The organism is Nocardia amamiensis, from assembly GCF_015477605.1.
Taxonomy (GTDB): domain Bacteria; phylum Actinomycetota; class Actinomycetes; order Mycobacteriales; family Mycobacteriaceae; genus Nocardia; species Nocardia amamiensis_A.
In genome coordinates this window covers 338,078-394,994 of sequence record NZ_JADLQX010000003.1, presented here as the reverse complement: position 1 = coordinate 394,994, position 56,917 = coordinate 338,078, and the positions used below count along the sequence as shown (strand labels likewise).

Genomic DNA, 56,917 nt, shown 5'->3' with positions numbered 1-56,917 from the left:
AAGCCGGTCAACGTGATCGTGCCGATGGGCGGGCGCGCCAGTTACTACACCGATTGGCTGCACGATGATCCGGTGCTCGGCCGCAACAAGTGGACCACCTTCCTGACCAGGGAGCTGCCACCGCTGCTCGCGGACCGGTTCGGGATGAACGGCCGCAACGCCGTCGCGGGAACCTCCATGTCGGCGACTTCGGCGTTGAATTTGGCGATCGCCGCACCAGGGCTGTATCGGGCGGTCGGCTCCTACAGCGGATGCCCGCGCACCAGCGATCCGATGGGTCAGGCGATCGTCAACTCGCAACTGGCGGTGTTCGGCGCGAGCGCGGCGAACATGTGGGGGCCGCCGGCCGATCCGGCCTGGGCCGCGAACGATCCGACCGTGCAGGCGGAACGGCTGCGCGGCGTAGCCCTCTACGTTTCGGCGGGCACCGGCGCGCCGGGTTCCCGCGACACGCTCAGCGATCCCGGCATCGACGGCAATCCCCTTCGGCTGGTGGATCGGCTGCTGGTCGGCGGGACCATGGAGACGGTGATCGGTGGCTGCACCCGTCAGTTCGTGGACCGGTTGCATGCGCTCGGCATTCCGGTCACCACCAACCTCCGTCCCGCGGGCACCCATGCCTGGACGTACTGGCAGGACGACGTGCACGAGTCCTGGCCGATGTTCGCCGCCGCGCTGGGCGTCTGATCGGCCATAGCACCCGCCAGGTGGGCGGTCGACCCGAGCCGAGCAGGTTACGAGTCCGGCACGGGAATGGGCCTGCGCGGCCGTAGCGCTCCGGATCTGATCACGGATTCCAGGGGTCGAGTCCCCCTTCGGGATCCAGGTGATCGAGATTGGCGACGCGTCTGGCCGATCGCATCAGGGCTTCGCGGTTGATATCGGTCGGATTCGCGTAGTAGGCCTGGGCCGCGTCCCGGTGCATGGTCGCCACCTGGTGTCCGATGTGCCAGCGGGTATCCCGGCCCGCGCTGTTCCACTCGTCCGGGGTGATAGCCGCACGGAGTGCCCGGTCCGAATGCCAGTTGTTCTCGACCCTTTGCACGAACGCGTGATCGATCGTGGCGCCAGGGGCCGGTGCGTTGCTGTGCCGGACGAAGCTGTCTGCCGCGATGACCGCCTGGGCGGCGTAGGCTTCGTGTGCCTCGTGGCCGACGTGGTTCTCCACCGCCCATGCTGTCGCGATCGCCTTCTGCAACGGTGCGAAGCCGTACGGATTCTGCGACACCGTCGATTCCTGGGTCGACAGTGCGGCCAGCGAATGGTTGACCATTTCGTGGCTGGCACCCGAGGCGAGCAGCACGTTATGCACGCGCGATTCGGGAACTTTGTTGTCGCGCAACGCCTTCAGGGCGCGGGAAACGCCCAGTTGGGTGTTCATGCCCCCATGTTGCCTGGCCGCGGCAACCGCGACGCCACGCCAGTTCGTGCGGGACAGCTGATGCTCGATGTAGCCCTCCTCGCGGCTGGCGAGGATTCTCCTGGTGGAGCGTTCGATCCGTCGCCGTGTGGGGGCCAGAGGATTCAACGGATTGACGATTCCACCCGCGAGCCAAGCCGTCACGGGCGAGGAGTTGATGGTGTTGAGTGCGCCGAGTGTGCTCACGAATCCCATGCCGGACGAGGGCTTCCCCCCACCACCCCCACCACCCATGCCGAGGGCCACGCCGCCGCTGCTCGACGACTTGGTCTGACTGCCCTGGACCGCCAGGGAGAATCGGTTGGCGATCCAGTCGTTGCCGCGGGACAGGCTGCTGCTGAGTCGCTTCAGCTGGAGGATGGCGACGATCTCGACGGTGCCCGCGATGATGATCACCGCCATCACCTGGCCGCGAGCTTGCGCGAACAGGTTGCCCATGAACAGCACGTAGACACCGAGGAAGATGGTGTACGCGGTCATCCGTGCCGCAGCGACGAAGCTGTCCACGAGATTGCGGACCAGGAACGTCTGTGTCGGGCCGTAGACGAATCCGCCCGCGGCGAAGCCGAATATCGACATGATCCCGTGATAGATCGTGTCCAGCGCGGCCTTGATGACCTTGATTCCGAGATACATCGCGAATGCCAGAAGGATGCCGCCGCAGACCAGCAGCATGAGCCCGGTGGCGACCTGTCCCATGGTGGGATTCTCGGCCTTCGCGTGCGCGGCGGCGTCTCCGCACGACTTCATGCCGCTGAGCACCCGGGCGTCCTCGCCTGCCGCCACTCCTGCCGACCACGCGGACCGGCAGGCCGGGCGCGCGTCGACGGTATGCCCGAAATTCCACACTTGCAGGGGCTGACGGGCGAAATTGTCGGCCAGATCGCTCTGCATGGTCGACACGAGCTGGGTCGGATTCGGGTTGGCGTTTCCGTTCAAGCCGGCCGCCACGGAGATACCCAGATCGCGGCCCTGCGCGAGCAATCCATTCGAGGACAGCACGTCCGCCAGGGGCTCGGCCAGGAACAGCGGTCCCAGCACCGCCACCGCCAGCATCGTGACCACCTGCATGGTGGCCTTCGCGTGATAGCCGCGCACGATGAACCAGGCGACGCAGAACGCGCCGATGGTGGCCGCGGTGACCAGCATGATCGGGGTCGCGATCTGCCCCGCCATGGCATCGGCCACGCCACGCAACGCCGCACTGAACATGTCCAGCCACCGGAAGCTCAACGCGTAGCCGATCACCCAGATCGCGGTCGTCACAATGGCTATGTAGCCGATGAATTCCAGGCCCAGCACGGTCCACAGAACAGTGGAGCGTGGCTTGAACAGGCTTTCGTCGCCGGTCGCGAACCGATAGTCGGACAGGCGGATTCCCGAGGAGTCGCGGATGTTCATCCAGCTGAGCCCGTCGATCCCGGATGTTGTTCCTGCCGTCGTGCTCGCGGCGTCCTGGGCGACGGCCACCGCGCCGATGAAGCCGGGAAATACGAACAGCGCGAAGGTGATCAGGGCGAGCCAGGCCACCCGTCGCCGCCCAGTTCCCGCGCCCGAGCGCAGCCACCGGGCCGGCGCACCGCGATGTGCATGCCGGGCTCGGTGGAACATGCCGGGAACCCGAACCGAATACCGCCTGGATGAACTGCGGCTGACAGTGCGTGATCGCACCACCGGGGAGCAGATGTGCACGGAGGAGTCCTTCGTCCCGTTTCTGGGGGCGCGGTCGACTGCGAATGTTCAAACGGATTGCACGCGAGCGGTAATGACAACCCGGGCCCCCGTCTCACGCCGTGTATTACAGACAGGTAGGGAAACATCCGCCTTAACGTCCAGTGACATCCACGCGGCTCGGGAGTGTACGTAAGTACCTCGGGAGGGCTAGCCAGGCACAAGGCCAAATATGCTGTCGTGCAGGATATTTCAAATACCGATCGGCCGCTTGGTTCGTAGGTCTGCGGGCAAGGCCGTGCAGCTTGCCGGCTGGACAGGCGAGTCTCGCCCCGCGTGCGGTGGTCGACTGCGCCTGGATTTCGGCGCAGAACATCGAGCCCGGCCGCGTCACGATCGAACAGGCCGGGTCATCTTGTGCTCCGCAAGCCTGTCGTACCGAGGGCGCACAATGCCGCTATGGCATATGACGAGGAGTTGGCCGAGCGGATCCGCGAACTGATCGTGCCCGGACCGGAGCTCACCGAGCGGAAGATGTTCGGTGGCCTGGCGTTCTTGATCGACGGCAATATGGCGGTCGCGGCCAGCCGTCAGGGTGGCCTGCTGGTCCGCGTCGGCCCGGACGAGGGGGAGCGGCTGATCGGTGAGTCGGTCGAACCCATGGTGATGGGCGGCCGCGAGATGGTCGGCTGGCTGTATGTCGCCGCGGCGGCAGTCGCCGACGAGGAGATCCTGCGGGAATGGGTCGAGCGCGGGGTCGCCTACGCCCGGACCTTCCCGCCGAAGAAGTAGCCTGCCTCAGGCCCGGACCTGGCGACGGTAGAGCACCCGGTCGAATTCGCGGCCGTACTCGTCGACCGCGACCACGTCCATCTCGCTGGCGAAGACGCCCGGCCGGACGTCGACGCGCAGGAACGAGTAGTTGCGGAAGCGGACCCGCGACCACGGCGCGGCCTCGTCCTGTTTGCCGCCGCCGGGCGTCCACACGTAGCTGTTCGGCACCGTGGCATCCGGTAGTTCATTGCCGCGGAAGGATTCTTGCGAACCCGGCTGGAATTCGTAGCGTGGGCGTCCGCCGCCGCCCACGGTGTAGTACACGGTTCCGTCGGTCTCCGGGTAGACGATCGAGTTGTCGCCGGCGACCTTCGTCGCGTTTCCCGCACGGATCGGGTCGGTGCGCTCGTAGACGTGGTTGTGCCCCTGCAGCACCAGGTCCACCTGATAGCGGTCGAACAACCCGACCCAGGCGTCGCGCACGCCGCCGTCGCTGGCGTGCGCCTCGGTGGTCGAATACGCGCAGTGGTGGAAGAAGCAGACGATGAAGTCGATGCCGGGGTCGGCGCGGTAGGCAGCCAGCGCGCGTTCCACCCAACTCGTCTGCGCCCCACCGGAATACCCGGTGTTGGCGCGGATCTCATAGGACACGTCGTTGGCGTCCAGCGAGAGCACCGCGACATTCCCGTAGGTGAACGAGTACGCCGAAGGACAGCCCGCGGGGCCGTTACCGGGAAAGTCGAGCCGCGCCGAGTGTCCGCCGTAGCCGTGGTCGCCGTAGGTGGCTTCCATATCGTGGTTGCCGGTGGTGAACATCCATGGGGTTTGCGCGGCGCTGGGCTCGATGGCGTTGAAGTAGACGTCCCACACGTAGGGGTTGTACTTGTCGAAGCCGCTGGACGGGTGCGCGCCGTGCGCGACGAACTGCCCTGGCTTGCCTTTGCCGGAGGGGTCGGCGTAGGCGATGTCGCCTGCGAGGATGTGGAAATCCGGCCGGGCCGCGGCGATCTGACGCAGCACGTTGCTCGCGTGCGGTGCGACCGGATCGTTGTCGGCCCGGTAGTACTTGTCGTCGTAGTCGCCGGGCGCGACGCCGTCCGGCAGCGCGGGCGTCTCGTCGGTGCCCTGGTCGCCCATCATGGTGAAGCGGAACGGCAGCACCGCGGTCCTGCTGGTAGGCATCGCGGGCGCGGCGGCGCGGATGTCGCCCGCGAAACCGTCGGAGGTGCGCCAGCGATAGAAGTGCGGCACCCGGCCGGGGAGGCCGTCCACCGGCGCGTGGACGTAGAACTGTTCGGCCGCGAGCACGCCGCCATCGGCCGTGGGCACCTGGGTGAGCAGATTGCGCACCTCGGCCTCGACCGTCGCGCCCAGCGCAGGCGTGGGTCCATGATCGAGATACACCGTCGCGCCCGCCGGTCGCCGCGACAGCTGGGCCGCGAAACGCAGTTGACTCGCCGCGTCCGGGCCGAACGCCACCCGTCGTCCGCCGACCGCGAGCTGAGCCTCCTCGGCATACGCGCGAGCACCGAATGGTGCGACGCCGACCGCCGATACTGCCGCGGCCGCCGCGGCGCCACGCAGGATGTTGCGCCGCGACACCGGATGGCGGCGCAGATAGGCGCGGTGCCATTCGTATTGCTCGGTCATCGTCATGTCGGTGGCGAGACGGTCCGGAATTCCGGTGTCGGGGATGTCGCCTGCTGGATTCAGCGGAGTGGACGGCATACGCCGATGCTGTACGGGCATGGCGCATCCCGGCAACTCGACACCCGCACCATGTGCGGGAACACGGGACGGGCGGTGCCCGCGCGGCCCCGTATCGATGCAGAATGTGTTGTGGGCCCGCTCAACTGGCATCAGCGGCTCGCCTTTGGTAGACAGTCGAGCTGAACGGCATTGTGATCGGGGGGATCCGGCAGTACACCCGAATGGTCTGGAGTTCCTTTTGAGCACGCCCGAGTTCCCGGCGCATGCCCCATCCTGTCCGGTCGTCCACGGCTCGCCGATCGGTTCCGACGACTCGCGGGTGTCGATGCATTCACCGGAGTTCGCCGTCGATCCGCACCATGTCTACCGTGAAATGAGAAGGCAGTACGGATCTTTGGTCCCGGTGGAGCTGGCGCCGGGCGTGCCGGCCACCTTGGTGATCGGCTATCAGACCGCGCTGCGGATCCTCAACGATCCTGAGCGCTTTCCGGCCGATCCCCGTACTTGGCAGCAGAACATCCCCGCCGACTGCCCGGTCCTTCCGATCATGGAGTGGCGCCCCACCGGGAGTAGAAACGCCGGGGTTGACTTGCTGCGCTACCGGCAGGCCATCACCGCGAGCGTCGATCAGGTAAATCTGTACGGTATCCAAGCCACCGTGCAGAAGATCGCCATCCCGCTGATCAACGGCTTCTGTCAGGCTGGGACGGCCGATCTGATCAGTCAGTACATATTCCCGCTGACGTTCGAGGTCGTAAATGCCTATGTCGGCTGCCCGCCGGAGATAGGTCGTCGGGTCGCCGCCGGTATGGCCGCGATCTTCGAGGGCGTCGAGGCCGAGAAGGGCAACACCATGCTCAGCGAGGCGATCCTGGAATTGGTGACCTTGAAACGGGGCGAACCTGGCAACGACGTCACCTCGCTGCTGCTGCGGCACCCAGCCGAACTCGATGAGCTGGAGATGGTCCACCAGGTGGTGGGCTTCTACGGTGCGGGGATCGAGGTGCAACTGAACCTGATCGCCAACACCCTGCTGCTGATCCTCACCGACGAGCGGTTCGGCGCAACTGTCCTTGGCGGGAGCCTGTCCACCCGCGACGCCCTCGACGAGCTCTTGTTCAACGACCCGCCGCTGGCCAACATGTTGATCACCTACCCCAGGCAGCCGGTCCTCATCGACGACGTCTGGCTGCCCGCGCACCAGCCGGTCGTCGTCAGCATGTCCGCCTGCAACAACGACCCCGCGATCCGGACCAAGGATCAGACGGGCAATCGCTCGCATCTGGCATGGGGCCTCGGACCACACGCCTGCCCCGCGCAATCCATGTCCTACCTGATCGCTCAGGAGGCCATCGATCAACTTCTCGATGCGCTGCCCGAGATGCGGCTGGCCGTACCGGCCGAGGGACTGACCTGGCGACCTGGCCCCTTCCACCGGGCCTTGGCGGCTCTGCCGGTCACTTTCCCCCCTTCTCCGCAGCCTGCGTGATATGCATTGATTGCATGGCAAGCATTACCATCCGGGATCTGGACAACGATGTGAAAGAGCGACTGCGGCGCAGAGCCGCGTCGCACGGTCGCAATATGTAGCACGGCAATCCTCGCCGACGAGGTACGGCCCAACGGGCTGCTGCTGACCCTGTTCGAACGCGCCCGCGACCACGCGACCGAACTCGAACTGCCACAGCAGCCGGAGGCCACCGGAGTGCAGCTGTGATCATCGCTGACATCACCATCGTTCCCGAGCTGTTCGAACCGTGGGAGATATAGCGACAGCGCGTGCGGAGCGTAGGCTGCGAGGATGTCGCCTATCCTCCGCGTCGCCGTAGCGCCGGTCGTGCTCGCCGGTGCGCTGGCCGGCGCGGCGAACGCCAACGCGACGCCGGGCACCGATGTCACCGCCGTCACTCTCGGTCAAGCGCAGATTCCCGCCGGACTGCTCCCGTTCGTCGCGGGCACCGACTTGGTGGCCCGCGAAATCACCATCGGCCCAGGCGGTTCCACCGGCTGGCACTATCACGACGGCCCGGTCTTCGGCTTCGTCCGAGCGGGCACCCTCACCCATCCCGGCCCCGACTGCGACGCCCCGGTCTACCGCACCGGCGATTTCATCTACGAGCCCGCGGGCGAATGGAACGTCCATATCGGCCAAAACCTCGGCACGGAACCCCTCATCCTCGACGTCGTCTACGCCCCTCCAACCGGCAAACCTCTCTTCGTGGACGCCCCCGCGCCGCCCTGCGCTTCATGATCAACGGCACATGGTGGAGGGTCTTCTCGCGAAATCCCGCAGCCATGTGCCGTAGATCTCAACGTTCGTCGGGGTATTGGGGGAGGAGGGTGCCCAATGGGCCCAGGTCGATGTTGAGGTCCTCGGGGGTGAGGCCGAAATGGTCGCGTAGTTCGTCCATGCGTTGCTCGAGCAGCATCAAGGTGGTGCCGATCCGCTCCACCTGGGCGTCGCTCAGGTCGCCCTCGTCCACCCGGCGCAGCGCCTGCCGTTCCATCAGTTGCCGCAGCAGCTCTACCAGGGTGAGCACGAGCGTGACGAGACCACGCTCGACGGATTCGGGGTCGGTGTCGATACGCGGTGGGATGCCGCCGAATTCAGTCATCTGGCTCCAGCGCGCCGTGTGCCGGGGATTCCAGCGCGGGGGTCGACACGGGGCTGATGGAAGAGATGAGGGCTCGCAGCGATATCTGGACCATGTCGACGTCCGCGATGGACAGCCTGATGTCGCCGGTGATGACCACCCCACCGGCCAGGACCCGATCCAGCAGGTCGATGAGCGCGACGCGGCGCTCACGGTCGACGTTCTGCGCGACGTGGCTCATGTCGGCATCCTTTCCACTCCCGCGAACGAATACGGTGGCCACGGACCGGTGAGCTCGAGCCGGATTCCGGCGAATTCTTTGCCGAGCTCGTCGACCATCGCCGCGAAATCGTCCGCGCGCTCGTCGTCCACCAGGTAGGTGCCGTTGAGCACCATCCACTCCCGGCGGCCGGAAAGAGCCGGGTCCGTCACCGCCTGACGGCGGCCCGCGGCGGCGTGGCGGACCAGACGCGCATGGATCTCGTCGGCGCGCAGCGCGGCGTCACGTTCGACGGTTTCCTGCGCGGCCAGCTGTGCGCGTCGGCGCGCCAGATACGCTGCGCCCGATCCCTTTCCACCGCCCGCGTCGCGACTGGCGGCGTCCGCGACGGCGGAGACGAGTGCGGCGCGGTCGCCATAGGCCTTCACACCCCACTCCGTCCGGCCGCTTACCAGGGTCAGCGCCGCATCGAAGTCCGCTCGCCGGTCGTCGAGCATCTCGCGTACCCGATCCTCGTCGAGGAAGACGGTGGCCAGGCGCAGCGGGACGGCCGGGCCCCGGCGTACCACGGCCGAGACGACGGCGTCGTGCGCCCGGGCCGTCGCCTCCAGCCAGTCCAGATCCTCCAGATTCCGGCGCAGCGGCTGCTCTCCGAAGACCTCGAGCGGCACGGTGCCGATCACTGCCGCCAAGCCGTCGGAGAGCACTGCCCGCACCGGCTCACCCGCCACCCCGGTTATCCCGCCCAGCTCCTCCGCGAGGTTTCCGGCCGTCGTCACCGCGTACAGCCAGACGCCGACGCCATCAGTCACGATCCCTCGCTTCCCTCGGTGCGCGGCGGCGTTCGAGGGATCTGCGGCGGTCGTCCGCTTCTCTCGGTTCGCGGCGCGGCTCGAGGGATTTGCGGCGCTCGTCCGCGGCTTCCAGTTCGGCGATCCGGTCGCGGAGCTTCCGGTTCTCGAGTTCGAGGTCGCCCCCCTGCCGCTCGAGGGCGCGGGCCTTGCTGTTGAGCCAGGGATCGGTCTCCCACCAGTCGATGCCCACCGCCTTGGCCGTCTCCAGAGACGCGACGACCAAGCGCAGCTTGATGGTGAGAAGTTCGATGTCGAGCAGATTCACCTGGATGTCGCCCGCGATCACCAAGCCCTTGTCGAGGACCCGCTCGAGAATGTCGCCCAGGTTCGTCGACTGACGTGCGCCGCCATAGGGCATCGGCGCCTGCGCCCCGCCTTCTGGGACTACCGTCATGGCTGATCCCTCCCACCGATGTCGGTGCTGCCGCGGGCGTAACGCCGCGTTCTGCGGTAGGCCAGCAGATTCCCGTCCACATCGATCTCGACCTGGTAGAGCGCCAGCATGTCCGACGACGAAGGGATGCGGCGGTCCTCGAGCACCTCGATCTCCACCACCCAACCGTCCTCGGTCGGCTCCATGGAGGTCACTCCCTCCGCCTGTTTCGAGGTCAGCTCCAGCAGATGCTCGACCGCTGCCGCGGCGGCCTGTTGCGCGGCGAGGGGCTCACCCGATTCGGGTTGGACGTCCTCGGACTCTTCACGGGAGGTGTTCCGGCTCACGCGGTCACTCCTTCTCCTCGGTGGGCTTCGTGCCGCCAGGTCGTTCGATCAGGGCATCCAGGACCTCTTGCTGCGCTTTCTTCCGCTCCTCTTCGGACAGCTCACCGGCTGCCGCTGCCTCGTCGATCGCCTCGATCCGGCGACGAACGGCGGCGGGATCCCGCAGCTTCTGTTCGACCTGATCCTGGATCACCTCACCCAGCCAGATCACGCCCCGGACCGGCGCGATCGGCAGCGTGAAAATCGACGAGAGCAAGCCCATGGGTCAGCCCTCGGGGGCTCGCTTCGTCACGAAGTCGTACGCCGCCATCGGGCCGAGCAGGCTCAGATCCACGCGCCCGTCCCATTCCCCCTCGGCCAGTTGACGCAACGCGTCCTCCAATTCACTCTGCCGGGACAGTTCGAGCAAGATCGCGACGTGGACCGTGTCCTCCTCATGGGTGGGTTCGCGTTGGTTGACCAAGGACGTGAGCGGCTCGAGCAGGGTGAGCATCCGGCGGGTGTCCTCGGTGCGTTTGGCCGTGACCGCCTGGTTGATGATCTCGCCCAAGGCGATCCGTTCATTGCGGGTGGCGTCTTCGGGCTTGTCGCGGATCTCGTCCCGCAGCCGCGCCGCCTCGGCGTTCTCGTCGAGCACCTCCCGCAGGATAGTGCCCTCGACGTAGCGGCCTTTCACCACGAACTGCGCTCGGCCCTCCAGTTCCTCGAGCGCGGTGCGGAACTCGTCCTCGTGCGCCTCGAGCAGTTCCTTTTCCACCGCCTCCGCATCGGACATGACCGCTCCGAACCGCAGCGGCAGCACCGGAGCGACGGCTGCGGCACCGTCGAGCAGCCGCGCGTGCGCGGTCAGGTCATCGGGTGTGCCGAACCGCCGATCGACCGCGACGTCACTGACCAGCGCCGCGATCTCGCCGTGCCGCACCAATTCGATGGTGCTCGGGGGGTCGCCGACACCGGCGGCGTGCTCCTCGGGCTCCACGTCCGCGGGCACGATGCCGTAGACGTATACGCCGCTGCGCTCCGCGGTCTCGGTTTCCCGTGCTTCGGTTGCGTGCTGCGTGGCCATCATCCCTCCTTACGCTTCGGCCGGCTCGCGGGCTGGCGCTTCTCCTCGACCTCGTTGAGGAAGCCCATGACCTTCTCGCCCGCGGCCTCGAGTGCGCCCTTCGTCTTGTGCTTCGCCGCGCCGCTCGTGACGTCACCGACCAGATCCGTAAGGCCCTTCGGTTCAGTGCCGATTTCGAGCCGGTTGACGGCCTCGGCGAAGCGTAGATACGTGTCGACGCTGGCCACGACGACCCTGGCGTCGACGGTCACAAGTTCGATACCGACCAGCGACACACGCACGAACGCGTCGATGACCAGCCCTTTATCGAGAATCGTGTCGATGACGTCGGCCAAGCTGCCCGAGTTGGGGCGCGCCATCGTGCCTGTGGCGCCGCCGCCACCGCCGCCTACGGGTTCGATAGTCATGTCCGGTCTCCTTACTGTCACTCTCGGCGTGCGTCGCTGCGGTGCCGGCCCGCGGGTCGACGGCGCGGCTGGGGTTCCTCGTCCGCAGCCCCTTCCTCGCCCCGCACGTCGTCTCTGGGTTCTTCTTCGGTTTCGGTGTCTTCGTCTTCGGTTTCGGCGCGCTCCTCGCGGCGGGCGGTCTCGTCGTCCTTGACGACCTTGCTGTCGTGGATCTCGCCGTGCCAGCCCTCGACGTCGTCCGGGTGCAGTGCACTCTGGGTCATGACGTGCCGCTCGAAATGCTTGAGCTCCAAGCGGGCGCGGCGGCCGACCGCATGCCACAAATTGGCCGTCTTCTCGAACACGCCGCCGGGGTGATACTCGAGCACCATGATGATGCGGGTCAGGTCCGGCGTGAGCTCATGGAAGGTCACCGCGCCGTCGATATAGCCCTTGTGCCCCTTGGAGCGCCACACGATCCGCTCGTACGGCACCTGCTCCACGATCGTGGACTCCCAGGTCCGCCTCGACAGGAACACCTTGCCGGTCCACGCGAGCTTCTCGTCGGATACCTGCTCGACCTGCTCGACCTTCTTCATGAACTTCGGGAAGTCCGCGAACTGGGTCCACTGGTCGTAGGCCAGCTCGATCGGAACGCCGACGTCGATCTGTTCGACGATGTTCGTCAGCTTCAGCTTCTTGCCTCCGGCGCCCTTCCCCTTCCCGCCGGTCAGGCTCTCCTTGGCATCCTGGAACTTGTCTTGGAGCGTGTGCGTGACCTGCGCCAACCCACCGCTCATGGCCGCCTTGAGCGGCGAGGCGCCGCCCGCGAGCTTCTCGGCCCCGGTTATCGCCGCCAGCAGGCTCCCGCCTCCTTCGGCGTAATCGTTCAGGCGTTCCGCCGTGTTCGACAGCTTTCCGGAGACTCCCATGAGAGCGCGGTCGACCACGGTTCCGGCCAGGGTCTGCAGTGATTGCTGCAGCATGCCGGTCGGGGTGGCTTCCTGAACCGTCTTCTGGGCCGTCGCGCCGGCGCGGGTTGCCGCTCCGCCTGCCCGGCCTGCAGCTCGGCCGGCGGTCGTGCCTGCCTTTCCTGCGGCGCGGCCAGCGGTTCTGCCTGCCCTTTCCGTAGCGCGGACGGCGGTCTTGCCTGCCTTACCCGTAGCGCGGGCGGCGGTCTTGCCCGCCTGTTCCGTAGTGCGGGCGGCGGTCTTGCCTGCCTTGCCCGTAGCGCGGGCGGCGGTCTTGCCCGCCTTGTCCGCTGCGTCCGACAGTGCTCTCGACGCCATCGGACTCACCTCCTCGTGCGCCGTATGGGCGCTTCCTGGGCCTCGGCGCGAATCCGGCGCCGACCAGGCGATGCCGCTGTGCGATCACCGGATTTCCGGAAGCGGGACTCACCGGCACGACGCCGGGTGGTGGATGCCGTCCGGCGTGCCGGGGCAGGCTCCGGGGACTCCTCGGACTCGTCCTGGCTCCCCTCGGACTCGTCCTCCACCAGCTCTGCTTCTACTTCCGGAGACTCTTCCTGTTCTTCTTCGGGGTATTCGTCCTGTTCTTCTTCCGGGTACTCGTCCTCTTCTTCCTCTTCTTCCGGGTACTCGTCCTCGATGTCCTCGTCGGCGTATCCCTGCTCGTCGCCCTCGGTCGTCTCCTCCGGGTACTCTTCTTCGCCGGTGTCCGGGGTCTCGTCCCGAAGTTCTTCCTCCGCCTCGGGGAGTTCTTCCTCCGGCTCCGAAATCGCGGCCCGTTGTTGCAAGCGGGCGTTCAACGCATCGATGCGGTTGCTCGCGGCAGTGACCGCCGCAGCCCGTGCGGCGCCCATCAACTGCTGCCGGACCGTATCGGTGATCCCCGCCAGCTCCGGCGACGATCTGAGCAGCGACGTCCCGCGCTCCAGCAGTTCTTGGGTGGCCCCGCCGGAAGACCGCCTGGCCATCGCCGCGCCCGCCAGCGTCAACGCCAAGCGCATTTTGCGCGTGCGGCCCAGCAGGTACCCGGCACCCACCCCTACAGCTATCCTCGCTCCGCCCTTCATCATCACTCCTTGCTTGCCTTCGGCTGCCGCGGCATAGCGACGGCAATACAACCGAGGCCCTGTTTGCCCCACGTGCTGGTTAGACCGCATCGCACTGCCCAAACCTGGTCAGCACATGTTGGGCTACCGGATGGGAGGTGTGCGCTGCCTGCGAGGATCCAGTCGGATCCGCTAGCGCGATGTCTACCAGCGACTTACGAGTGCCGAATGTCGCCGGCAGGGTCGAAAATATTTCTCGAGAAAGTTCGCGAACTACGTCGAAACCGTGCCGCCCGCTCCGACCAAGCGGTGACAGCAGGTCACACAGCAACCCACAAGGAGCACATCATGTCCGTCAACACGTTCTTCTGGTTCGAGAACGGCGCTGAGGAAGCGGCCGATTTCTACGTCTCGGTGATCCCGAACTCGCGGGTGGTCGACATCGCGCGCAACTCCGACGGGTCGGCGTTCATCGTCTCGCTGGAGCTGGACGGCCAGGCGGTCACGATCATGAACGGGGGCCCGGACCACCCGCTCACGGACGCGGCGTCGCTGCAGGTGGTCGTGGACAGCCAGGACGAGGTGGATCGTCTGTGGGACGCTCTGACCGAGGGCGGCCAGCCGGGCCCGTGCGGCTGGCTGACCGACCGCTACGGCTTGTTCTGGCAGGTCGTGCCCTCGGTGCTGCTGGAACTGATGAGCGGTGACGATCCCGCCAAGACCATCGCCGTCGGCACCGCGCTGCGCACGATGTCCAAGCTGGACGTCAAGTCGCTGCAGGACGCCTACGACAACGCCTGACACACGAAAACCCGCCCGGACGACGATGGCCGGGCGGGTCTTCGCGTGACGCGACGGCGTCGTTCAGCGCCAGCGCACCGGCGCCTGACCATCTATCGGCCCGACATCATATCTGGTTCTGTTCCAGACACGAGAATATGCGGAAAGCTGGACCGGCTGTACTTCACCGATGACCTTTCCGAGGAACGCGAGCGCCGCATGCGGATGCAGCGTCAACGGCAGAACCTCATCATGCGTACGGTCTCACCGCTCCATGCCGATCTCGTGATCGACCAAGGCGTACTGCGGCGAGTCGTCGGCGGGCCACGAGTGATGGACAGGCAGTGTCGGCACCTTGCCGACATGCCGCCGAATGTGTCTGTCCGGATACTGCCCGACACTGCGGGATTCCCGGTCGGCACGACGACCGGTCCGTTCACCATGCTCGATTTCGGCACCGACAACGAAGGCGAACCACTCGAGCCACCCGTCGTCTACGTCGAGAGCTATGTGGGCAGCGTCCATCTCGAGCGTCCGGACAGTGTGCGCCGCTGTCGGAAGGCGTTCGAGAAGATCCAGTGGGTAGCGTTGGATCGGACGCAGAGCAAACACCTGCTACGGCGGGTAGCGAAGGAGTATGTGCCATGAGCACGTACCTGTCCGGGGGACACTGGTTCAAGAGCAGCCACGGTGCCGGGCAAGACCAGTGCGTTGAGGTTGCACACCTGGACAGTGGCATGGTCGGCGTGCGCGACTCCAAGAACCCGACCGGTCCGGCGCTCATCTTCACCCCGAGTGAGTGGGATGCTTTCACCGCTGGCGTCGTAGACGGCGAATTCACTCGTTCATAGCAATACTCCCGAGCAAGCCCTGTGTCCGCGAATCGACGCGGCGCGGGGCTTCGTTCTGTGCAGAGGACAATTCCGTCCGAGCGCCCGGTGTCGTCGATGCCCGTCAATCGGCAAGCTCCTGCCTCTTCTCCCGCCGCTCAGTCGATGACTGAGGCAAATTCCGCCCCATATGTGTAACATGTGTGACATGAGTACCTACAGTCTGAGGGATCTGCGGACAAGGCTTGGTGCCATCGTGCGGGAGGTCGCTGCGACCGGCGACGAGGTCGTCATCACCGACAGCGGCACCGAAATCGCGGTGCTCATCAGCATGGCCGACTACGAGCGCCTGCATGAGCACGCCGACCTCGCCGACGCCCTTCGATTGCGGCGGATGCGGGAAGTGCCCTTCGAAACGATGTCGATGTCGGAAATGGTCGAGGAGCTGGGTATCGACCCGGCGACGGTTCTTGCGTCGTGAGGATCGAGTTCCACCCCGACACACTGAAGCAACTGCAAAAGCTTCCGCGCGATGTGTTCGAAGCCGCGCTCCAGGCCATCATCGGGCTGAGTAAAGAGCCGCGGCCCGCCGGTGCGAAGAAGCTTGTCGGCAGCCGTGATGACTGGCGAGTTCGGATCGGCCAGTACCGCATCGTGTACGAGATCGATGACGATGAACAACTCGTGACGATCTACACCGTCGCCAAGAGATCCGACGTCTACCGCTGACCCGGGAACCCCGACGCGAGCGCCTGACACACGAAAACCCGCCCGGACGACGATGGCCGGGCGGGTCTTCGCGTGGCGCGACGGCGTCGTTCAGCGCCAGCGCTCGGGTGTCACCGGCGCTTCCCAGGCGCGGGCGTAACGGCGCTTGTCGGCGGCGTCGTATTCCTTGCTGCGGTACACCACGTACGGCCGCACCAGATACCCGACCGGCGCGCTGAACATGTGCACCAACCGGGTGTAGGGCCACAACCCTATAAGCGCGAGCACCACGAGCCCGTGCAGCTGGAAGGTCCACGGTGTGTCCACCATGAGTTCGGGCCGGGGGCTGAGGGTGAACAGGCTGCGGAACCAGGGGGAGACGGTCTCGCGGTAGTTGTAGGTGCCCCACAGTAGGTTGCTGCCCCAGGTGTTGAGCAGTCCGGTGATCAGCGCCGCGGCCAGCAGCGCGTACATCAACTTGTCGTTGCCGGTGGTGGCCTTGCGGACGGCGGGCACCGTGAAGCGCCGGTAGAGCAGGATGCCGACGCCCGCCAGCACGGCGAGACCGGCCACCGAACCCGCCCCGACCGCGATGACGTGGTAGGCGTGCTCGGAGATCCCGACCGCGGCGGTCCACGACTCCGGGATCAGGACGCCGAGCACATGACCGCCGAACACCCCGACCATGCCGAAGTGGAACAGCGGGCTGCCCAGGCGCAGCAGTCGGCTCTCGTAGATCTGCGAGGAGCGCGTGGTCCAGCCGAACTGGTCGTTGCGGTAGCGCCACAGGTGCCCGAGCACGAACGAGGTGAACGCGACGTACGGCAGGATCAGCCACAGCGAGATCGGCAGATTCGGGGATGCGTTCATCGTCGGCCTTCCGATCCGTCGAACAGGGAGGGGTCAAGTGCGAAGGGTTCCAACCCGACCTCTTCCTCCGGCGGGCCTTGCGCCGCCAGCTCGGCGATGCGCCGCCGGTCGGCAGTGGTGGGCGGCGGCAGCGTCGCTCCCACCGCGGCGAGCACCCCGGCGTATGGAGAACCGCTGTCGGACAGCGAAAGTCGCAGCAACTCCAGCACCGGAACGTGTTCGCCGAGCAGTCGCTCGCCGCCGATCGGGTCCACGGTGGCGGCGAACTCCAGCAGCACCGGCAGATGGTCGGGCAGTTCCTCGTCGCCGAGTTCGACACCGGCGTGCCGGTAGGCGTGCTTGAACCGCAGCAATGCCATCCCGCGTTTGCGGGTGTCGCCGTAGGCGTAGAAGGTCAGGTGCAGGCTGGCGCGGCGGCGCATGTCGAAGGTCTCGACGTAGGCGGCCGCGAGCTTCAGCGGTGGGGTCGTCCGCAGGTAGTCGAGGCATTCGCTCAGCTGGCTGCGCACCTCGTCCGGCAATTCCGCCGCGGCGGTGGCCAGCTGGCCGACCATGGCGAGAGTCTGCTCGGTCGGGTAGTCCAGCAGCAGCGCGGCGATCCGCCACACCAGCTGCCGGTCGCGTTGGGCGAGCTCGACGGACGGTTCCGGGCGGCGGCGCAGCTTCAGCAGGCTCATCGCCGCGCCCCGCTCGGTGCGGAGGCCGGGGCATCGGCGGGGGCGCCGTCGCCATTCGCGACCACGCCGATGCCCGAGCCATTGGTGGGCTCGCCGTTTGCCGAGCCATTGGCCGGAACGCCGTTGCTCCCGTGCCCATTGCGCGTGCCGTTCCCGGCCCCGTTGGCCGGCACCAGACCCTCGGTGCTCTTGCCGTCCCAGTTCAGCAAATTGATCCGGGACGACTTCTCCTCCGGCGCGGCGCCATTGGAGTCGGTGAGGTGGAACTTCTCCACCATCTGGTCGAACGCCGTCATGCCAGGTCCGCCGTCGGTGTCCAAGCTGCACCCGGTGGCGAGCGAATCCAATTCGTGCGCACGGGCTCCCGCACCGGTCGGGATGACATACCGGTGCTCGTACTTGGCGATGGCCAGCAGCCGGTACATCGCCTCGATCTCCTCCGGCTCCAGCCGCACCGACGGCGCGATGGCGGGATCGGGCTCCTCGCCGAGGTTCACCGAGCGCATGAACGAGCGCATCGCCGCCAAGCGCTGCAACGCGGCGCGCACCGGTCCCACCTCACCGGCGGTGAACAGTTCGGCCAGGTACTCCACCGGGATGCGCAGCGCGTCGATGGCGCCGAACAGGTTCGACACGTTCTCGCCGTCGTGCCCGGTCTCGGTGAGCACGTCCACCACCGGCGACAGCGGCGGCACGTACCAGACCATCGGCATGGTGCGGTACTCCGGATGGAGCGGCAGCGCGATCTGGTAGTCCACGATCAGCTTGTAGACCGGCGAATCCTGGGCCGCCTGAATCCATTCCGGCGAGATCCCGGCCCGCTCGGCCTCGGCGATCACGCGCGGGTCGTGCGGGTTGAGGAACACCCCGAGCTGGGACGGGTAGAGATCCTTGTCGTCGGTGACCGAAGCGGCCTCCAGCACGGCGTCGGCGTCGTAGAGCATGACGCCGATGTAGCGCAGCCGTCCGACGCAGGTCTCCGAGCACACCGTCGGCATGCCGACTTCCACGCGCGGGTAGCAGAAGGTGCACTTCTCCGCCTTGCCCGTCTTGTGGTTGAAGTAGATCTTCTTGTACGGGCAGCCCGACACGCACTGCCGCCAGCCGCGGCACTTGTCCTGGTCCACCAGCACGATGCCGTCCTCGGCGCGCTTGTAGATCGCGCCGGAGGGGCAGGAGGCCGCGCACGACGGATTCAGGCAGTGCTCGCAGATCCGCGGCAGGTAGAACATGAAGGTCTCTTCGAATTCCAGCTTCACCTGGTTCGAGAGCTTCGCCAGCAGCGGGTCCTTGCCGACCTGCTCGGGGCCGGAGCCCAGGTCGTCATCCCAGTTGGCACCCCACGTGACGTTCGTATCCTGGCCGGTGATCAGCGATTTCGGGCGCGCGACCGGCGTGGTGTCGATGGGCGGCGAGGACAGCAGGTTGTCGTAGTCGTAGCTCCACGGCTCGTAGTAGTCCTCGACCGTGGGCAGGTCCGGGTTGGCGAAGATGTTCAGCAAGCGCTTGAACCGGGACCCGGACTTCAGGGTGAGCTTGCCGCGCTTGTTCAGCGTCCAGCCGCCCTTCCATTTCTCCTGATCCTGGTACTGCCGCGGGTAGCCCTGTCCGGGACGGGTTTCCACGTTGTTGAACCAGACGTACTCGGTGCCGCCCCGGTTGGTCCACGCCTGCTTGCAGGTGACCGAGCAGGTGTGGCAGCCGATGCACTTGTCCAGGTTCATCACCATGGCCAGTTGTGCCATGACTCGCATGTCAGTACTCCACTTCCTGCGGCCGTCTACGGACAGAGCGTCGTGACCTCGTCGGGCTCATGTCAGTACTCCACTTCCTGCGACCGCTTGCGGATCGTCGTGACTTCGTCGCGCTGATTTCCGGTGGGGCCGTGGTAGTTCAACGCGAAGGACTGCTGCGCGTAGCCGCCGATGAGATGCGAGGGCTTGATCATGATGCGGGTGAGCGCGTTGTGGATGCCGCCGCGCTTGCCGCGGCCCTTGGTGTCCTCGCCGATGCCCTCGATGCGCGGCACGTCCACCGCCCGGTCCTGGGCGTGGTACATGAACACCGTGCCCTCCGGCATCCGGTGGCTGACGATGGCGCGGGCGACCACGATGCCGTTGCGGTTGATCGCCTCGATCCAGTCGTTGTCGGCCACACCGATCTTCGCGGCGTCGCGGTCGGACATCCAGATCGTCTGCCCGCCGCGGGAGAGCGTCAGCATGTGCAGGTTGTCCTGGTAGGCGGAGTGGATCGACCACTTCGAGTGCGGCGTCAGGTAGCGCACGGTGACGCCCCGCTCGCCGACCTCGCCCACCGACGGCTCGCGGAACAACGCCGTCATGTCCAGGGGCGGACGGAAGATCGGCAGCTGCTCGCCGAGTTCGATCATCCAGTCGTGGTCGAGGTAGAAGTGCTGCCGCCCGGTCAGCGTGTGCCAGGGCTTGAGCCGTTCGGTGTTGATGGTGAACGGCGAGTACCTGCGTCCGCCGGTCTCGCTGCCCGACCATTCCGGCGAGGTGATCACCGGTACCGGGCGAGCCTGGGTGTCGGCGAAGGAGATTCGCTTGCCCTCGTGCTCGGCGGCCAGGTCGGCCAGCTTGGTGCCGGTGCGGCGTTCCAGCGCGTGGAAGCCCTCCACCGCGAGCCTGCCGTTGGTGGTGCCCGACAGCGCGAGGATCGCCTCGGCCGCGTGCGTGTCCTTGGCCAGCGACGGGCGTCCCTGCGCGACGCCGGACACCACGGTGCCGTTCACCCCGGCGAGGTACTCGACCTCCTGGTCGGGGTAGGTGGTGACGCCCTTGGTGGTGACGCCGAGCGTGTCGATCAGCGGCCCGAGCGCGGCCATCTTCTCCGCGAGCTTCGGGTAGTCGCGTTCGACGACCACCAGCTTCGGCATGGTCTTGCCCGGAATCGGTTCGCACTCACCGGCTTTCCAGTCCAGCACACGCCCGCCCGCCTGCGCGGTCGCGTCCGGCGAATCGTGCTGCAGCGGCACGGCCACGATGTCCTTGCGCTTGCCCAGGTGCTTCTCGGCCATCCAGGAGAAGCCGCGCGCGATCCGGTGGAAGGCGTCGAAGTCGGTCTTCGCCTCCCACGGCGGCGAGATGGCCGGGGAGAAGGCGTGCACGAACGGGTGCATGTCGGTGGAGGACAGGTCGTGCTTCTCGTACCAGGTGGCGGCGGGCAGCACGATGTCGGAGAACAGCGTGGTGCTGGTCATCCGGAAGTCCAGCGACAGCAGCAGATCGAGTTTGCCGGTGGCGGCGGTCTCGCGCCAGTTCAGCTCTTGCGGCCGGACGCCGGTGGCGTCGGTGGTCTGCAAGTTGGAGTCGGCGCCGAGCAGGTGGCGCTGGAAGTACTCGTTGCCCTTGCCGGAGGAGCCGAGCAGGTTCGCCCGCCACACGGTCAGGCAGCGTGGGAAGTTCTCCGGCGCGTCCGGGTCCTCGCAGGCGAACCGCAGGTCACCGGACTTCAGCCCGGCCACCACGTGCTCGGGCGCTGTCTTGCCCTCGGCCTCGGCCTCGTCCACCAGGTCCAGCGGATTGCGGTCGAAGGTGGGGTAGCTCGGCATCCAGCCCAGCCGGGTGGCCAGCGCGATATTGTCGGCGGCCGTGCGACCGGCGAACTTCCCGGCGCCCAGCGGCGAGGCGAACGACTCCGCGGTGAACGGGTCGTAGCGCCACTGGTCGTTGGTCAGATACCAGAACACCGTGCCCTGCATCTGCCGCGGCGGGCGCTGCCAGTCCAGCCCGAAGGCCAGCGTGGACCAGCCGGTGACCGGGCGGCACTTCTCCTGACCGACGTAATGCGCCCAGCCGCCGCCGTTCACGCCCTGGCAGCCGGTGAGCAGGGTCAGGGTGAAGAACGCGCGGTAGATCTGGTCGGAGTGGAACCAGTGGTTGGTGCCCGCGCCCATCAGGATCATCGAGCGGCCGCCGGAGCGGTCGGCGTTGTCGGCGAACTCCCGCGCGATGCGCTCGGCCTGCACGGCGGGCACGCCGGTGATGGCCTCCTGCCAGGCCGGGGTGTAGGGCTCGGACGCGTCGTCGTAGCCGCTCGGCCAGGTGCCGGGCAGGCCGTCACGGCCGACGCCGTACTGAGCCAGCAGCAGATCGAAGACCGTGGTGACGAGCCTGCCCGCGACCGTCGTGGTCGGCACACCGCGGGTGAGGACGCCCGGGGTGTCACTGTCGAAGCGGGGTACCTGCACGGCCGCAGCGTCGTCGGTGCGGCCGTACAGAGTCAGCAGGGGATCGACGTCCCCGAGATCGAGGTTCCACTTGCCCGCGCCCGCTTCGCCGAAGCGATGGCCGAGCGACCCGTTGGGCACCACCGGCTGCGCCTCGCCATTCAGCAGCACCGTCTGGAACTGCACGTTCTCCCCGGTGTGGCCGAGATCGGCGGCGGTGAGGAACTTTCCGGGCACGTACGACCCGTCGCGCTCGTCCAGCGTGATGAGGAACGGCAGATCGGTGTAGCGCTTGACGTAGTCGAGGAATCGCGGCGTCGATTTCTTGACGAAGAACTCGTCGAGCACCACGTGGCCCATCGCCATGGCCAGGGCGGCGTCGGTGCCGGGACGCGCGGGCACCCACTCGTCGGCGAACTTGGTGTTGTCGGCGTAGTCGGGGGAGACCACCACCACCTTCTGGCCGCGGTAGCGCGCCTCGGTCATGTAGTGCGCGTCCGGCGTCCGGGTCACCGGCACGTTCGAACCCCACATGATGAGGTAGCCGGCGTCGAACCAGTCCGCGGACTCCGGCACGTCGGTCTGGTCGCCGAACACCTGCGGCGAGGCCACCGGCAGGTCGGCGTACCAGTCGTAGAACGACAGCATGGAGCCGCCGAGCAGGGAGATGAACCGGGCGCCGACGGCATGGCTGACCATCGACATGGCCGGAATCGGCGAGAAACCGGCGACGCGGTCCGGTCCGTACTGCTTGATCGTGTAAACGTGTGCGGCGGCGGCGATTTCGGCTGCCTCCCACCACTCGGCGCGGACGAATCCGCCCTTGCCGCGTGCGGCCTTGTAGCTGCGCGCCTTATCAGGGTCTTCGACGATCTCGCCCCAGGCCAGCACCGGGTCCTTGAGCCGGGACTTGGCTTCCCGGTACAACTCCAGCAGCGTGCCGCGCACATAGGGGTAGCGAACCCGGGCGGGCGAGTAGGTGTACCAGGAGAAGGACGCGCCGCGCGGACAGCCGCGGGGCTCGTACTCCGGCTTGTCGGCGCCGACGGACGGGTAGTCGGTCTGCTGCGACTCCCAGGTGATCACACCGTCTTTGACGTAGATCTTCCACGAGCACGACCCCGTGCAGTTCACGCCGTGCGTCGAGCGCACCACCTTGTCGTGCGACCAGCGGTCCCGGTAGAACTCGTCGGCACTGCGACCGCCGACCTTGTGCAGCGTCCGCTGGTCGGACGACACCTCGCCCCGGTGGAAATATTTCCCCAGCCGCAGGAGGGCGTCCCCGGCGTCGGCGGCCGGGGCGGAGGGTCCGCGACCCTGGGTACGCGAATTAACCACGACGTCCCCTTCGAGCTGTTAAATCGGGCTGATGTGTCGAGGGTAAGGAGACGTCGACGGCTCGCCAAACAACTCTCTCACAGCCCATTCGAGCGCGTGGTGAGTTGTGAGATCGCCGCAACGTGGTGGTCACGGTGCCGCGGTGCGGACGAGGCGCGCCGGGCGGGTCGACCAGGGCGGATGCTCGATGACCTGGTCAAAAGCGACTCGGGGGCGGTTAGTTACTGCAGGGTCGGTGATGCTTTGGAAACGACCGGTTCTCTCGCGCTTTACATTTGTTAACACAACTGAACAGACCTCGACGGTGCCGGTTCTCCTTGTTTCCGGCCGCTTCCGTAGCGCTTTCCTGGACGCATTCAGTTGCCTGGATCACAATTCGCGGATAGTTTGCCATAACGGGAACGGCATAAGGAAGGCATAGGCTCGACCAAGGCGATTCAGGCCCACCCGAGTTGCGTGACCCAGGACGAGCGGTGGAGACGATCAGCCTGCCAACGCGATACTCACTGCTTCCTTCGGGCTTTCGACGACCTTTGACGCGATGACAGGGTTGCCGTCAGCGTCCAGTAGCTGCCACCCGCCGAGGGAGACGACCGGCACGCCACCCCGGCGATTGGCGAGTGCGAGTTCCGACAGGGTGCCCCATGAACCCCCGATGATGATCACGGCGTCGGCCGACCAGATCAGGATGGCGTTACGGGCCTCACCCATGTTGGTGTACAGCACAGCGGAGAGACCATCGCAAATTCCCTCCCGGTTGGCGTCGGGGCGAACACCGATGACCAGGCCGTCTGCCTTGGCGGCACCTTCGGCGACTGCGGCCATGACGCCGGTTCCGCCACCGCACAGTACGGTTGCGCCTGCCTCGGCCAGCAGTCGTCCCACCTCCCGAGCGTTCGCTTCGTCGGTGTCGGTGCAGTGCCGAGGACCGCAGACCGCTACCTGTACTGGCGGCACGGTTACTCCTTGCTGTGGGTCTGCGCGGTATAGGTGGTGAACAGATTAATTCGATCTTCGAGTTCGCGACCGGCTCGCGCCCGAAGTTGCCGAGTACCTCGTTGTCCAACCACATCCGCAGCCGCTCTCCCGGATTTGGTCACGCCGTTCGACCCGGCCGATGTCGACCTCGATTTCCATCACAGTTATGACGCTCAAAATACAGCTCCGATGGCCTTCGTCCGGCGACCCAGGCCCCCGCTGCGCTCGACGAAGGCGGCATCCGGCTGGCGGTGCCGATCTCGACCTGGCCAGCGTCCGACCCGGGCTCTGCGACGACCAGACCGCAAGCAGATCGCTGAGCCGCCCGCGGACTGAGTGACACTGCCGAGATGCAAGGTATTGCGAAATTGCTGGCGCTGGCGCGATGGGAGCCCGCGCCGCAGTCAGAGTCGGTCGGCGGGAGTGATGTCGGCGAACGTGTCGACCCAATGGTGCGGTGGCCGTGCCGGATTGGGTTCGCCCGGGCGGGCCAGCCCGACCGCGCGCCAGCCCGCGGCGACGGCGGCGTCGAGTTCGTCCGGGTGGTCGGACAGGAAGAGGATGCGCTCGGAGGGTACGCCGATGGCGCTCGCGATCTTTGCGTACGACGAGGATTCGCGTTTGCCGCCCGCCGTCGACAGATCGAAGTACCCGCTGATCAGACCGGACAGGCTGCCGCCGCGCGCGAAGGCGAACCAATCCTGTTGATTACGAACCGATCCCGAAGAGTAGACATACAGCGCGAAGCCCGCGGCATGCCACGCGGCGAGGGCGGGCGGCACATCGGGGAAGAATTCACCGTGCAGCGCTCCATTGCGGAAACCCTCCGCGCAGATGAGGCCCTGGGCGGCCTTGAGCGGCTCGGCCTTCACGTCCGAGTCCAGCCATTCGCGCAGGATCGCGGCGACCTCGGCGGGGTCGGCGTCCGGTCGCTCGGCCAGATCTCTGGTCGCGGCCAGCACGGGTGCGGCGGCGGTGGAGCTGTTCTCGGCCAGCCACGCCGGAAGCCGTTGCCGGGTGTAGCCGTACAGGTCTTCGCGGACCGCCGCGGTGGGGCTGGTGGTGCCTTCGATGTCGAGGACTATTGCGCCGGTCACGGCGCGGTCAGCAGCTCGTCGAGGGTGGGGAAGCCCGCGCTGATCTTGTCGCCGGTGAAGTCGCCGACCCAGCCGTCCTCCTCCTCGAAGAAGCGGATGGCGATGAAATCGGGGCGCTGGCCCATGTCGAACCAGTGCAGCGTGCCCGCGGGCACGGAGAGCAGGTCGCCGCCTTCGCAGACCACGGCCAGGACCTCATGGCCCAGATGCAGGTAGAAGCAGCCGCGTCCGGCGGCGAAGAAGCGCACCTCGTCCTCGGCGTGCCGGTGCTCGTCGAGGAACTTCCCGCGCGCGCCCTTGGCGATCTCCGGCCAGTTCGGGTCGGCGTCGTCGGGGTGGATGCGGGCGATGTCGATGTGCTTGTAGCGGCCGGACTCGTTCAGCTCGGCCACGTTGCTCGCGTAGTGCGCGAGCAGGTCGTCGGAGGACACGGACGCGGCGTTCTCGACCACCGGCCAGCGGCCGAACGTGATGCCGTGCCGGGCCAGTTCGGTGCCGATCACTTCGTCGTCGGTGGTGCGGACGCGCACGTCGGCCGGGTTTTCGGCGGCCATCACCTGCAGCAGGGTCATGTCAGTCCAATCTCGAGAATGTCGTCGCGGGCACCGAACGCCGCGGGACTGCCGATGCGGGACACCAGCTCGCACAACGCTTCCAGACATTCGGCGCGATCGCGCGCCTGGGGCAGATTATCCCCCCACGCGGTTATCCCGTGCCCGGCGATGAACAGGACCGGGAGAGCGTCGGGGTGGTCGAGGAGGTAGCGCTCGATGTCCGCGCCGATGCGCGGCACGTCGGGCCAGTTCGGGAAGACCGGGATGTCCGCGACGGCCGGATCGGCGCCGCCGAGCCCTTTGATCAGCTCGTAGTCGGTGATCCGAAGAGTGGTCAGCGCGCCCGGCACCGCCGAGCGGGTGGCCAATGCGGTCGCGAAAGGCGGGTGGATGTGGACCACAGCCTGGGCGGAGCGGGTGCGGTAGACGGCGGTGTGAATCGTGGTCTCGGCCGACGGTTTGCGTTCCTGGCCGGACACCGGCGCCGAATCCGCGACCCGCACGGTCACCATGTCGCGTTCGGTGAGTTCGCCTTTGGACAGCCCGCTGCCGGTGACGACGGCGTTCGCGTCGGTGCGCACTGAGATATTGCCCGCCGTGCCGGGCATCCATCCGCGCCGGTAGAGCTCTCTGGCGATGTCCGCGATTGCCGCGCCGTGGGAAGGATCATTGCGGTGTACCACGCCGTTCTCCGTGACCACCGCGGTCACCAGCTCACCCGGCGTCACGTCGAACGCCGGGTTGAAGACCTCGGTCTGCGCGGGAGCCGTTGCCGTACCGCCGAATCCGGTGACCTCGTGTGCCGCACGTTCCTCCACGACGATCTCGCGGCCGGTGGTCATATCCGCGTCCCGGGTCGACTCCGGGGCGACCACGACGAACGGGATGCCGTGGTGCCGGGCGGCCAGTGCGAGACCGTAGGTGCCGATCTTGTTGGCGACGTCGCCGTTGGCGGTGACCCGGTCGGCGCCCACCAGCACACAGTCGACCTGCCCGGTCGCCATCGCCCACGCGGCCGCGGAGTCGATGGTCAGCCGGTGCGGGATGCCCGCTTCGGCCAGTTCCCAGGTGGTCAAGCGCGCGCCCTGCAACAGGGGGCGGGTCTCGTCGACCAGCACCTGCTCGATCGCGCCGCGCTCGGACAGCACCCGCAGCGTGCCGATGGCAGTGCCGAACGCGCTGGTCGCGAGCCTGCCGGTGTTGCAGTGTGTGAGCACCCGCAGCGGCCGGTCCGGACAAAGCCCCTGCACCAGGTCGGCGGCGTTGGTGGCGGCCGCCCGGTTGACCCGGCCGTCCTCGGCCAGCATGTCGAGCGTCTCGGCGAGTACCGCGTCCGCGCCCTCGGCCACCTTCTGCCGGACTCGCCGCACCGCCCAGGCCAGGTTGACGGCGGTGGGGCGGGCAGCGGCGATCCGATCCGCCTCGGCCTGCACCGCGGCCTCGTCCACCACGCCCTCGACGGTGTGCACGGCGGTGGCGATGACCACGCCGAATGCCCCCGCGATGCCGATAGCCGGCGCGCCGCGAACAGCCAGCGTCCTGATCGCGTCGATGACCTGATCGACCGTGCTCAGCCGCAGTTCGCGCACCTCGTGCGGCAGTCCGCGCTGGTCGATGGTGACGAGCGCACCGTCGTCCCAGAGCAGAGAGCTGTCGTTCATCAGGCGCATCCTTCGTCACGTCGAGCAGGGTCGTGCCTGGTCAACGGTATCGGACGGCGCTGTGCGGCCCGTAGTCGCGTCAGGCTGCCCCGGTCGCCTCGGCGCGCAGCTTCGCGGCGCGTTCGCGCGGGTCGTAGTCCGGGCCCACGCCCTCGATCAGCAACAGGTCGCCGTCGATGTGATCGGCCCGCAGGGGCAGGATCTGCTGGTAGGCGGGCGAGTGGTACCAGTCCCGCGCCTCGGTCATGCCGGGGAACTCGATCAGCACCATGCTGCCGGGCCAGCTGCCTTCCACGACTTCGGCCGGGGGTCCGTGGATGACGAAACGACCGCCGAACGGGTCCAGCGTGGCCTGGATGCGTTCCAGGTACTCCAGAATGTCCGGGTGCGGCCTGCGAGTGCGCAGGTGCGCGAAGCCATAGGCGGGCATGGCGTTCCTTCGTTCGATGACGCCGGGGATGGCGTGGAACCCGACCGTAGGTCCGCGCTGGGTAGGGCGGCAATTACCGCGGAGGTAAAGGCGACGAACAGACCGCAGCCGCCGGTCCCGGGAGGAGAGGGGACCGGCGGCGCGGCGAGGGCGCAGATCAGCTGTAGCGGCGGTCCTGCTCGCCGCGCCGTTCGCCCTCGGACCTGGGGCCCCGACGGCTTTCGGGGTTCGCGCCTTCGGGCATGCCCTGCTCCTGGCGCTGTTGCTGCTGCTGCCTCGGCATCTGCTTCGGCATTTTCTTAGGCGTTTTCTTCGACTTTTCAGCCATCTCCACTCGGTTCCTTTCCGGGGGATTGATATTCGCCTAACAACCCAAACGATAGCGAGCGGATATGACTTGCGGAAGAGAAAGTGAAAAATACGGTCCGTAGCGGCCGATTGGCTGCATTTCCGCAGGTAGAAGAGCTATTGGCTATGGTACTCACTGGCGAATCCGACCGCCATGGACTCCGCATGATACATTTCTTGCGGCCGCTCGGGATCTACTCTATCGAAATGTAATCAGGGCCGATCCAGCCCTTCCGGAGAGAGTTTCGCGGTGTCGATATGGCCTTGAATCCCGGACACTTCGCGCATATGGCGAACGAATTCAATTCTGCTGTTGTGATGCACGCGGTCGTCGGCCGGATCGTCGGCCGGATGTGTACGAAAAACCTTGCCGGGGAAGGCGTTTCACGCATACCCCCGGTCAGGGGGCAGGTGCCGGACCGGCGGTCTTGTGGACGCCGGACTGGAACACCAAATACCCCAGTGGTTTTCGTTACTCGGTGGCGATCATTCACACCGGTCCGTGGACATGCCCGGCTCCGGCTCGGCGCTCAGTAGCGCAGCGGAAGGAATTCGACGATCGCGCCGTCGACGGCGTCCGGCGGGACGACGACCAGACCATCGCGGTCCACCAAGCCGCCCAGGTGCGCGGTGCGAACGGCCGGGTCGCCGACCCATCCACCCTCGTCGACCGCGCGGGCGGGGACGATACGCGGCACCGGACCCGCGACCTCGGCGGCGTTGCGGAGCGGTCCGCGTTGTGGACGCGCCGCGGACGCGCCGGTACGACCCTCGACGATGGCGGGCGCCAAGGTCATGAGCGTCGCGACGGCGGCGAACGGGTTTCCGGGCAGGCCGAGCACCGTGGTACCCGGCCCGAGTTCGGCGACGACGGTGGAACCGCCGGGTCGCAGGCGCAGGCGCGGCACGACGATCTCGGCCCCGGCACGGGTCAGGGCGGCACGCAGCTGGTCGGCGGCCCCGCCACCGGTCGCGCCGACGATCACCAGCAGGTCGCCGTCCGGTGAGGCGGCCATGACCTCGTCGAAGCCGTGCGGAGTGTCACGCAGGTGCACCCGGTCGACAGTGTGGATGCCATACCACGACAGCAGGTCCGGCAGGATCGGGCCGATCGAGTCGCGGGTCTGGCCCGCCTGCAGCGGACCTTCGCTGCGGATCTCGTCACCGGTCATGACGATGCGCGCGCGCACCGGGCCGCGCACGGGTGCCGCGGTGACCTCGACGCTCGCGGCCGCGGAGACCAGCGCCGCGGTGACCGGCGTGCCTTCCGGCGCGACGAGATCGCCCACCTCGCGGTCCTCGCCGCGGCGGCGGATGTCGTCGCGCGGCGGAGTGTCCGGCAGCCGGTAGAGGGTTTCCTCGGCGACATGCGCGAACTCGTCGCGTAGCACGCCGGTGGTGCCGTCCGGCACATGCGCGCCGGTCGCGATCCGCACCGCCTCGCCGGACAGCAGTCCCACCGGACGCCGCCCGCCGGCGAACCCGATATCGCGGCGCAGGCGCCACGGCCCGTCGCCGGCCACCGCGTAGCCGTCCATCGCGGACACGTCGAAGCGGGGCAGCGGCCCGGCCGCCGTCAGCGGACCCGCCAGCGCGGCGCCGGTCACCGAACGCAAGTCGGCCTCGTACTCGGTCAACCGGGACAGCCTGCCGCGCAAGAGGGCGCGTGCCTCGTCGAGCTCGAGCGGCGGATGTCTGCGCGGTGTTTCGACCGCTGCCCTGGCCTGGCGCACCTGCTCCTCGGTGTCGCAGTCGCCGACCCCGGGCAGCGGGATGATCGCGGCGTCGGCGGGCACCAGCGCTTTCATCGGCTGGTTGATCAGCGCGCCGAGCCCGTCCAGCGCGGCCGCCAGCGCGGAGCGCCGCCACACCCCGATCAGGTATTGCGGACGACCCGATTCGTCGGCCGCGAACACCGCGTCCGCGCCGGACTCGTTGGCGTGCCGCAGGAGTTCGGCGAGCGCCCACTCCGACAGGAACGGCAGGTCCGCGGCGAGCACAACGACCAGCGGCGCGGCGGAGCCCAGCGCGCGTAATCCCGTGCCGATCGCGGCCACCGGCCCTGAACCCGGCGGCACCTCCCTGACCTGGATGATCTGCGGCGGCAGCTCGGGCCGGTGCGGCCCGACCACCACGGTGTGCGCGCAGGAGGCGACCGCGGCGAGCGCCACTTCGAGCATGGAACGGCCGCCGATGACGATCGCGGGTTTGTCCACACCGCCCATCCGGCTGGCCCGGCCGCCCGCGAGGACGATCGCGTCGACGGCCGTCACACGCCTCGACCTCGAGCTAGGTACACCATGGCGGCCATGCTAATTCGTCGGTGCCGGGAAGCCGGGGAGCGGACGGTGCGGATCAGGCGTTCGACCAGAAGCGAGCCGACCGCAGCAGCCGGAATTCGTTGTCTTCGGGGTCGGCGAGCACCAAATCGGTCTCGTGGTCGGGAGCCGGGGCGGCCCGATCGACCGTCCTGGCGCCCGCGGCACGCAGCCTGGCCACCTCGGCGGCGTGGTCATCGGCCGGCAACGAGGCGAGATCCAGATGCAGCCTGGTGCGGCCGGACCCGGCGTCCGGGGTCTGCACGAACTCCAGCCAGTAGCCGAGCCCGGCCGCCGAACGCAGCCCGGCGAGTCGCGCGCCGCGGTGCGTGAACGGCCAGCCGGTGGCGACCGACCAGAATTCGGCCAGGCGCGCCGGGTCGCGCGTGTCCACCACGATCGCCGCGACGGATCCGGTGTCCACGTACTCCTCCCTCGGCTCGAGCACGCAGAACTCGTTGCCCTCCGGATCGGCGAGCACCGTCCACGGCACCGCGCCTTGGCCGATGTTCACCCGCCGGGCCCCCAGCGCCAGCGCCCGGTCCACCTGGGTGCGCTGATGGTCGAGCGAGCGGGTGGCCAGATCGAGGTGCAGGCGATTCTTGCCGATCTTGGCCCGCAGCGCGGGCAGGAAGGTGAGGGCTGGTCCGGGGCCGTCGGCCTCGGAGGCCGCGACGTCCACTCGATCGGGACCCTCGTGCGTCACACACCAGCCGAGCAGTTCGGCCCAGAAGTCCGCGACCAACCGCGGCCGGTCGGCATCGAATACGACACACGCCAGGCGGGTGGGCATGGCTCAACGGTACTGGCCGCCGGTCCGTCGCGGAGCTCTTTCGGCAGGCCGCGCTCAGTGGCCGGGCAACGGGAAGCGGGCAACGCGCAGGTCGACGCGTCCGTCCCGGATCGGCACGCCCTCCTCGGCGAGCAGGCGCAACTGGCGATGGGCCAGGTGCGCGGCAGGCCTGCCGCTCGCGCCGAGCACCCGATGCCAGGGCAGGTCGGCGGCGTCGGTGCGCATGATCCAGCCCACCGTGCGCGGCGTGGACAGGCCGACGGCGGCGGCGATGTCGCCGTAGGTGGCCACCCGGCCGCGCGGGATCGACGCCACCAACGCGCGCACCTGCTCGATCTGGGCGTCGGTCGTCGGCATCGGATCAGAGCACCGAGCGCACGAGGTCGCCGGTCTCGGCCGGATACGCCTGGGCGACCATGTGATCGCAATTCCACTCCAGCACCGTCAGGCTGGCGCCCATATGCTCGGTGAGCGCCGCGCGGAACTCCGGCGTCACGAACGGCGGATCGACCTTCATCGCCTGCACCAGCACGGTGGACAGCTCACGCGGCGGCAGCACCCAGTGCCGGGCCAGCTGGCCCCAGTAGGAGTTGATGGCGGGCAGGCTCATCCGCCAGCCGAATCGTCCGTCCGCGGTCGGCATCAGATGTTCGGTGAGCTCGGCCTCCAGCAGGCGCGGCTCCACGTCGCTCCAGCCGCTGTCCAGCTTGTCCTGGCGGGCCTCCTCGACGCTGTCGTAGTCGGCCGAGACCAGCGTGGACAGTGCGATCCGGTTGAGCCATTCCGGTTCCAGCGCGATCGCCGGGTCGAGCAGCACCAGCTTGCGCACCAAGTCCGGATGTCGGTGCGCCAGATGCAGCGCGCACGCGCCGCCGAACGAATGCGCGACCACCACAACCGGTCCGTCGGCCTCGGCGGCGAGCAGTTCGACGAGGTCGGTGACGATGGTCTCGAAGTTCCACGGCGGCAGCGAGGTCGATCGACCGTGTCCGCGCAGGTCGGGGGCGAGCACGCGGACGTCGGGCAGATGCCGGGTGGCCAGGTCTTCCCAGCGTTTGCCGTGACCGGTCACACCGTGCAGGGCGAGCACCACCGGCCCGGTCGTCGGACCGAACCGGTGGACATTCAAAACAGACACCGGTTCATTGTGACCTGCGCCGGAATCCCGCGCAGAGCCAGTGGAGCGGAGGGGTGTACCGGCGTGTCGGTCGCGTCTGTTGCAATAGCCCGCGTGGTGCGATCGGATGGCGCGGTGCGACTTGTTCGCCGGAATGTGGTGGCGCCCCGGCCGCGAGACTGGGGCGCCGACGTTCGCGCGCTGCTGGACGCCGCGGCCGAGGACGGGCCGACGCGTCCGGGGTGGCAGCCCTGGCAGGTGCTCGGCGGCCCCGGTACGGGCAAAACGTCCTTGCTCGTCGATATCGCGGCCGCGCGCATCGCCGCTGGGTCGGATCCCGAATCCGTGCTGGTGCTGGCCCATTCGAAGCAGGCGGCGCGCGCGGTGCGCGACGCCATCACCGCGCGGCTGGCCGGGCCGGCGCCCGGCGCCGAGGGTGGTGTGCCCGGCGCCACACGAGAGCCGCTGGTACGCACCGTGCACTCGTACGCCTTCTCCGTGCTGCGCAGACACGCGGCGGCGCACGGCAACCCGCCGCCGCGTTTGCTGACCGGCGCCGAGCAGGACGCGGTGCTGCGCGAGATGTTGCGCGGCGACTTGGCGGATATCACCGCGGGCGCGAACGGGTTGTGGCCGCAGCGACTACGGCCCGCGCTGGCGCTCGGTGGATTCGCCGAGCAGTTGCGCGATCTCATGCTCCGGGCCACCGAGCGCGGTATCGGGCCGGAGGACCTGGTCCGGCTCGGCCGCGAGCATGCCAAGCCGGAATGGGTGGCGGCGGGCAGATTCGCGCTCCGCTACGAACAGACGATGCTGTTGCGCTGGTCGGTCGGCGTGGAGGCGCCGGAGGCGACGGCGCCCGCGCTGGACGCCGCCGAACTGGTCGGCGCGGCGCTGGACGCGCTGGCCGCCGACCCGAATCTACTTGCCGCGGAACGCTCCAGAATCGGATACCTGCTGGTCGACGACGCCCAACACCTCGACCCGCAGGCGGCGATCCTGGTCAAGGCGATCGGGCGCAGCGCGCGGACCACGGTGATCGCGGGCGATCCCGATCAGGCCGTGTTCGCCTTCCGCGGTGCGGACGCGCGGTTCGTCGCCGACCTGGACGCGCCGGACGGTCAGCGCATCGTGCTGCGGGACAACCACCGGTTCAGCGGTCAGGTGCGGCTGGCGGTCGCGCGAATTGCCGCTCGTCTGCCGGGCGCCGCGCCACAGCGCTTTCCGGTACCCGAACAGGTGGCACCGCGGGATGACGGCGCCGAGGTGCGGGTCCGCGTGCTCGCCACGCCCGCGAAGGAGGCCGCGCTGATCGCCGACCATTTGCGCCGCGCGCACCTCACCGCCGGGGTGCCGTGGTCGCGGATGGCGGTGATCGTTCGCTCGGTGCCGCTGTCGCTGGCGCCGCTGCGCCGCGCCCTGCTTGCCGCGGGCGTGCCGGTGCAGCAGCCCGCGCTCGACACGCCGCTGGCCCGCAGGCGCGGCGCGGCCTGGATGCTGCTGTCGCTGCGCGCGGTGCTGGCGGGCGAGGCCGTAGGGCGGGGAGCGGAGCCGGAGTTCGAGCCGGAGGACGCACTCGACTTGCTGGCCGGGCCGCTCGGCGGCGCCGATCAGATCTCCTTGCGCCGCCTGCGCCGCGGCATCCGGCGCGCGGTGCTCCAAGCGGCGCGGACCGGGGCGAAAGCACTCGAGGATCAGGAAGATTCGCCGCAGGATCGCGACGCGGACATCGACCTTCCCTCTGCGCAGGTATTGCGTGACCTGCTGATCGGAACCGGCGACGCGGCGATCCTGGACCGGCTCACCGAGGTCGAGGCCGCTCCGCTGCGCCGGGTGCTGGACGCGCTGAATCGCGCGCGCAAGGCGCGGGCGCGCGGCGCCGGCTTGGAGGACGTGCTGTGGGCGCTGTGGACCGGTTCCCGGCTGGAGCGGCGCTGGGTGGCCCAATCCGAACGCGGCGGCGCGGTCGGCATGCAGGCCGATCGCGATCTGGACGCCGCCGTCGGGCTGTTCGCCGCGGCCGCCGCCTATGTCGATCGGTTGCCGCGGGCGAGCATCGAAGGTTTCGTCGATTACCTGTCGCAGCAGGAGATTCCGAACGATGCCGCGCCGCGCACCGCGCCCGGCGAAGCGGTCGCGCTGCTGAGCGCGCACGCTGCCGCCGGGCGGGAATGGGACGTGGTCGCGGTCGCCGCCGTTCAAGAGGGGATCTGGCCCAATCCGCGCTCGCGCGGCACCCTGCTGCACACCGAGGACCTGGTGGATCTCACCGCGGGCGTCTCCGATGGCGGGGAGCGGGTCAGCCGCGTGGCGCCGATCCTCGCCGAGGAACGCAGGCTGCTGCTCGTCGCATGCAGCCGGGCACGGCGGTCGTTGCTGGTGACGGCCGTGGAATCGGGCTCGGGGGAACGCGATCTGGTGCCGTCGCGTTTTCTCGCCGAGTTGCTCGGGCACGACGACGACGGCGAGCCCGGCGCGCTTCCGGTGGTCGACCCCGGCCGTGCCCTGGTGATGCATTCCTTGGTGGCCGAATTGCGCGGCGTCGTCTGTGATCCCGAGGCCGACCTGGAGCGCAGGCGGCGGGCCGCACATCAGCTGGCCCGGCTGGCGGACGCGGGCGTGCGCGGCAGTCATCCCGACGACTGGTACGGGACCGCCGACCTCAGCTCGGGTCGTTCGCTGTGGACCGACGACGACGGCGCGGTGGCGCTGTCGCCTTCCACCGTCGAACTGCTGCGCACCTGCCCGCTGCGCTGGGCGCTGGAACGCCACGGCGGCACCGACGGCGACAATCCACACGCCGTCAAGGGCAACCTGGTGCACACCCTGGTGCAGGCGCTGGCGGGCAAAGTGCCCGAGGACGAGGTGCGCGCGGCGCTGGATCGCGCCTGGCAGGGGGTGGATCCCGGTACCGGCTGGCACTCCCGTCAGGAGCTGCGCCGCACCGAGGCGATGCTGGAAGCCTTCCTGGCCTGGGTCCGCAACACCCGCGGCGAGCTCACCCAGGCCGGTGTCGAAGTGCCGGTCGACTGTGTGCTGCCCGCGCGCACCGAAGACGAACGCGCCGTGCGAATTCGGGGCCGAGTCGACCGGCTGGAACGGGACACCCAGGGCCGCTTCGTGATCGTGGACGTGAAGACCGGCAAGTCCCCGGTCACCAAGCAGGCCGCCGCCGACCACGCCCAGCTGGCGACCTACCAGGTCGCGGCCGCCAGCGGCGCACTCGATACCGGTGCGGAAACCGCCTCCGCGGCAACCGAATCCGACGCGACAGCCGAACCCGGTGGTGCGCGGCTGGTCTACGTCGCCAAACCGAGCAAAGCGGAGGGCGCGACCCAGCGCATGCAGCCCCCGCTGGACGCCGAGGCCCTCGGCAAGTGGCGTGACACGATCCACGATGCCGCCGCGGCTACCCAGGGACCCAGCTACCGCGCCATGCGCAACGACGGTTGCCGCCACTGCGCGGTCGCGGGCAGCTGCCCCGTGCAGGACAGGGGCAGGCAGGTGACCGACGAGTGAGCGGGTCTATCGAGGCTGCGGCACGCTGTAATGCGCCGCGGATGGTCACGGATGCGACGATGACAGCTCAGAGTGAGGCGATACCCGACCGAGCGGCAGTAGTCATCGACCCGCTGGGCGCGCACCGGGTGTCGGCCATGATTGATGTGACGCGGCCGATCACGGGCGAGGCGCCGCCGTGAGCGAGCGTCAGCGAGCGAATCGAGAACACAGCGCGCTCTTGCGCTCGACGGTGCCGAGTGCCGGCGAGGTGGAGTCGTGAGCGAGCGTCAGCGAGGCGGAGTCGTGAGCGGCGGCCATGTGACGCCGCACCAGCTGGCGCAGGCGCTCGGTCTGCCGCCGCCGACCGACGAGCAGGCGGCTGTGATCGCGGCGCCGCCGGGTCCGACTCTGGTAGTCGCTGGCGCGGGCGCGGGTAAGACGGAGACGATGGCCGCGCGTGTGGTGTGGATGGTCGCGAATCGGATCGTCCGGCCCGACGAGGTGCTCGGGCTGACCTTCACACGCAAAGCCGCACAGCAGTTGACCACCCGCATCCGCACCAGGCTGGCCAGGCTCGCCGGTGCGCCACTGCTGCGTGAACTCGACCCGACCGGTCAGCTGCGCGCGGAGCTCACCGGCGCGGAACCGGAAATCAGCACCTACCACTTCTATGCGGGCAGGTTGCTCACCGAACACGGGCTGCTGCTGCCGGTGGAGCCCTCGGCGACGCTGCTCACCGAGACCCAGCTCTGGCAGCTCGCCCACCAGGTCGTCCGGACCTGGGACGGCGACCTGGACACCGATCGCACGCCGGTGTCGGTCACCGAGTCGGTGCTCGCGTTGTCCGGGCAGCTGGCCGAGCACTTGGTCGAGCCCGAGGAATTGGCCGAGGCGCACACCGAGCTGGAGAAGCTGGTGTACACGCTGCCCGCGGGCCCGCGCCAACGCGGCGGTCCGAGCCAAACCCTGCTGAACATCGTGCAGGTGCAGCGCGAACGGGTGGCGCTGCTGCCGCTGGTGCACGAGCTCTCGGAGGCGCTGCGCCGCCGCGGCGCACTGGATTTCGGCGCGCAAATGTCCCTTGCCGCCCGCTTGGCCGCCGAACACCCCGAAGTAGCCGCCGCCGAACGTGCCCGCTTCCGCCTGGTCCTGCTCGACGAATACCAGGACACCGGCCACGCCCAGCGCGTCCTGCTCGCCGCCTTGTTCGGCGGCGAGCACGAGCACACGACGGGACCAGACGCGGAGTCGCGGCGCGGCGATGCCCATGACGCGCATTTCGACCCGTCGATGCGAGAGGGCGAGTCGCAGCGTGCCGGCGCGCACGACCCACGCAGAGTCCGCTCGACCCGGGACGCCTCCTCATCAGTCGCCGGTTCAGACGCCCAGTCACCTGGTCCGGATACCCCGGGCGCCGCGCGGCGCCTTGCCGTGACCGCCGTCGGCGACCCGATGCAATCGATCTACGGCTGGCGCGGCGCGTCCGCGGCGAATCTGCCCCGGTTCGCCACCGACTTCCCCAGTGCTCCTGGCGTCCCGGCCCCCACGCTGGCGTTGCTGACCAGCTGGCGCAATCCGCCGGAGGCGCTGGCGCTGGCGAATCTGGTCGCGGAACCCTTGCGGCGCAAGGCGATCGAGGGCGGCGGGGTGACCGTCGACGCACTGCGCGCCAAACCCGATGCTGGGCCGGGTGCCGTGGCGTTGGCACTGACCGAAACCGTCGCCGCCGAACGCGAGTGGGTGGCCGAGCGGATCGCCGCGCAGTGGGCGGCCCGGCGCGCGGACCAGCAGCCGCCGCCGACTTCTGCGGTGCTCGTGCGCCGCAACGCGGATGCCGCGCCGCTCGCGGAAGCGCTTCGCGCGCAAGGGCTCCCGGTGGAGATCGTCGGACTCGGCGGTTTGCTCGCCACGCCGGAGGTCGCCGACATCGTCGCCACGCTGCGGTTGATCGCCGATCCGGGCTCGGGCACCGCCGCCATGCGGGTGCTGACCGGCGCGCGCTGGCGCATCGGCGTCGCCGACATCGCCGCGCTCGCCCGCCGCGCCAGGGACTTGTCGATCCGCCGTCCCGGCTCCGACATCCCGGCCGAGATAGCCGACCGCGCCGCGCTCGAGGACGCGCTGCGCGAGGTGGCGCCGGAACCGGCGGAACAAGCCGGTCTGGCCGACGCGATCGCCGATCCCGGTCCAGCGGAGCACTATTCGGAAACCGGTTTGACCCGCATCGAGGCGCTGGGCCGGGAGCTGGCCGCGTTGCGCGAGCGCAGCGGCCAGCCGTTGGCGGAATTGGTGGCCGACGTCGAGCGCACCATCGGGGTGGGTGTGGAGACCCAGACGCGGCGAGCGATGGCGGGGACGGGCGCCGGACGCGAGCACTTGGACGCGTTCGCCGAGGTGGTGGCCGGGTACGCCGCGGACAGCGGCGCCTCCCTCGGCGGGCTTCTGGCCTTCCTCGCCGCCGCCGAGGAGGTGGAGAACGGGCTGGAACCAGGCGAGGTGGAGGTCGCCAAGGATCGGGTACAGGTGCTGACCGTGCATGCCGCGAAGGGCCTGGAATGGGAGATCGTCGCGGTCCCGCATGTGGTGGAGGGCGTGTTCCCGTCCAAGGTCGGTTCCGGCACCTGGCTGGGCGCGCTCGCCGAGCTGCCCACGTCTTTGCGCGGCGACCGCAGACAGGACGACGCCGCCGAAGGTGTTCCGGTGCTCGATCTCGGCGACCTGTACGACCGCGCCGACCTCGATCGTGCGATCAAGGCGCACAAGGAGGCGCTGGAGCGTCGCCGGATCGACGAGGAACGCCGCCTGTTCTACGTCGCGCTCACCAGAACCGAACGGGTCCTGCTGGTTTCGGCGCACCACTGGGCGGAGACCGGCAGCTCCCCGAAGGGCCCTTCGGATTTCCTGCTGGAGTTGAAGCGCGCGAACGAAGACCCCGACAGCCCGGCGCACGACGTCCTGGCGATCGACCGGTGGGACGACCCGCCCGCGCACGACGCGGTCAACCCCTTCACCGACAACCCGGCCACCGCCGAATGGCCCCGAGACCCCCTCAGCATCCGCCGCGACCCCATCGAACAGGGCGCCGCGCTGGTCCGCGCCGCCCTCGCCGATCTTCGCGCGCAGCCAACCGCCGCACAACGCGGCCCGAATGCGACCGGTGCTGCGGACCACCGCGTCGCGGAATCGACCGACGACCGGGGCCGCGTCGCGGAATCCGTTCGCGGTGGAGACGACCGCCGCACCGAATCACTCGGCGACGAGGTGGCGGATACGGATACGCCCGCTACCGACTACTACCCGCCCGATGACGAGTTCCCCCCGGACCCACTGGACGAGTTCGCCGACCCACCCGACTTCGACTACACCGCAATCGAATACGCCGACCCGTACGCGGATCTCGAGCCCTATCACGGACCCGCACCCGACCCGGTCGAGGAGTACCTGTCGGCCGACGAGCCCGCCTCGGCCACCGGCTTCGCGCCGCCTCCGCCGGAGGACGCCTACCCGCTCGAGCAGGCGCATCCCGCGCCGGACCCCGACGACCCCGAAGGCTGGGCCGCCGATGTCGACGCCCTGCTGGCCGAACACCAGGCCGCCGCTGCCATCGCCGAGGCGGTCGAGCTGCCCGGTCAGATCGCGGCGACGGCGCTGGTCGAGCTCCGCGCCGACCCGGCGAAACTCGCCGCGCGCCTGCGTCGTCCGCTGCCCTACCCGCCGAATCCGCTGGCCCGCCGCGGCACCGCCTTCCACGCCTGGGTGCAGCGGTGGTTCAGCTCCACCCGGCTACTGGGCCTGGATGAACTGCCGGGCGCCGCGGACAGCGCGGCCGATACGGGTTTGGACGCCGAACTGACCGCGATGCAGGACGCGTTCCTGAACTCGCCGTGGGCCGACCGCAGCCCGATCGAGGTCGAGATCCCGTTCGAGACCTCGATCGCCGGCACCGTGATCCGCGGGCGCATGGACGCGGTGTTCGCCGAACCGGGCGGCCGCTGGATCGTGGTCGACTGGAAGACCGGCGCCGAACCGGGCCCCGCCGAGGAACCCGCGGTCGCGATGCAGCTGGCGGTCTATCGCTTGGCTTGGGCGCGGCTGACGGCCGCGCGCGAGGGCCGCTCCGAACAGGAGATGCTGCCGCGGATCGGCGCCGCGTTCCACTACGTCCGCACCGGACGCACCATCGCGCCGGCCACGCTGGCCGGTCCGGCCGAACTGGCCGAGCTGATCAGGAACGCCGCGCCCGTCGACTCACCGCCAGCGAGCGGGTGATCAGCGGGATCTGCAGCGGAAGCCGCAGCACCGAGCCGATCTTGACCAGCCGCGGCGCCTTCTCGCTCGCCAGCATGTCCGCGGCGAACTGGACGTTGGCCGGGAACACCGCGATGAACAGCAGCGCGGCCAGGCGCCCACCGAAGCCGCGGGTCCGCGGGATCGTGAGCGCGGCGGCGACACCGAGTTCGGCCACGCCGGAGGCGTAGGTGTAGTCGCGGGCACGTCCGGGCAGGCCGCGCGGCACGATCGAGTCGAAGGGCTTGGGCCACACGAAATGCAGCACCCCGGTGCCGAACAGCAGGGCGGCCAAGGCGAGCGCGGGGCGTCGCCCGGTGTCGCGCGCGGGTGTCAGCGTGTCTTCTGCCATGAGGGCACCCTCGCATTGCGCCGTGTACGCGTCCAGACCGGGGCCGTATTGCCGAGTGCGCCGCAGGCGCGACGAATCGGACACGGGTAGGCTCCGGTGCTGTGCCGGAGCTACGAGGAATACCGAGATGACCGACACGAGCGACCACCCGGCCACTCCGCCCAACTCCGGTTTCCGGCCGGAGCGAACACGCGGCGCCGCGGAAACGAGCACAGGTGGGTCCGGTGTTCGGTGATCGGGCACGTGGCCTCGGCTTGGCCAGCCGTCCCCACTTCGCGCTGGTCGGAGTGCTGCGCATCCCGGAAGTGCAGATAAGTCCGTGGATTTCGCTGACCAGGCGGCTGCTGTTCGCGACTTCGCTGCTGGTCCTCGCCGCGCTCGTGGTCTATGTCGGTCGCGCGGGCTACCACGACAATTCGGGTAACGAACTGTCGTTCCTGGACGCCTTCTACTACGCCACGGTCTCGCTGTCGACCACCGGATACGGCGATATCCACCCGGTGTCGCCCGAGGCGCGATTGGCGAACATCGTCATCATCACGCCGTTGCGCATCCTGTTCCTCATCGTCCTCGTCGGAACCACGCTCAGTGTGCTGACGGAACGCTCCCGGCAAGCTTTCAAGATTCAGCGATGGAGGCACAGCGTGCGTAATCACACCGTGGTCATCGGATACGGCACGAAGGGGAGGACCGCGATCGACGCCATGCTCGGCGACGGGGTGAAGGCCGCCGACATCGTCGTGGTCGACACAGACGTCGTCGCCTTGGAGGCGGCCGCGAACGCCGGGCTGGTCACGGTGCACGGCTCGGCCACCCAGTCCGACGTGCTGCGGCTGGCGACCGTGCACAACGCGGCGTCGGTCGTAGTCGCCACCAACCGCGACGACACCGCCGTGCTGGTCACGCTGACCGCACGCGAGTTGAACAAGACGGCCAAGATCGTGGTCGCGGTCCGCGAGGCGGAGAACACCCACCTGGTGCGGCAGTCGGGGGCGGACTCGGTGGTGGTGTCCTCGGAGACCGCGGGCCGGTTGCTCGGCATCGCCACGACCACGCCGACCGTGGTGGAGATGATGGAGGACCTGCTGACGCCCCAGGAGGGGTTCGCCGTCGCCGAACGCGAGGTCGAAGCCGCCGAGATCGGCGGCTCGCCACGGCATCTCAGCGATATCGTGCTCGGCGTGGTGCGCGACGGCGTATTGGTCCGCGTCGGCGAGCCCCAGGTGGACGCGATCGAGGCGGGCGACAAGTTGCTGTACATCCGCCGGGCGAGCAAGTGACACCGGTGGCGAGCCGGGCGGTAACTCGAGCGCGATAGTCTCGAACCGTGCCCGCTTTTCAGCTCAATGGTGTTCCGCTGCTGTCCCGTTCTGTCATCGATCGCGCGGAGGAGATCCGGGGTGACGCCCAGGCCCTGAAGGAGGGCTGGGGCCAGGCGAAACTTTTGCGGATCAATCGGCGCGGGCAGGTGCGCTTCGATGATGGCGTGCTGGTCTTGGACGCCGCGCTCGAGCTGTCCGCCGAGCCGAGCGCGGCCGCGGTGTTCCTCGGCGTCGAGGACGGCATCCACCTGTGGGCGGTCCGCGATCCGGAGTTGGAGGGCACGCTCACCGATCTGCGCGCGCTCGCCGGCAGCAGCATCGACGACCGCACCGCCGGCCTGCTCTCCACTGCGTTCGCGCTGCTGAACTGGCACGACAAGGCCGGGTTCAACGGTGCGGACGGCACGGTGACCACCGCGTCCAAGGCCGGATGGTCGCGCGTCACCGAGAGCGGTTACGAGGAGTTCCCCCGCATCGACCCCGCGGTGATCTGCCTGATCCACGACGGCGGCGATCGGGTCCTGCTCGCGCGCCAGCACAGCTGGCCGAAGTCGCTGTTCTCCCTGCTGGCCGGGTTCGTCGAGGCGGGCGAGTCGCTGGAGCGCTGCGTCGAGCGGGAGATGCGCGAGGAGGTCGGCCTCGACGTGCGCGAGATCACCTACCTGGGCAGCCAGCCGTGGCCGTTCCCGCGCTCACTCATGCTCGGCTTCGCCGCCGTCGCCGATCCCGACCAGCCGCTGGCCTTCTCCGACGGCGAGATCGCCGAGGCCAACTGGTTCACCCGCGCCGAGGTGCGCGAAGCGCTGGCGATGGGCGACTGGTCGGCGCGCGGCGAGGGTGCACGGCTGCTGCTCCCGGGTTCGATCTCCATCGCGCGCACCATCGTCGAGTCCTGGGCGGCGATCGACTGAGCGCACGCTCATGCCTGCGCTCGGCTCCGGTGCGAGCCAGGGCTCGGCTGTGTCTATTGTGCGCTCGCTGAATCGCGAACCGGCACGGCCCGCACGGAGCGGGTGATCAGGACAGACCGGCGAGGGTCTGCTTGACGGCCGCCAGGGACGGGTTGGTCGCGGTGGTGCCATCGGCGAACTTCACGGTGGGCACGACGTGGTTGCCCCCGTTGACGCTGCCGACGAACTCGGCCGACGCCGGATCTTGCTCGATGTCGATCTCGACGTAGCTGATGCCGGCCTCGTCCAGCTGCTTCTTCAGCCTGCGGCAATAACCGCACCAGGTGGTCGAGTACATCGTCAGAGTGGGGTTCGCGTCAGTCACGGATGATGCAACGCTGAAGTACCCCGCACTGTTCCGAACTCGAACGCCCGCCCGGCCGCTTGCCTGGAATTTGATATGCGCGCATACTAAATCCATGCCGATTGCCGCCACCGCTCATGCCACCTCCACCGCTCCGCCCGCCGCTTTCTTCGCGCGCGCCGGTCTGGCCGAATCCGTGCGGCCCGACCTGGACGCGCTGGTCACCTTCCCCGAGCCGGTAGCGGCGTGAACGCGCGGTACTGGCTGGCCGTCGTATCCCGGGAACACGTCCTGCGCGGCGTCGCACTCGGGATCGCGCAGGCCAACCATGGGAAGCGTGCGGCGGTGGAGCGGATGCGGCCGGGCGACGGGTTGGTCTACTACTCGCCGCGCGAGCGAATGCGCGCCGGAGCGGCGGTCCGCTCGTTCACCGCGATCGGCACCATCGACGACCGGCCTGCCTGGCAGGCCGACCCGCAGGACGGCGGCTGCTTCCGGCCGTGGCGACGGTCGGTGAGTTATCGGCAACGGGTGCGGGAGACCCCGATCGACGCGCTGCGCGACCACCTGGACCTCACCAGCGTGCCGAACTGGGGCATGGTGCTGCGCCGCGGCCTGGTAGAACTCAGCGCACATGATTACGCGCTGATCGCGCGGACCATGGCGCGGGAGTGAGGGAGACCGATGCACGAGCAGGCGACCGGCGCGGGACTGCGCAGCGGGTTCCGCACCGCCGACGAAAGTCCCGGGCTGTTGCTGTGGCAGGTGACCCACCGCTGGCAGGCCGCGCAGCGGGCGGCACTGGCCCCGTTCGACCTGACCCACGTGCAGTTCGTGTTGCTCGCCTCGTTGGTCTACCTCGCCGCGGGCGGCGACGATCCGGTGCGGCAGCGTGACCTGGCCGAGCACGCCGCCACCGACCCGATGATGACCTCCCAGGTGCTGCGCGCGCTCGCGGAGAAGGGCCTGATCGAGCGCCGCGACCACCCGGTCGATCGCCGGGCCAAGGCCCTCGTCGTCACCGAAGCCGGTGTGGCACTCGCGAATCGGGCCATCGTGGCGGTAGAGGCCTGCGATCAGGAGTTCTTCGCGCCGCTCCGCAGGCAGGGCGGCGCCTTCGCGCGCTCGCTGCGGCTGCTGCGCGATCGAAGCGCACGCTGATCACCCGGCGGCGGATCCGGCCGCGACGGCGACACGGTCGGTGTCGGTGGGCGCTGTCATGATGGACCGCGTGCCCGCACTCGAACTCGCCGACCTCGATCCCGAGCAGGCCGCCGCCGTACGCGCGCCGCGCGGTCCGGTGTGCGTGCTCGCGGGCGCCGGCACGGGCAAGACCAGAACCATCACCTACCGCATCGCGCATCTGGTCGCGCAGGGGCAGGTCAAGGCCGATCAGGTGCTCGCGGTGACCTTCACCGCGCGGGCGGCGGGGGAGCTGCGGACCAGGTTGCGTGCGCTCGGCCTCGGCGGCGAGGCCGCCAAGGTGCAGGCACGGACGTTCCACGCGGCGGCGTTGCGGCAGCTGAAGTACTTCTGGCCGCAGATCGTCGGTGATGTGCCGTGGCGGTTGATCGACGCCAAGTTCCCGATCGTGGCGCAGGCGGCGAACCGGGCCGGATTGTCCACTTCCACCGACAGCGTGCGCGACCTGCTGAGCGAAATCGAATGGGCGAAGGCCTCGCTCATCGCTCCGGAGGACTACACCGCGGCGGTCACCGAGCGCAGGCGGGAGACGCCCTACGACGCCATGCGCGTCGCCGACGTGTACGCGGGCTACGAGAAACTCAAGGCCACGCCGGACGGGCTGCTGCTGGACTTCGACGATCTGTTGCTGCACACGGCGGCCGCGCTGGAGGACTATCCGGCGGTGGCCGACGAATTCCGCGGCCGCTACCGCAGTTTCGTCGTCGACGAATACCAGGACGTCACACCACTGCAGCAGCGGGTGCTCGACGCCTGGCTCGGCGACCGCGACGACATCACCGTGGTGGGCGACGCCAATCAGACGATCTATTCGTTCACCGGCGCAACGCCGAACTACCTGCTCGATTTCTCCCGCCGATACCCCGACGCGACGGTGCTGCGACTGGAACGCGACTATCGCTCGACTCCGCAGGTGGTGTCACTGGCCAACCGGGTGATCGGCGCGGCGCGCGGTCGCATCGCGGGCACCAAGCTGCTCCTGATCGGTCAGCGGCCCGACGGGCCCGAGCCCGCGTTCGCCGAGTACGACGACATTCCCGCCGAGGCGGCAGCGGTGGCCAAGGCGATCGCCCGGCTCATCGAGGCGGGCACACCCGCCGCGGAGATCGCGGTGCTCTATCGCATCAACGCCCACTCGGAGAGCTACGAGCAGGCACTCACCGAGCGCGGCATCCCCTACCAGGTGCGCGGCGGCGAGGGCTTCTTCGCGCGCACCGAGGTCAAGCAGGCGGTGCTGGCACTGCGCCAGGCGGCGTCCCGCGATGATCTACCCGATCAGGCGCGCAGCGGTAGAGCGCTGGTCGCGCTGGTTCGCGCGGCGCTCGCGCCGATCGGCCTCACCGCCACCGAGCCCGCGGGCGCTCAGGCCAGGGAGCGCTGGTCGTCCCTGGTCGCCTTGGTGCGACTGACCGAGGAACTGCTCAGCCACGACGATCGTCTCGACCTGACCGGCCTGCTGCGCGAACTCGCAGCCCGCGCCGAGGCCAGGCATCCACCCACAGTGCAGGGCGTCACGCTGGCCTCCCTGCACGCCGCCAAGGGGCTGGAGTGGGACGCGGTATTCCTCGTCGGCCTCTCCGACGGCACCCTGCCCATCCAGCATGTCCTCGCCGACGACGGATCGGTGGCCGATCAGGCCGCGCTGGAAGAGGAGCGGCGGCTGCTCTACGTCGGGGTCACCAGGGCGCGGGAGCAGTTACGGCTGTCCTGGGCGCTGGCCAGGAACGAGGGCGGCAGGCGCACTCGGCGGCGCTCCCGGTTTCTCAACGGTCTCGTCCCCGACGACTCGCCCGCCTCGCGTATCGCGGCACCGGCCGCCCCCGCGTCGAAAGAAATCCGGCCGACTTGCCGGGTCTGCGCCAAACCACTGATCGGCACGTACGCGACCATGCTCGGCCGCTGCCGCCGCTGCCCGGCCGAGCTGGACGCGGAACTGCTTGCCGCACTACGGGACTGGCGTGCGGAGAAGGCAGAGGCGTTGCGCGTGCGTGAATTCGTCGTGTTCACCGACACCACGCTCACCGCGATCGCCGAACAACTGCCCGCCGACGACGCCGCACTGGCCTCGATCGCGGGCATCGGCGCGAAGAAGATCGACCAGTTCGGCGCGGACGTGCTCGCTATCGTCGCGTCCCGGATTCGAACCACATCACAAAACCGCAGGTAGAAAATAGGTTGTCGCCGTCGGCGATCTTGCCTATGGTGGATTTCACGCACCGAGAGGTCATCTCGGCGCGCACAGTTACCGACAACGAGTACAGGAGGGAGGCAGAGCAATGGACAACATGATGAACGTCGACGCCAATGGCGTTGCGGTCTATGCGCCCATGGCGGCCTCCCGGGGGATCCTCGCTTTGCAGGGGATCGGTCTGTCCGGAATCGGTGCCTGCGGCATGGTCGGCACGAAAGTGAATTCGGCCGTCATGCCCGCATCCATTCGCACCGAAAAGCAGGACAAGCCCAGCGTGGGCTGGCACCCGACGGCTGCCGACGCAGCAGTCGGCGTCTTCGCGGACGAGTCCGGCTTCGAGCCGGCGGATCCGCGGGCAGCACGCCTCCGCACCGCACACCCAGCGACCGTGAACAGGACTCGACACAGATGTCGACCTAGGTAGGGAACTCCTCCCCGACCTCCTGGCCACGGATCGCACGACAGCGAAACCGTGGCCAATCTTCTCCGGCCCTTCAGCCACCAGGCACCGGTTTCGCGGACAACGAAACGAACCGCTGCAAACGAGCTGAAGGAGAACGACGTGTTCACCGCACAGGGTTGGCCACAAGCCGCTACTGACGTGACATGCCGAACCGTGGCGTCGACTACTCGTCCCCAGGAGTCCACCAAGGTCCTGCCCTGCCGTGCCGGCGACCCGGATCTCTGGTTCGCTGAGAGCCCGGTCCAGTTGGAGCAGGCCAAGGCGCTGTGCGCGACCTGCCCGATCCGCAAGGGTTGCCTGAACGCGGCCATCGATCGGCGTGAGCCATGGGGTGTTTGGGGCGGTGAGATCTTCGACCAGGGTGTCGTGATCGCCCGCAAGCGTCCGCGTGGTCGTCCGCGCAAGGTCGCGGTCCCGGCATGAGTCGGGGAGTGACTTCTCTCCCTCCGGTCGATGTGCTCGATTCAGTCGGTCCCGGCACGGGCCGAGCCAACGAACGAGAAAGCAGGCCAGCCGCTCACCGTTGCCCGGTGGGCGGCTGCCCTGCGTTCAGGAGGCTGTGCGTTCCTCGCGGAAGCCGGGCATCCAGGTGCGGACCAGCTGCATGAACGGCAGTTCGGCGTCCAGCTGGGCCAGGATGCCGACGGAACCGCCGAGCACCCGGAAGATCATCACGTATTCCGCCGGAAGTTGCAGCGCCCGAGCGGTTTTCATCTCCGGGCTGGAGAACTCCGACGCCTTGCCCGCCACCCGCTGCATCCACCTGCGCGTGAAGTGGAACGAGTCGGCCTGGATCGGATCGGTGAACGGACGCAGATAGTCGGCGATTTCCTGGTGGGTGACGACCCGGCCCGGGATCACCCAGCCGTGGTCGTACAGCAACCCGGTGAGCTCGGCGAAGCGCTCCTCCACCGCGAGGGCCAGCATCCGGCCCAGCACCGGGGGGAAGCCGTCGGGCATCGGCGCGCAGGCGCCGAAATCGATGACGGCGAGCCTGCCGTCGGGCAGCATCATGAAATTGCCCGGGTGCGGGTCGGCGTGCAGCAGCCCGACGACCTCCGGGGAGGAGAAGTGGAAGCGGCCCATCAGAGCCGCGACTCGATTGCGCAGCGCGACGGTGCCCGCCGGATCCTCGCCGCCCTGCTTGATGATCGCGGAAACGGCGGTCCCATCCAGCCATTCGGTGACGATCACCTTCGGCGCGCTCGCCACCACCTTCGGCACGACGATTTCGCCGTGTCCCTCGAAACCTTTCGCGAAGGCGCGCTGGTTGGCCGCCTCGTTGCGGTAGTCCAGTTCCTCTTCGGTGCGCTCGGTGATCTCGGCGAGAATCGGCTTGACGTCCGCGCCGGGGATCACTGAGGAGACCAGGCCGGTCATGCGGGACAGGGTCTTGAGATCCGCGCGCAACGCGTCGTCCGCGCCGGGGTACTGCACCTTCACCGCGACCGGTCGCCCATCCGACCACACCGCCCGGTGCACCTGGCCGATGCTGGCGGATGCGGCCGGGCTGTCGTCGAACTCACGGAAGCGAGTGCGCCACTGGGTGCCGAGCTGCTGGTCGAGCACGCGATGCACCGTCGCGGCCGGCATCGGCGGCGCGGCGGCCTGCAGTTTGGTCAGCGCCTCGCGGTAGTGCTCGCCGAACTCCTCCGGGACGGCGGCCTCCATCACGCTGAGCGCCTGTCCGAACTTCATGGCGCCGCCCTTGAGTTCACCCAGCACGGTGAACAACTGCTCGGCGGCCCTCTGGTTGAGCTGGGCGTTGATCTCGGTTTTGTCGCCTCCGGCGAGCTTCTTGCCGAACCCCACGGCGGCCCGGCCCGCGATGCCGAGCGGAATCTTGGCCAACTTGGCGTTGCGGGACGAGCGGCTGCGCGCGATCTCTGACACGTACCCATCATGGCGGACAGACCAGCGAGTCGGCCATGGCAATCTTGATCACGGACGCGCTCCCGCGCTCAGGTGTGCGGCTGCCTCGCCTTCGCTCGGCCCGGCGCGGGCTATTGGCGGACTTCGTCCGGCTGCGCCCATTAGGCGGGCACGCGTGCGCACGCGCACTCAGGGTGCCGGTGCCATACGCGCCGATCGAGAACGTGCGAACCCAGATCCAGCTCCACCGTCGCGTTCAACGTGGCCGGGGTGCGGCGCGGCGAGCAATCCACGATCGCCTCCAGTTCGCCGAGGGCGACCGCGGCTGTCGCGGCGATCCCGGCGGGAGAGGCGTGGCCGACCCGGCCGAGCAGCTGGGCGGCCAGATGCGGCCAGTCGGCGTCGTTCTGCGCGCGGATCAGGTCGGCGCAGCGCAGGCAGCTGGTGGCGCCGGGCAGCACCAGTGGCCCGACGACGCCCTTGTTGTCCCGAATGCGTAGTTGCAGATGCGGAATCCGGTGCAGCAGTAGGTCGTTCACCAATCGCGGGTCGGGCATCAGCGTGTCGGCCAGCACCACCAGGTCCGACCTCCAGGTGCGCACCGTCGCCGCGCCGGACGGGTAGTCCCGGGAACGGCTCGGCCGCACCCCGAGTGCGCGCAGCCCGGCGGAGACCGCGTCGGACAGCGGGCCGAGCCCGTGCACCCGCACCGCAAGTACCCGCCCGGCCCGGTCCTCGGGATGGTCCAGCAGCCCGGCTTCGTCGATCAGCGTGAGCAACGCCACGGCCTGTTCTGCATCGATACCGCATTCCCCGGCTCGCCAGATGATCTGCGGTTTGGTGCGCAAGCCGTCCAGCAGGCGCAGGAATGTGAGCACGGCCTCGGCGTCCATGCCTTCCGGACCGAGCACCACGGCGGTCTCGGGATCACATCCGAGCTGGACGACGCCGGCCGGGCGAACCAGGACGGTCACGCTGGGGCGCAACCGCGGACCGCGACACATCGTTGTCATGTCAGCAGTATGCGAAACACGCAATGCGTGACTCGTTTCGAAACCCGCGGTTATCCACAGGTTCTCGCGTCATCCACAGGGTGGATCAAGCGGGAGCGTCGCCCTCTTTGCCCAGGTCCGGGCCGGAACCGCCGTCCTTGCCTTCGCGTTCGGCCTGCTCGCGCGCCTCGGTCTCGGCCAGCTGCGCCAGCGGATCGTCGAACGCGGTCGTTCCGCCACCGATCACCGAGTCGATGAAACCGGCCGGGGAGTCCAGGTCGGCGGAATCGGGCAGGAGATCGGGGTGCGACCAGACTCGATCGCGCGCCGTCATGCCCGCGTCGGTGGTGAGCCTGCGCCACAACGCCGCCGCTTCGCGCAGCTTGCGCGGACGCAATTCCAGGCCGACCAGCGTGGCGAAGGTCTGCTCGGCGGGCCCGCCGGTGGCACGCCGCCTGCGCAGCGTCTCGGCCAGTGCGCCCGCGCCGGGCAACCGATCGCCGACGGCGTCGCTGACCACCACCTGCACCCAGCCCTCGATCAGCGCGAGCAGCGTCTCCAGCCGTTCCAGCGCCTGCTTCTGCTCCGGCGTGGTCTGCGGCTCGAACGTGCCCTGGGACAGGATCTCCTCGAGCTTCGCGGGATCGGTCAGCGACATCGGGTCGATGTCCTGCGCGGCCTGCTCCAGCGCGGAGAAGTCCATCCGGATACCGCGTGCGTAATCCTGGACCGCACCGAGCACCTGCTGACGCAGCCACGGCACGTGCGCGAACAGCCGCTGGTGGGCGGCTTCGCGCGCGGCGAGGAATACCAGGATCTCGCTTTCCGGCTGTTCCAGGCCCGCACTGAACTCCGAGATCGCCGCGGGCAGCAGCGCGGCGGTGCCGGTGGGTCCCAAGGGGAGGCCGATGTCGGTGGAGGTCAGCACCTCTTTGGCGAGCTGGCCGAGCGCCTGGCCGAGTTGCGAGCCGAATGCCAGGCCGCCCATCTGGCCGAGCATGCCGACCATCGGCGCGGCGAACTGCCTGGCCTCCTCGGGCAGCGATGCCGTCCACATCCCGGAGATCTGTTCGGCCACCGGGTCGCACAGCCGCTGCCAGGTGGGCAAGGTCTGCTCGATCCAATCGTTGGCGGTCCAGGCGACCGTCTTGGTGGCGCCCGCGGGCAGGTCGGTCGCGTTGTCCAGCCACAGTTCGGCCAGATGCGCGGCGTCGGCAACCGCGCTCGCTGCGCCCGCCGTCACCGGAGCGACAGTCGAGCCGACTTGCTGGCGTGCCAGCCGTTTGGCGACGTCGTAGTTCACCGGCCCGGCCTGCGCCGAGCCCGGCTGTCCCATGCCGCTGAGCATCTGACCGAGCGAGGTCAGCATCTGACCGAGCTGCGCGGGATCGAATCCGCCCGCGCCGGACCCACCGATCCCGAAACCGAACGCGTCGTTCGGACCGGGGCCGCTCGGCTCGTCGCCGCGCTTGCGTTCGTCGTCGTCGTCGCGGTTCGAGAATCCGAAGGGGAGGTCACTCATAGTCCTTAATCTACGCGCGTAGCACCGTGGCTCTGTGTTCGCGCGGCGCGAAACGGCGACGGCGCGCGCGGGCGAAATGACCGCCTCTCCCGCTTCGCGGCGCCCGCTGTCATTACTGTGGTCCGGGTGAATCGTCGGATCCTCACCCTGGTGGCCGCCCTGATCCCGGTGCTCGTGCTCGGTGTCGTCGGCAGTGTGCTGACCGTGCCGTTCGTCGCACTCGGTCCCGGACCCACCTTCAACACACTCGGCCAGGTGGACGGCAAGGAGGTCGTCGACGTCCGCGGGACGGAGGTCGACCCGACCACCGGGCACCTCAACATGACCACGGTGTCGGTACGCGACGGGCTGAGCATCTTCGAGGCGTTCGGCTTCTGGGCCAGCGGCAAGCACGGTCTGGTGCCGCGCTCGGAGGTCTACCCGCCCGGCGTGTCGCGCGAGGAGATCGACAAGTCCAACCAGCAGGACTTCAAGGATTCCGAGGGCAACGCCGAGGTCGCCGCGCTGCACTACCTGAAGCTGCCGACGGTCGTGCTGCTGCGCAAGGTCGCCGACGACGGCCCCGCGGGTGGTGTGCTGCGCGCGGGCGACGAGCTGGTCAGCATCAACGGCGCGCCGATGTCCGCGCCCAAGGACGTGGTCTCCGCGGTGTCGTCGCAGGCGCCCGGCACTCCGCTCACCGTGGTGTACCGGCGGGACAACGCCGAGCAGACCGCGACGATCACGCTCGGCTCCCGCCCCGGCGACGCCGCCAAGGGCTACCTCGGCGTGACGCCCGGCGAGGGCGCTCGCCCGCCCATGCAGGTCGCGTTCAACCTCGCCGATATCGGCGGCCCGTCGGCGGGCCTGATGTTCAGCCTGGCCCTGATCGACAAGCTCACCCCCGGCGAGCTGGACGGCGGCAAATTCGTGGCGGGCACCGGGACCATCGATCAGGACGGCAAGGTCGGCCCGATCGGCGGCATCCAATACAAGATGATGGCCGCGCGTGAAGCGGGCGCGGAGACCTTCCTGGTCCCCGCGGCCAACTGCAACGAGGCCAGGCAGCGGAGCCCCGACGGCCTCCGGCTGGTGAAGGTCGAGAACCTCACCGGCGCCGTGCAGTCGCTCAACGACATCACCGTGGGCAAGGAGCCGGTCAGCTGCGGCTGACCGAGCGCGCTCATTCCAGCGTGTGGTGCAGCGCCTCGATGAGGTTCGGGGCCAGGTTCGGGTAGGTGCGCAGATCGAGGTCGCCGAAGTCGTCGGCGTCGTCCTCGGGACGCAGCTGCAGCAGGCACAGTGATGCGCCATCACGTAGCACCGCGGCGAACAGCCGCGCCTCCCGGCGCTCCGGGTGCGCCTCGGCTGCGGCGCGCGCGGCCGCGTCGGCGGCCTCATGGTCGGCCAGTAGTGGGGCGAGGGCGTCGTCCAGCGTCGATTCCGCGTCCGGCGGGAGCACCACGATCTCCTGGACCAGCACGCACCCGCGGACGGCGGGCGGCCAGCTGGTGGTGGCCAGGAACTCGTCGAGAGCCATCGATCCGCCGGTCACGTCGTCCGGGAAGGCCTCCTGGGCGACCGGCGTCAGCTCGTCGCCCGTGTCGAGCTGATCTTCCAGCTCCGGCTGCGCCGCGACCAGGTCCGCCGTCGGCACCAGCGCGAACATCTGCGGTGGACGGCCCCACCCCTCGGCATCCACGAATTCCGCTACCTCTCGGACGGAACGGGCTAGGACGAGTTCGGCGTGCAGGTCTGGCGTCACGCGAACATCCAATCAAACGGGCGTTCAGGACAACCCCGTAACCCGGTCGGTGATCCATCCGGCGCGGCGAGAGCAACCCTGCCAGCTGCCCGGTGTCCGATTTCCGTAGAGTGGGCCCGAGACGGTCCGCAAGGACCTCCCGCAACATCGGACTGCGGCGCATCGGCCGGGCGTATCGGTGCGAGCGTCGCCGGACCTTGGAGAGTGGCATCGTGGGCATGCGGCCCCCCACCGGCTTACCTTCGCTGTCCCGACGCAGCCGTGTGCTGCTGGTGGCAGCCGTCGTCCTGGCGGCGCTGCTGCTGCTCGGGCCGCGGTTGACGGACACCTACACGAACTGGCTGTGGTTCGGCGAGGTCGGCTTCCGCGATGTGTATCTCACCGTGCTGCGCACGCGCATCCTGCTGTTCATCGTCGTGGCGGCATTCGTCGGCTCGGTGGTCTGGCTCGCGCTGCTGCTGGCCTACCGGTCGCGGCCGGTGTTCGTGCCGGTGGCCGGACCGAACGACCCGATCGCGCGGTACCGCACCACCGTGATGAGCAGGCTGCGACTGTTCGGCGTCGGCATCCCGGTGCTGCTGGGCCTGCTGTCCGGCTTGGTGGCGCAGTCGAATTGGGTGACGGTGCAGCTGTTCCTCAACGGCGGCTCGTTCGGCGAGAAGGATCCGGAGTTCGGCCTCGACGTCGGCTTCTACGCCTTCGATCTGCCCTTCTACCGGATGGTGCTGAACTGGCTGTTCGTCGCGGTGGTCATCGCGTTCTTCGCCAGCTTGGTCACCCACTACGTCTTCGGCGGCCTGCGGCTGACCGGACGCGAGGGCACGCTGACCCGCCCGGCGCGCATCCAACTCGCCGTGCTGGCCGGGCTTTTCGTGCTGCTCAAGGCGATCGCGTACTGGTTCGACCGGTACGAGCTGCTGTCCAGCAGCCGTAAGGAACCCACCTTCACCGGTGGTTCGTTCACCGATATCAACGCGGTGCTGCCCGCCAAGCTCATCCTGCTGTCCATCGCGGTGATCTGCGCGCTCGCCTTCTTCGCCGGCATCGTGCTGCGCGATCTGCGCGTGCCCGCGATGGCCGCCGCGTTGCTGGTGCTGTCCTCGATCCTGGTCGGCGCGGTGTGGCCGCTGGTGGTCGAACAGTTCTCCGTGCGCCCCAACGCCGCGGACAAGGAGAGCGAGTACATCGAACGCAACATCGCCGCGACCAGGCAGGCGTTCGGCATCACCGACGACAAGATCGATTACAAGGACTACAAGGGCGAGAGCAGCAAGAGCCCGCTCGAGGTTCCCGTGGACGCCGCGACCATCGGCAACGCCAGGCTGCTCGACCCGAACATCCTCTCGCCCACCTTCACCCAGCTGCGCCAGCTGAAGAACTTCTACGGCTTCCCCGAGTCGCTGGACATCGACCGCTACAACCTCGACGGCGACGTACAGGACTACATCGTCGCCGCCCGTGAGCTCTCGCCTGCGGCGCTGAGCGGCAACCAGACCGACTGGATCAACCGGCACACCGTGTACACCCACGGCAACGGCTTCGTCGCCGCTCCCGCCAACCGGGTGAACAAGCCGCAGTCCGAGGATCCCAACGCCACCGGCGGCAGCAGCGACAGCGGCTACCCGATCTTCATGGTCAGCGACCTGTTCACACCTTCCGACAAGCAGCGGATCAAGGTGGACCAGCCGCGCGTGTACTTCGGTGAGCTGATCTCGCAGTCCAACCCGGATTACGCGATCGTCGGCGCGATGGACGGGCAGCGTCCGCGCGAATACGACTCCGACACCGCGCAGTACACCTACACCGGCAAGGGCGGGGTGCCGATCGGCAACTGGATCAACCGACTCGCTTTCGCGGCCAAGTACGCCGAGCGCAATATCCTGTTCTCCTCGGCCATCGGCGACGACTCCAAGATCATCTACAACCGCAGCCCGCGTGAGCGGGTGCAGAAGGTCGCGCCGTGGCTGACCCCCGACGGCAACGCCTATCCCGCCGTGGTCGGCGGACGCATCGTCTGGATCGTCGACGCCTACACCACCTTGGACAACTACCCCTACGCCCAGACCACCTCACTGGAGGGCGCGCTCGAGGACAGCATCGACAAGAAGACCGGCCGTTTGCTGCCGCGCAAGTCGGTGAGTTACATCCGCAACTCGGTCAAGGCCACGGTCGACGCCTATGACGGCAGCGTCACGTTGTACGAGGTCGATTCGTCGGACCCGGTGCTGAAGGCGTGGCGCGGGGTGTTCCCTGGTGCGGTGAAGCCGGAGAGTGAGATCTCGCCGGAACTGCGGGCGCACTTCCGCTATCCGGAGGACTTGTTCAAGGTGCAGCGCGAGATGCTGACCAAGTACCACGTGGACGACCCGCGCGAGTTCTTCACCAACAACGCCTTCTGGTCGGTCCCGGCCGATCCCACCACCGAGGGCGGGACGACCGCGAGCCAGCCGCCGTACTACGTGCTGCTGGGTGATGCGAAAACCAGCAAGCCCACGTTCAATTTGACCAGCGCCATGGTGGGCTACAACCGGCAGTTCCTGTCGGCCTATATCTCGGTGCGGTCGGATCCGGACGGATACGGGAAATTCACGATTCTGCGATTGCCAACGGACACACAAACTTTGGGTCCGCAGCAGACGCAGAACCGAATGACGACGGCGCCGGAGGTATCCCGCGAGAAAACGCTGCTGTCCAATTCGAACAAAATCAAATATGGCAATCTGCTGACCTTGCCGGTCGCCGATGGCGGCATCCTCTATGTGGAGCCGTTCTACAACGAGCGCAATACCGGTCCGAACACCGCGACCTTCCCGCAGCTGCTGCGCGTACTGGTGAGCTACCGGGACGAGGCCGGCAGCGTGAAGGTGGGCTACGCCTCCACACTGGCCGAGGCGTTGAACCAGGTCATCCCCGGTGCGGGCGCGCTGGCGACGCCGTTCGGCGGTGACTCGGGCACCAGGCCGAAGCCCGGCACCGTGCCGCCGCCGGTCGAGCAGGGCAACAACGGGACGAACGCCGGAACCCCGGCCCCTGCTTCCGCTCCGCCGCCCGCGACCGGGTCGTCCTCCGCGAAGGACGCGGCCGCCGCCGAGCTGAACCGGAAGATCGAGAATGTGCGAACTGCCATGCGCAGCGGAAACTTCCAGGACTTCGGCCGGGCGCTGGACGAATTGGAAGCCGCGGTCAAGGCCTATCAGGACGCGGGCCGGTAGTAGTAGGACGCCGCTGAAGTAGGGCAGAAACGAAGGGCGCCGCCATCATTGCGATGGCGGCGCCCTTCGTGTGGCGCCGGAACGATCCGGCGCAGGTGGCGTCAGCGACCGAAGGAGTCGATCAGGTTGCTGTGCTGGTCCAGGATCTGCTGGAACTGGCCTTCGAGGCCGTACCGCTTGGCCAGCTCGTTCGCGGCGGACTTGGCCTGGTCGACCACCGTCTGGGTCTCGGGCTGGGCGGGCACTGCGGGCTGGGCGGGCGCGGCGGGGATGGCGGGCGCGGCGGGGATCGGCTCCGGCTGGACGGCCGGCTCCGGCTCGGAGGTCCCGGGGCGCAGGTACTTGCCGCAGCTCGGCCAGGCGCCGGGACCCTGAGTGGCGAGCACGTTCTCCGCGACGCGGATCTGCTCTTCCTTGCTCGCGGTGTGCGCGGACCCCTGACCGCCGTTGGCGGTCCAGGTGCTCTGCGAGAACTGCAGGCCACCGTAGTAGCCGTTACCGGTGTTGATCCCCCAGTTGCCACCGCTCTCGCACTGCGCGACACCGTCCCAGTCGTGGGTCGGGGCGGCGGAGGCTTCGGCGGTGGAGATTGCGAACGGGACGGCAACAAGGGCGCCGGTGATGGCGGCGAAGCCGAGGGCGCGGGTGCTGAACTTCCGGTTCTCAGTCATGGTCGATTCCCTCCCTGCGCCCGCCGGCACGGCGATCGAGCTCGCTGCCGTGTCCCTGTCCCCAGGTCGTCGGGGATCCTCGAACCGCGGGACAGGGTTACCGGTGTTCGGCGGTTCGAGTTCGAGCCCGTCACGGTTGATCAGGGCCGTGGACTGAAGGTAACGAAGAAATCTCAGCGGATCACATCTCGATAACGCCGGAATTGCATGA

At 68.6% G+C, this 56,917-nt stretch carries 56 protein-coding genes (1 of these 56 only partly in view); 23 read left to right on the top strand and 33 right to left on the bottom strand.

Features of this window, described 5'->3' with window-relative positions:
• On the top strand, positions 1-687 hold the 3' portion of the coding sequence (locus tag IU459_RS06500; RefSeq protein ID WP_195128530.1) for an alpha/beta hydrolase. Its footprint begins 291 nt before the window's first position; the window shows 687 of its 978 coding nt (coding positions 292-978); its start codon lies off the left edge, out of view; its stop codon occupies positions 685-687.
• Between the two features lie 100 nt (positions 688-787).
• Here IU459_RS06500 and IU459_RS06495 read toward each other — a convergent pair whose 3' ends face one another.
• Positions 788-2,950 (bottom strand): hypothetical protein, encoded by a 2,163-nt coding sequence (locus IU459_RS06495; protein ID WP_195128529.1) that lies wholly within the window; start codon positions 2,948-2,950, stop codon positions 788-790.
• A gap of 600 nt (positions 2,951-3,550) precedes the next feature.
• Between IU459_RS06495 and IU459_RS06490 the strand changes: the two genes are divergently transcribed.
• Positions 3,551-3,883 (top strand): TfoX/Sxy family protein, encoded by a 333-nt coding sequence (locus IU459_RS06490; protein WP_195128528.1) that lies wholly within the window; start codon positions 3,551-3,553, stop codon positions 3,881-3,883.
• A gap of 6 nt (positions 3,884-3,889) precedes the next feature.
• Here the strand turns inward: IU459_RS06490 and IU459_RS06485 are convergent, their stop codons facing one another.
• Entirely contained in the window at positions 3,890-5,593 is a 1,704-nt protein-coding gene (locus IU459_RS06485) for a metallophosphoesterase (RefSeq protein WP_195128527.1), read from the bottom strand.
• Between the two features lie 220 nt (positions 5,594-5,813).
• On the opposite strand from IU459_RS06485, the gene IU459_RS06480 reads away from it, so the two are divergent.
• The 3 genes from IU459_RS06480 to IU459_RS06475 all read left to right on the top strand — a co-directional run bounded on the left by IU459_RS06480 (position 5,814) and on the right by IU459_RS06475 (position 7,826).
• Positions 5,814-7,064, top strand: a complete 1,251-nt coding sequence (locus IU459_RS06480) for a cytochrome P450 (RefSeq protein WP_195128526.1) — start codon at positions 5,814-5,816, stop codon at positions 7,062-7,064.
• A gap of 14 nt (positions 7,065-7,078) precedes the next feature.
• The gene (locus tag IU459_RS40470; protein ID WP_440446464.1) at positions 7,079-7,165 is read left to right on the top strand and encodes a FitA-like ribbon-helix-helix domain-containing protein; all 87 of its coding nucleotides are present in this window, start codon (positions 7,079-7,081) and stop codon (positions 7,163-7,165) included.
• A 211-nt stretch (positions 7,166-7,376) separates the two neighbouring features.
• Positions 7,377-7,826, top strand: a complete 450-nt coding sequence (locus tag IU459_RS06475; RefSeq protein ID WP_195128525.1) for a cupin domain-containing protein — start codon at positions 7,377-7,379, stop codon at positions 7,824-7,826.
• A gap of 58 nt (positions 7,827-7,884) precedes the next feature.
• Here the strand turns inward: IU459_RS06475 and IU459_RS06470 are convergent, their stop codons facing one another.
• The 10 genes from IU459_RS06470 to IU459_RS06425 are packed head-to-tail and all read right to left on the bottom strand — an operon-like array spanning position 7,885 to position 13,423.
• Positions 7,885-8,190: a gas vesicle protein K gene (locus IU459_RS06470; RefSeq protein WP_067468761.1), complete on the bottom strand. Its 306-nt coding sequence runs from the start codon at positions 8,188-8,190 to the stop codon at positions 7,885-7,887.
• A complete protein-coding gene (locus IU459_RS06465) occupies positions 8,183-8,410 on the bottom strand; it encodes a gas vesicle protein (protein ID WP_195128524.1) in 228 nt (75 codons plus the stop codon). The genes IU459_RS06470 and IU459_RS06465 overlap by 8 nt, the downstream gene beginning before the upstream one ends.
• Entirely contained in the window at positions 8,407-9,201 is a 795-nt protein-coding gene (locus tag IU459_RS06460; RefSeq protein ID WP_195128523.1) for a GvpL/GvpF family gas vesicle protein, read from the bottom strand. Before IU459_RS06460 ends, IU459_RS06465 begins: the two co-directional genes overlap by 4 nt.
• Positions 9,194-9,637, bottom strand: a complete 444-nt coding sequence (locus tag IU459_RS06455) for a gas vesicle protein (RefSeq protein ID WP_195128522.1) — start codon at positions 9,635-9,637, stop codon at positions 9,194-9,196. The genes IU459_RS06460 and IU459_RS06455 overlap by 8 nt, the downstream gene beginning before the upstream one ends.
• On the bottom strand, positions 9,634-9,963 hold the full coding sequence (gene gvpO / locus IU459_RS06450) for a gas vesicle protein GvpO (RefSeq protein WP_195128521.1): 330 nt from the start codon (positions 9,961-9,963) through the stop codon (positions 9,634-9,636). The genes IU459_RS06455 and gvpO overlap by 4 nt, the downstream gene beginning before the upstream one ends.
• 4 nt (positions 9,964-9,967) lie before the next feature.
• Entirely contained in the window at positions 9,968-10,225 is a 258-nt protein-coding gene (locus IU459_RS06445) for a gas vesicle protein GvpG (RefSeq protein WP_195128520.1), read from the bottom strand.
• Between the two features lie 3 nt (positions 10,226-10,228).
• Positions 10,229-11,029: a GvpL/GvpF family gas vesicle protein gene (locus IU459_RS06440; RefSeq protein WP_195128519.1), complete on the bottom strand. Its 801-nt coding sequence runs from the start codon at positions 11,027-11,029 to the stop codon at positions 10,229-10,231.
• Positions 11,029-11,436 (bottom strand): gas vesicle protein GvpJ, encoded by a 408-nt coding sequence (gene gvpJ / locus IU459_RS06435; RefSeq protein ID WP_195128518.1) that lies wholly within the window; start codon positions 11,434-11,436, stop codon positions 11,029-11,031. Before gvpJ ends, IU459_RS06440 begins: the two co-directional genes overlap by 1 nt.
• A gap of 17 nt (positions 11,437-11,453) precedes the next feature.
• Positions 11,454-12,704 carry an SRPBCC family protein gene (locus tag IU459_RS06430; protein ID WP_195128517.1) on the bottom strand — a complete coding sequence of 417 codons (1,251 nt, stop codon included), beginning with the start codon at positions 12,702-12,704 and terminating at the stop codon, positions 11,454-11,456.
• A 5-nt stretch (positions 12,705-12,709) separates the two neighbouring features.
• A complete protein-coding gene (locus tag IU459_RS06425; RefSeq protein WP_195128516.1) occupies positions 12,710-13,423 on the bottom strand; it encodes a hypothetical protein in 714 nt (237 codons plus the stop codon).
• 357 nt (positions 13,424-13,780) lie between these two features.
• Between IU459_RS06425 and IU459_RS06420 the strand changes: the two genes are divergently transcribed.
• The 5 genes from IU459_RS06420 to IU459_RS06400 all read left to right on the top strand — a co-directional run bounded on the left by IU459_RS06420 (position 13,781) and on the right by IU459_RS06400 (position 15,771).
• Positions 13,781-14,233, top strand: coding sequence for a VOC family protein (locus IU459_RS06420; protein WP_195128515.1), 453 nt, complete (start codon positions 13,781-13,783; stop codon positions 14,231-14,233).
• A gap of 198 nt (positions 14,234-14,431) precedes the next feature.
• Positions 14,432-14,860 (top strand): DUF5753 domain-containing protein, encoded by a 429-nt coding sequence (locus IU459_RS06415; protein WP_324198766.1) that lies wholly within the window; start codon positions 14,432-14,434, stop codon positions 14,858-14,860.
• Entirely contained in the window at positions 14,857-15,063 is a 207-nt protein-coding gene (locus IU459_RS06410; protein ID WP_195128513.1) for a DUF397 domain-containing protein, read from the top strand. The genes IU459_RS06415 and IU459_RS06410 overlap by 4 nt, the downstream gene beginning before the upstream one ends.
• Positions 15,064-15,250: 187 nt before the next feature.
• Positions 15,251-15,523 carry a type II toxin-antitoxin system Phd/YefM family antitoxin gene (locus IU459_RS06405; protein ID WP_195128512.1) on the top strand — a complete coding sequence of 91 codons (273 nt, stop codon included), beginning with the start codon at positions 15,251-15,253 and terminating at the stop codon, positions 15,521-15,523.
• Entirely contained in the window at positions 15,520-15,771 is a 252-nt protein-coding gene (locus tag IU459_RS06400; protein ID WP_195128511.1) for a type II toxin-antitoxin system RelE family toxin, read from the top strand. The genes IU459_RS06405 and IU459_RS06400 overlap by 4 nt, the downstream gene beginning before the upstream one ends.
• A 90-nt stretch (positions 15,772-15,861) precedes the next feature.
• On the opposite strand, the gene narI is transcribed toward IU459_RS06400, so the two are convergent.
• The 14 genes from narI to IU459_RS06330 all read right to left on the bottom strand — a co-directional run bounded on the left by narI (position 15,862) and on the right by IU459_RS06330 (position 32,141).
• A complete protein-coding gene (gene narI, locus IU459_RS06395) occupies positions 15,862-16,620 on the bottom strand; it encodes a respiratory nitrate reductase subunit gamma (RefSeq protein WP_195128510.1) in 759 nt (252 codons plus the stop codon).
• Positions 16,617-17,297, bottom strand: a complete 681-nt coding sequence (narJ, locus tag IU459_RS06390; RefSeq protein ID WP_195128509.1) for a nitrate reductase molybdenum cofactor assembly chaperone — start codon at positions 17,295-17,297, stop codon at positions 16,617-16,619. The genes narI and narJ overlap by 4 nt, the downstream gene beginning before the upstream one ends.
• Entirely contained in the window at positions 17,294-19,042 is a 1,749-nt protein-coding gene (narH, locus tag IU459_RS06385; protein ID WP_228837500.1) for a nitrate reductase subunit beta, read from the bottom strand. The genes narJ and narH overlap by 4 nt, the downstream gene beginning before the upstream one ends.
• Positions 19,043-19,113: 71 nt before the next feature.
• Positions 19,114-22,824, bottom strand: a complete 3,711-nt coding sequence (locus IU459_RS06380) for a nitrate reductase subunit alpha (RefSeq protein ID WP_195128507.1) — start codon at positions 22,822-22,824, stop codon at positions 19,114-19,116.
• 483 nt (positions 22,825-23,307) lie between these two features.
• Positions 23,308-23,781, bottom strand: coding sequence for an LOG family protein (locus IU459_RS06375; RefSeq protein WP_195128506.1), 474 nt, complete (start codon positions 23,779-23,781; stop codon positions 23,308-23,310).
• 425 nt (positions 23,782-24,206) lie between these two features.
• Complete coding sequence (mtnC, locus tag IU459_RS06370) at positions 24,207-24,899, bottom strand: acireductone synthase (RefSeq protein WP_195128505.1); 693 nt, start codon at positions 24,897-24,899, stop codon at positions 24,207-24,209.
• A complete protein-coding gene (locus IU459_RS06365; protein ID WP_195128504.1) occupies positions 24,896-25,471 on the bottom strand; it encodes a 1,2-dihydroxy-3-keto-5-methylthiopentene dioxygenase in 576 nt (191 codons plus the stop codon). Before IU459_RS06365 ends, mtnC begins: the two co-directional genes overlap by 4 nt.
• A complete protein-coding gene (mtnA, locus tag IU459_RS06360) occupies positions 25,468-27,114 on the bottom strand; it encodes an S-methyl-5-thioribose-1-phosphate isomerase (protein ID WP_195128503.1) in 1,647 nt (548 codons plus the stop codon). The genes IU459_RS06365 and mtnA overlap by 4 nt, the downstream gene beginning before the upstream one ends.
• Before the next feature lie 79 nt (positions 27,115-27,193).
• Complete coding sequence (locus tag IU459_RS06355) at positions 27,194-27,544, bottom strand: DUF1330 domain-containing protein (RefSeq protein ID WP_195128502.1); 351 nt, start codon at positions 27,542-27,544, stop codon at positions 27,194-27,196.
• A 157-nt stretch (positions 27,545-27,701) separates the two neighbouring features.
• Positions 27,702-27,872, bottom strand: coding sequence for a hypothetical protein (locus tag IU459_RS06350; RefSeq protein WP_195128501.1), 171 nt, complete (start codon positions 27,870-27,872; stop codon positions 27,702-27,704).
• Between the two features lie 550 nt (positions 27,873-28,422).
• Positions 28,423-30,165 (bottom strand): NTP transferase domain-containing protein, encoded by a 1,743-nt coding sequence (locus tag IU459_RS06345; protein WP_195128500.1) that lies wholly within the window; start codon positions 30,163-30,165, stop codon positions 28,423-28,425.
• 82 nt (positions 30,166-30,247) lie between these two features.
• Positions 30,248-31,003: a VOC family protein gene (locus IU459_RS06340; RefSeq protein WP_195128499.1), complete on the bottom strand. Its 756-nt coding sequence runs from the start codon at positions 31,001-31,003 to the stop codon at positions 30,248-30,250.
• A 54-nt stretch (positions 31,004-31,057) separates the two neighbouring features.
• Positions 31,058-31,360, bottom strand: a complete 303-nt coding sequence (locus IU459_RS06335) for an MGMT family protein (protein ID WP_195128498.1) — start codon at positions 31,358-31,360, stop codon at positions 31,058-31,060.
• A gap of 4 nt (positions 31,361-31,364) precedes the next feature.
• Positions 31,365-32,141, bottom strand: a complete 777-nt coding sequence (locus IU459_RS06330; RefSeq protein ID WP_324198765.1) for an alpha/beta hydrolase — start codon at positions 32,139-32,141, stop codon at positions 31,365-31,367.
• Here IU459_RS06330 and IU459_RS06325 point away from each other — a divergent pair.
• The 3 genes from IU459_RS06325 to IU459_RS06320 all read left to right on the top strand — a co-directional run bounded on the left by IU459_RS06325 (position 32,031) and on the right by IU459_RS06320 (position 39,890).
• Positions 32,031-35,639, top strand: coding sequence for an ATP-dependent helicase (locus IU459_RS06325; RefSeq protein ID WP_228837428.1), 3,609 nt, complete (start codon positions 32,031-32,033; stop codon positions 35,637-35,639). The genes IU459_RS06330 and IU459_RS06325 overlap by 111 nt on opposite strands.
• 59 nt (positions 35,640-35,698) lie before the next feature.
• A complete protein-coding gene (locus IU459_RS39285) occupies positions 35,699-35,821 on the top strand; it encodes a hypothetical protein (RefSeq protein ID WP_267469770.1) in 123 nt (40 codons plus the stop codon).
• A 76-nt stretch (positions 35,822-35,897) separates the two neighbouring features.
• A complete protein-coding gene (locus IU459_RS06320) occupies positions 35,898-39,890 on the top strand; it encodes an ATP-dependent helicase (protein WP_324198764.1) in 3,993 nt (1,330 codons plus the stop codon).
• Here the strand turns inward: IU459_RS06320 and IU459_RS06315 are convergent.
• Complete coding sequence (locus IU459_RS06315) at positions 39,847-40,260, bottom strand: DoxX family protein (RefSeq protein ID WP_195128495.1); 414 nt, start codon at positions 40,258-40,260, stop codon at positions 39,847-39,849. The two genes, IU459_RS06320 and IU459_RS06315, sit on opposite strands and share 44 nt — an antisense overlap.
• Positions 40,261-40,484: 224 nt before the next feature.
• Between IU459_RS06315 and IU459_RS06310 the strand changes: the two genes are divergently transcribed.
• On the top strand, positions 40,485-41,540 hold the full coding sequence (locus tag IU459_RS06310; protein WP_195128494.1) for a potassium channel family protein: 1,056 nt from the start codon (positions 40,485-40,487) through the stop codon (positions 41,538-41,540).
• A 47-nt stretch (positions 41,541-41,587) separates the two neighbouring features.
• Positions 41,588-42,493: an NAD(+) diphosphatase gene (gene nudC, locus IU459_RS06305; protein ID WP_195128493.1), complete on the top strand. Its 906-nt coding sequence runs from the start codon at positions 41,588-41,590 to the stop codon at positions 42,491-42,493.
• 106 nt (positions 42,494-42,599) lie between these two features.
• Here the strand turns inward: nudC and IU459_RS06300 are convergent, their stop codons facing one another.
• Positions 42,600-42,830 carry a mycoredoxin gene (locus IU459_RS06300; RefSeq protein WP_195128579.1) on the bottom strand — a complete coding sequence of 77 codons (231 nt, stop codon included), beginning with the start codon at positions 42,828-42,830 and terminating at the stop codon, positions 42,600-42,602.
• 121 nt (positions 42,831-42,951) lie between these two features.
• Here IU459_RS06300 and IU459_RS39280 point away from each other — a divergent pair, with 121 nt between their 5' ends.
• The 6 genes from IU459_RS39280 (at position 42,952) to IU459_RS06275 (ending at position 47,116) form a co-directional block, all read left to right on the top strand.
• Positions 42,952-43,086 carry a hypothetical protein gene (locus IU459_RS39280; protein ID WP_267469769.1) on the top strand — a complete coding sequence of 45 codons (135 nt, stop codon included), beginning with the start codon at positions 42,952-42,954 and terminating at the stop codon, positions 43,084-43,086.
• On the top strand, positions 43,083-43,511 hold the full coding sequence (locus IU459_RS06295) for an EVE domain-containing protein (protein WP_195128492.1): 429 nt from the start codon (positions 43,083-43,085) through the stop codon (positions 43,509-43,511). Before IU459_RS39280 ends, IU459_RS06295 begins: the two co-directional genes overlap by 4 nt.
• 9 nt (positions 43,512-43,520) lie before the next feature.
• On the top strand, positions 43,521-43,997 hold the full coding sequence (locus IU459_RS06290) for a MarR family winged helix-turn-helix transcriptional regulator (RefSeq protein ID WP_195128491.1): 477 nt from the start codon (positions 43,521-43,523) through the stop codon (positions 43,995-43,997).
• Positions 43,998-44,055: 58 nt separating this feature from the next.
• Positions 44,056-46,206 (top strand): ATP-dependent DNA helicase UvrD2, encoded by a 2,151-nt coding sequence (locus IU459_RS06285; protein WP_195128578.1) that lies wholly within the window; start codon positions 44,056-44,058, stop codon positions 46,204-46,206.
• 109 nt (positions 46,207-46,315) lie between these two features.
• Positions 46,316-46,654 (top strand): hypothetical protein, encoded by a 339-nt coding sequence (locus IU459_RS06280; RefSeq protein ID WP_195128490.1) that lies wholly within the window; start codon positions 46,316-46,318, stop codon positions 46,652-46,654.
• A gap of 138 nt (positions 46,655-46,792) precedes the next feature.
• Complete coding sequence (locus IU459_RS06275; protein ID WP_436838037.1) at positions 46,793-47,116, top strand: WhiB family transcriptional regulator; 324 nt, start codon at positions 46,793-46,795, stop codon at positions 47,114-47,116.
• A 126-nt stretch (positions 47,117-47,242) separates the two neighbouring features.
• On the opposite strand, the gene IU459_RS06270 is transcribed toward IU459_RS06275, so the two are convergent.
• The 3 genes from IU459_RS06270 to IU459_RS06260 form a co-directional block, all read right to left on the bottom strand.
• Positions 47,243-48,586, bottom strand: a complete 1,344-nt coding sequence (locus IU459_RS06270; protein ID WP_195128489.1) for an ABC1 kinase family protein — start codon at positions 48,584-48,586, stop codon at positions 47,243-47,245.
• Positions 48,587-48,726: 140 nt separating this feature from the next.
• A complete protein-coding gene (locus IU459_RS06265; RefSeq protein ID WP_195128488.1) occupies positions 48,727-49,578 on the bottom strand; it encodes a hypothetical protein in 852 nt (283 codons plus the stop codon).
• An 85-nt stretch (positions 49,579-49,663) separates the two neighbouring features.
• On the bottom strand, positions 49,664-51,079 hold the full coding sequence (locus IU459_RS06260) for a zinc-dependent metalloprotease (protein ID WP_195128487.1): 1,416 nt from the start codon (positions 51,077-51,079) through the stop codon (positions 49,664-49,666).
• A gap of 126 nt (positions 51,080-51,205) precedes the next feature.
• Between IU459_RS06260 and IU459_RS06255 the strand changes: the two genes are divergently transcribed.
• A complete protein-coding gene (locus IU459_RS06255) occupies positions 51,206-52,231 on the top strand; it encodes a YlbL family protein (RefSeq protein ID WP_195128486.1) in 1,026 nt (341 codons plus the stop codon).
• A 10-nt stretch (positions 52,232-52,241) separates the two neighbouring features.
• Here IU459_RS06255 and IU459_RS06250 read toward each other — a convergent pair whose 3' ends face one another.
• Positions 52,242-52,823, bottom strand: coding sequence for a PPA1309 family protein (locus IU459_RS06250; protein WP_195128485.1), 582 nt, complete (start codon positions 52,821-52,823; stop codon positions 52,242-52,244).
• A 212-nt stretch (positions 52,824-53,035) separates the two neighbouring features.
• Here IU459_RS06250 and IU459_RS06245 point away from each other — a divergent pair, with 212 nt between their 5' ends.
• Positions 53,036-56,035: a UPF0182 family protein gene (locus tag IU459_RS06245; RefSeq protein ID WP_195128484.1), complete on the top strand. Its 3,000-nt coding sequence runs from the start codon at positions 53,036-53,038 to the stop codon at positions 56,033-56,035.
• A 101-nt stretch (positions 56,036-56,136) separates the two neighbouring features.
• Here the strand turns inward: IU459_RS06245 and IU459_RS06240 are convergent, their stop codons facing one another.
• Positions 56,137-56,706 (bottom strand): transglycosylase family protein, encoded by a 570-nt coding sequence (locus IU459_RS06240; protein ID WP_195128483.1) that lies wholly within the window; start codon positions 56,704-56,706, stop codon positions 56,137-56,139.
• Positions 56,707-56,917: the final 211 nt, after the last annotated feature.

What these genes read in the sequence shown, in the direction of transcription:
- IU459_RS06490 (WP_195128528.1), top strand. Translation starts at nt 3,551, where the DNA reads ATGGCATATGACGAGGAGTTGGCCGAGCGGATCCGCGAACTGATCGTG.
- IU459_RS06485 (WP_195128527.1), bottom strand. Translation starts at nt 5,593, where the DNA reads ATGCCGTCCACTCCGCTGAATCCAGCAGGCGACATCCCCGACACCGGA.
- IU459_RS40470 (WP_440446464.1), top strand. Translation starts at nt 7,079, where the DNA reads ATGGCAAGCATTACCATCCGGGATCTGGACAACGATGTGAAAGAGCGA.
- IU459_RS06475 (WP_195128525.1), top strand. Translation starts at nt 7,377, where the DNA reads ATGTCGCCTATCCTCCGCGTCGCCGTAGCGCCGGTCGTGCTCGCCGGT.
- IU459_RS06470 (WP_067468761.1), bottom strand. Translation starts at nt 8,190, where the DNA reads ATGACTGAATTCGGCGGCATCCCACCGCGTATCGACACCGACCCCGAA.
- IU459_RS06465 (WP_195128524.1), bottom strand. Translation starts at nt 8,410, where the DNA reads ATGAGCCACGTCGCGCAGAACGTCGACCGTGAGCGCCGCGTCGCGCTC.
- IU459_RS06455 (WP_195128522.1), bottom strand. Translation starts at nt 9,637, where the DNA reads ATGACGGTAGTCCCAGAAGGCGGGGCGCAGGCGCCGATGCCCTATGGC.
- IU459_RS06445 (WP_195128520.1), bottom strand. Translation starts at nt 10,225, where the DNA reads ATGGGCTTGCTCTCGTCGATTTTCACGCTGCCGATCGCGCCGGTCCGG.
- IU459_RS06440 (WP_195128519.1), bottom strand. Translation starts at nt 11,029, where the DNA reads ATGGCCACGCAGCACGCAACCGAAGCACGGGAAACCGAGACCGCGGAG.
- gvpJ (WP_195128518.1), bottom strand. Translation starts at nt 11,436, where the DNA reads ATGACTATCGAACCCGTAGGCGGCGGTGGCGGCGGCGCCACAGGCACG.
- IU459_RS06430 (WP_195128517.1), bottom strand. Translation starts at nt 12,704, where the DNA reads ATGGCGTCGAGAGCACTGTCGGACGCAGCGGACAAGGCGGGCAAGACC.
- IU459_RS06420 (WP_195128515.1), top strand. Translation starts at nt 13,781, where the DNA reads ATGTCCGTCAACACGTTCTTCTGGTTCGAGAACGGCGCTGAGGAAGCG.
- IU459_RS06415 (WP_324198766.1), top strand. Translation starts at nt 14,432, where the DNA reads ATGCGGATGCAGCGTCAACGGCAGAACCTCATCATGCGTACGGTCTCA.
- IU459_RS06410 (WP_195128513.1), top strand. Translation starts at nt 14,857, where the DNA reads ATGAGCACGTACCTGTCCGGGGGACACTGGTTCAAGAGCAGCCACGGT.
- IU459_RS06405 (WP_195128512.1), top strand. Translation starts at nt 15,251, where the DNA reads ATGAGTACCTACAGTCTGAGGGATCTGCGGACAAGGCTTGGTGCCATC.
- narI (WP_195128510.1), bottom strand. Translation starts at nt 16,620, where the DNA reads ATGAACGCATCCCCGAATCTGCCGATCTCGCTGTGGCTGATCCTGCCG.
- narJ (WP_195128509.1), bottom strand. Translation starts at nt 17,297, where the DNA reads ATGAGCCTGCTGAAGCTGCGCCGCCGCCCGGAACCGTCCGTCGAGCTC.
- narH (WP_228837500.1), bottom strand. Translation starts at nt 19,042, where the DNA reads ATGGCACAACTGGCCATGGTGATGAACCTGGACAAGTGCATCGGCTGC.
- IU459_RS06365 (WP_195128504.1), bottom strand. Translation starts at nt 25,471, where the DNA reads ATGACCCTGCTGCAGGTGATGGCCGCCGAAAACCCGGCCGACGTGCGC.
- mtnA (WP_195128503.1), bottom strand. Translation starts at nt 27,114, where the DNA reads ATGAACGACAGCTCTCTGCTCTGGGACGACGGTGCGCTCGTCACCATC.
- IU459_RS06355 (WP_195128502.1), bottom strand. Translation starts at nt 27,544, where the DNA reads ATGCCCGCCTATGGCTTCGCGCACCTGCGCACTCGCAGGCCGCACCCG.
- IU459_RS06350 (WP_195128501.1), bottom strand. Translation starts at nt 27,872, where the DNA reads ATGGCTGAAAAGTCGAAGAAAACGCCTAAGAAAATGCCGAAGCAGATG.
- IU459_RS06340 (WP_195128499.1), bottom strand. Translation starts at nt 31,003, where the DNA reads ATGCCCACCCGCCTGGCGTGTGTCGTATTCGATGCCGACCGGCCGCGG.
- IU459_RS06335 (WP_195128498.1), bottom strand. Translation starts at nt 31,360, where the DNA reads ATGCCGACGACCGACGCCCAGATCGAGCAGGTGCGCGCGTTGGTGGCG.
- IU459_RS06325 (WP_228837428.1), top strand. Translation starts at nt 32,031, where the DNA reads ATGCCGGGTGGCCAGGTCTTCCCAGCGTTTGCCGTGACCGGTCACACC.
- IU459_RS39285 (WP_267469770.1), top strand. Translation starts at nt 35,699, where the DNA reads ATGACAGCTCAGAGTGAGGCGATACCCGACCGAGCGGCAGTAGTCATC.
- IU459_RS06315 (WP_195128495.1), bottom strand. Translation starts at nt 40,260, where the DNA reads ATGGCAGAAGACACGCTGACACCCGCGCGCGACACCGGGCGACGCCCC.
- IU459_RS06300 (WP_195128579.1), bottom strand. Translation starts at nt 42,830, where the DNA reads ATGTACTCGACCACCTGGTGCGGTTATTGCCGCAGGCTGAAGAAGCAG.
- IU459_RS39280 (WP_267469769.1), top strand. Translation starts at nt 42,952, where the DNA reads ATGCCGATTGCCGCCACCGCTCATGCCACCTCCACCGCTCCGCCCGCC.
- IU459_RS06290 (WP_195128491.1), top strand. Translation starts at nt 43,521, where the DNA reads ATGCACGAGCAGGCGACCGGCGCGGGACTGCGCAGCGGGTTCCGCACC.
- IU459_RS06285 (WP_195128578.1), top strand. Translation starts at nt 44,056, where the DNA reads ATGATGGACCGCGTGCCCGCACTCGAACTCGCCGACCTCGATCCCGAG.
- IU459_RS06280 (WP_195128490.1), top strand. Translation starts at nt 46,316, where the DNA reads ATGGACAACATGATGAACGTCGACGCCAATGGCGTTGCGGTCTATGCG.
- IU459_RS06265 (WP_195128488.1), bottom strand. Translation starts at nt 49,578, where the DNA reads ATGACAACGATGTGTCGCGGTCCGCGGTTGCGCCCCAGCGTGACCGTC.
- IU459_RS06260 (WP_195128487.1), bottom strand. Translation starts at nt 51,079, where the DNA reads ATGAGTGACCTCCCCTTCGGATTCTCGAACCGCGACGACGACGACGAA.
- IU459_RS06240 (WP_195128483.1), bottom strand. Translation starts at nt 56,706, where the DNA reads ATGACTGAGAACCGGAAGTTCAGCACCCGCGCCCTCGGCTTCGCCGCC.